This is a genomic window from Bacillus sp. S10(2024) (assembly GCF_050473865.1).
Classification (GTDB): Bacteria; Bacillota; Bacilli; order Bacillales; family Bacillaceae_G; genus Bacillus_A.
Genome location: NZ_JBFLUR010000002.1, coordinates 3,277,501 through 3,335,171 on the forward strand (window position 1 = coordinate 3,277,501; position 57,671 = coordinate 3,335,171).

The window sequence follows — 57,671 nt, forward strand, 5'->3', positions numbered from 1 at the left end:
TCCTGCATGATCAAACATCATAGCATGAGACGTTTCAGGAATTACAACTGTTTTACTTTCATTTAATTTACATTCAACACTTTTTATAAATGCTAATTTCTTATTCAGGTCACCTTCTTTTTCTGCTGGAAGAAACAACACTCTACATTGAACATGATCATACCACTCTTCTATCCTACGATCATACAAATCCTCCGCAATCTGTATCATGTTTTCTCTCTTGGATACAAAAGTTACTTTTCCATTTTGAAGTTTTCGTGGTTTATAATCCTCCATAACTAGAGCTCTCTCTTTATTCCATGGCAACCAATTCTTTTTCATATACTGTATCAATGCTTCTTTTGAGTCAAATTCCTGTTCCGGATTAGAAAAGGATTTATTAAAATGCTCTTCTTTAGATTCCGTATATAAGCCCCCAGGTCCTGAATGATTGATCAAAGCTCCTTCAGAATTAACTAAAGAAATAACTCTATCAGCATACATCGATGCGAACATTGTACCAACAGAACAACCAAGCGAACTTCCTACTATATGAGTTTTATGAATCCCAAGAACATCTAACACCTCTCGAACATCTTCAACTAAAGTTTCAAGTTGATATCCTTTTTGAGGATGATCCGAATTACCATGTCCCCTTATATCGATAGCAATTACGCGATATTGTTCTGTAAAATTTGGAATAATACTCCGCCAAATGGCTGCACTTCCTCCCATATAATGCAGGAACAAAATTGGCTCACCGTTCTGGCTGTACTCATAAGCTTTAATTTTTACTCCCTTTGCATTTACCGTATATTCTCTCATTCCCTAATCCCCCTTTAGTGCTCCCCTCATTGATGAAGGGAACTTCGTGACTTCATATTTATTTTATCGTATATTGGTGACAAACAACGTCACTAATAATAGGAGATATTTTCATGTCTAGAACAGGGAGATTATTTGAACTATTAATTACACTAAATACAAAACATCGCTTTACTGCTCAAGAGCTAGCAAATGAGTTTTCAGTATCCAAAAGAACGATACTTAGGGATTTACATCTATTAAGTGAAATGGGTGTCCCTCTTTTCTCTTCCTCTGGACCAAATGGTGGATACACTCTTATAAAGGAACAAAAACTTCCTACTATCTCATTAACACCAGAAGAAGCTACAGGATTACTTCTTTCCTATCAACTTTTAGAAGATGGACCTTTTAAACAAGAGAATATATCAACCATTACTAAAATCCGTTCCAGTATGTCTATAGAGATGATCCAAAAAATAGAAACATTACAAGATAGACTAGCTATTGATTCACCCAATAGAAGTTTTAAAAATCATTACCTCAAAGAACTTTTACAAGCATCATTAGATAAAAAGCATCTTCAAATAGAATACGAATCCCGTTCCGGATACTCAATCCGAACAATCTTTCCTTATGGACTCGTTCTATCTAACGGTTTATGGTACTCTCCTGCATTTTGTTATAAACGAAAAAAGAATGTACCATTTCGAGTCGATCGAATTATTTCCCTCAAAATACAACACGATTTCTCAGAGCCAATTCCAAGAGATATGACCATTACACAATGGTTAAATCAAACAGATACTTTATCAAAAGAACTTACTTTACGAGCAACACTAACGAAAAAAGGCTGTAAAATGCTCGATCCTCATCCTATTGGAGAATGGATTCAAGTTAACCCTAATGGTACCGGAGTAATTGAAGAAAAATGTAGAGAGTCAGATATACCTTTTATCGGAGGACTGTTCCTTAGTCTTGGAACAGAAATATTAATAGAGGAGCCTGCTGAATTAATACATTTTGTGAGAGAAAAAGCGCTGGAAGTCATTAGCCAATATCCAAAAACATGAAATGCTCGAACTTGTATCTCCTTATTTTAACAATTAATAGTATATAATTTGTTTATACAATCACATTTCAATTTAGAAGCAGGTGAAACGATGGAAACCATTCGCGTACTTATAGCTGATGATGAAAAAGAAATAAGAGATTTATTAAAAAAGTATCTTGAGAGAGAGTTCTATATAGTAGATACAGCAATCGATGGCGAAGAAGCTCTTCATTTATTTAACCAAAACAAATATAATCTCGTCATATTAGATTTGATGATGCCGAAAATAGATGGAATTGAAGTATGCAAAAGGCTTAGAGGGCAAACAAATATTCCTATATTAATGCTTACTGCTAAAGATCATGAAGTAGACAAAATTTTAGGATTAAGTATAGGTGCAGATGATTATATTACAAAACCTTTTAGCATTCATGAGGTAGTTGCACGTGTGAAAGCTCTTATGAGGCGTTTTTTAGTATTAGGAAGCGACGCTATCTCTCATGAACAAACAGCGCTTCAGTTTAAAGGTCTAACCATTGATTTAAAAAAATACACGGTTACCGTAGGTGAAGAAGAAATAGCTTTAACAGCAAAAGAACTAGAGCTACTAAAGTTTTTCGCTTCTAATCCCGAACAAGTATTTACGAAAACACAACTCTTTCGCAATGTTTGGGACAGTAACTATATAGAAGATGATAATACAGTTATGGTACATATTAGAAAACTTAGAAAGAAGATCGAAACGGATCCTTCAGATCCTAAATTTATTCAAACTGTGTGGGGAATTGGTTATAAATTTGTAGGTGAAAAAGATGAAAACCGATAAAGTTCTCTATCTTATTTCACTTCAGCTTATCATCATTGCGATACTTCTGCTCATTGAGATGAGTCATACATGTAAACTCATTTTATTTACTGCATTATTTCTTATAACAATAAGCCTTTTCTTTATAAGAATCCATTTTATAAAGAGCCGAAAGTCTATTACTGTTAACTTACAACGAACAATTCACGGAAATTTACATACAAGATTATACACAAACAATGATAACTCGTTGGATGATGTAATTTTTTCTATAAATGAATTAATTACAGAACTAGAAAAGGTACAAGTTGAAGCTAGAAAGTCTCAAAAGGCTAGAAGACAACTCTTATCTAGTATTTCACACGATATTCGAACACCGCTCACTTCCATTATAGGATATGTTGATGCTTTAAAAGATGGAATTGCTGCTTCAGAAGATGAAAAACGAGAGTATCTCGAAATACTCTCAAAGAAATCGAACAGCTTAAAACAATTAGTTGATCAAATATTTAATATGGCTAAGCTAGATGCAGATGAATTCCACATACAAAAAGAGTCTCTCGATTTTGCTGAGATTACTAGAGAATCGCTAATTGAGTTTTTACCTGAACTCTCAAAACATAACATAGAACTACAGGTTCATATTCCAGAAACATCTTGCCCTATTACAGCAGATTACCTTAGTCTTGTACGAATTATAGGTAACCTCATGAAAAATGCGATATATTACGGAAAAGCCGGAAAAGTAGTGGGAATAGAACTACTAGAAACCACTTCTGAATACCAACTACTCATTTGGGACAAAGGACCTGGAATTTCAAATAGTAATTTAGAAAACGTATTTGAAAGAATGTATAGAAGTGACCAATCAAGGAGTGCTTCGCATGGCGGGAGTGGTCTAGGACTTGCTATTGCAAAAGCTCTCGTAGAAAAAAATAGCGGAGACATATGGGTAGAAAGTATTCCATGGGAACGAACTACGTTCGGATTCTCCATTCCAAAACAAACCACTTTTAAGAAATAGTTAAGAAATGATTAAGCCGCAGTTAAATCCTCCTTTTTATCATGTAAGTAAGAGTTTATAGAAAGTAGGTGTTCCAAAATGAGTGCAATTATAAAAACAACAAATCTCACTAAAATTTATGGCAATCAAAAATCAGTGGATAATCTAAATATAAACGTAAATCAAGGAGAGATTTATGGCTTCATCGGACGAAACGGTGCAGGTAAAACAACGACAATTCGAATGCTGCTAGGTCTCATAAAGCCTACAAGCGGAAAAATCGAAATATTCGGGGAGGATTTTTTCCAAAACCAAAAAGAAATTTTAAGAAGAATTGGCTCTATCGTTGAAGTTCCAGGATTTTATGAAAATCTTACTGCTAGAGAGAACCTATTAATTAACGCAAAGATAATCGGAGTGCATAAAAAGAATGCCCTTGAAGAAGCATTAGAAATTGTAGGCCTACAACATGAAACAAAAAAGCTGGTGGGTAAATATTCTTTGGGAATGAAACAACGATTAGGAATCGCAAGAGCCCTTCTCCATTATCCAGAACTATTAATACTTGATGAACCGACAAATGGCTTAGATCCAATTGGTATTAAAGAAATGCGAAAACTTATTAAATCTTTAGCACAAGAAAGAAACATAACAATATTAATTTCCAGCCACATTTTAGCTGAGGTCGAACAGTTAGTAGATCACATGGGGATTATTCATGAAGGGAAGTTATTAGAAGAAATTTCTCTTGAAGCACTTCGAAAAACAAATCGTAAATACTTAGAATTCCAAGTAAATGACGATAATAAAGCTGCAATGCTTTTAGAAAAACAATTTCATATTTTTGACTACGAAGTACATGATGAAGGAAATATTCGTGTTTATTCCCATTTCGGACAACAAGGAAAAATTAATAAAATATTTGTTCAAAACGATATTGACGTATTAAAAATTATGATGAGTGAAGACAGATTAGAGGATTATTTCACCAAATTGGTTGGAGGTGGGACAATTGGCTAATCTATTATATACAGAACTATTAAAGTTGAAACGCTCTAATATGTTCTTAATTAGTATTATTGGGGCAGCGGTAGCACCGTTTATGATCGTTTTGGCCTTTTATATAGAAATGAAAACAAAACCATCTGCTACACCCGCGAGTTTCGATGCCCTTTTTCTTAATGTAAATATGTATATTATTTTATTTATGGGAGTCCTTCTATACGGGGTCGTTACCGCCTATCTCTTTAATCGTGAATACACAGAAAATACACTAAAAAATTTATTAACCATTCCTGTATCACGTTTTAACTTTATCATGAGCAAATTCACCCTTCTATTTATTTGGATTATGACCCTAACTATAGTTGCATGGGGACTAACCTTACTATTAGGGCTATTAGGAGGGTTTCCTGGATTAAGCATCCCTTTATCTTTTCAATTTTTAGTGAAATTTTTATTAGGCGGTGGATTCCTTTTTATCTTATCTTCTCCTATTGTACTGCTAACCCTTGTAATGAGGACTTATGTTCCGCCTATTATATTAACAATTGTTGTAGCAATGGTAAATGTTCTAACTGCAAGTTCGGAACACAAAGATTTGTTTCCTTGGACAGCTGCGCTAGATATAGTAAATAACGAATTGCAACCAACATATCCTCCAGAATATTCTTATGTTGCCATTGCCGCTACAGCTATTATCGGTTTTCTCGCAACACTATTCTATTTTAAAAAAGTTGATATTCATTAATCTCATACCTAATCATGATTCAAAGGCGATAAAAGGAATTAAAACCGTTCACACTTTATATAAACGAAACCGAAATTCCAATCCGGATTTCGGTTTTTCGCCGTATAATGAATTACGGAATTTATTAACAATCACATAAAGTGAAGAACTTTTAACATCTCGGGTAACCTCTATTCGATTTTCCAGCATGATAGAAAATCTCTCCCGAGAACATCATCTTTTAAGATACCAAGCATAAAAAAACGAGATGCAGCTTGCTTAATCTCTGCAGTTTGATATGTTATATAGCCTTTCCAACCATGTTGGTATATATAGTTACCGTTAGACGTTATAAAAAATAGATCTGGAATTTTTGAATCAGGATTAAATTTAAAAGTACCTGCATCTTATTTTTTATCTAAACGGATATAACCACCTTGAAGTTTTAAATATGCATAATCTGAAGAAATAGGATTTGCAAATTTAATTAATACTTCTTCATCTTTTCTGATTGGTTGCCCAGGTTTAGGTTGTTCTACTCTTTCAATAACTATATTCACTTTTTCAGAGCTAGAAGACTCATTTAAAAGATACTCCCATTTATTGTTGGCACGATGGCTTCCCCAATATGATCCAGCAGTTCCTTCTACAACAAATTCCCCTGAATTATCTACTACATAATTATCAAATGCGGTATTGTATTTAACAACGGTAGAAATCTTGGTTTTAGGTAATTTATTTTGTGAATCCTTAATTTCAAATGTAACCTCGTTGGACGGTAAAAATTCACCAAAAGGTATATTTTCTCTAGACTCATATATGTCTCCATTCTCACTTCTAACTAGTGTTACTTTTTGGGTAGAACCTTGTCTAGTTTTATAGGAAGCCGAGACTTCATTGCTCGCTCCAAATAAACCAGGTAAGATTGATGCGCGAATCTTTTTTGTAACAGGATCATAACTACTTTTTTCTAGTATTGGTGGCTGCAAGTTTTCGAAAGCATCGTGTTTATGGGTATTACGTAAATAACCGAGGCCAGTATCATTATTTTTTATACGTTCAAATGAAATACCATTGCCTCATTATTAGTTGAAGCAACTGATAAATAATTATTCCTTTTAACCTTGCTCACAATATGATTCACTTTATTTGTATCTATATTTACATGTTGAAAAATTTCATTTGATGATGTTACTAATTGGTGGTCATTATACATATGCGGAGGTACCATCTTTCAATTGGCTTCGTGACAATTTTGATTTAGAAAGAAATTACTACGATCGTGTAGGGCATTTCATACAAGGATTTGTACCAGCATTAATAACAAGGGAAGTACTTATTGAAGTAGTTGGAAGTCATAAAAAGGGATGGTTAGGATTACTTGTAATTTCAGTTTACCTAGCATTTAGTGCGCTATATAGATTATTGGAATTTATAGTGGCAAAATTAACAAGAACAGGGGCAGAAGCATTTCTCGGGGCACAGGGAGATGTGTGGGATACACAGTGGGATATGTTATGTGCATTGGTTGGAGCTATGATTGCGTTACTTGTCCTTCAATATAAAAACCTCAACTGTAAGAAAGACCTATGATCTTCCAAAATTCTATTTTTGATATAAAACATTTATCTTTTTTATGAAAGCAAACGACTTTGATAAAATCAAGTCGTTTGCTTTCATATTTATAGGGATACAGACCGATCACTTCATGTCCCAAAATGAAAAGATAGGATGAAATCTTATAATTAACTAACTGTAGAGAATTAAAATTTTCGTTTAGGGGGTACATCACGACCTTAGCTTGATAGGCATGCAGCGAGACCCCATTGCATTGTATTATCTTTTCTAAGTTAACATAACTTCACTTATTAGCATTCCAAGTATGTAGAAACTAAAAAAAGCCCCTTCATATTAATGATCTAAAGAGACTTTACTCATACAAATAATTTGTACACCAATTCTTTGATATACAGATTATTTGTACAATAAGTATTATAAATGATTGCTGAATAATAAACTTACATAAATGCTTTTAAAAGTTCTTGAACTAATGGAAGTACTCCGCCTAAAAATTTCAAAACAGCCATTGCGATTGCCATATTATTTCCCTCCTTTTTTGAATGTCAAGATGTAATAAATCTTTATACTCTTATTATAGCTAGTGCCTCTACTCATATCAATAAATTTAATTATGCAATATTTCATATTTATATATGTGTGATATTACTATAATAGAACCGGTAAGTTCTACAGCATTTTCTAATGAGCTGAACAACTAAAGAACATGAAAGTTTCCCTTAAAAAGGAGGAGAATTATAAAAACTCTCTTCCTTTTTTATGTGCTCATAAACTGTATTTATCTGAAGCTCAGGTGCAAATGTGTTGCGTCCTTAAATTATTCATACAGATGCCTAATCACGGTACTTGTAAAGTATAGGCTTACATAAAATAGACATACTATCATTGTGTATGATAAGTATTTCATTATATAGGAGAGATATTGTATGACTACTAATAAACGAAATAATTCAGAAAAGGGATTTGAACCTTCAATACTAAACTTAAATGAAATGGATAAAGGAGTTACAGCAAGAGGAAAAGCTGATCAAAATTTGCAAGCTGAAGATACAGTTACACTTTTTTGGGGAGATGAATGGAATATAGAAGAAGACGAGAAAAAACAGCTGGATTGCAATCGATTAAATGACGTTTAAAAATATTCATTCATCTCATACTTAATCATGACTCGACACCATAGAACACCTGTCAATAAATCATATAGAAACGTTATGAATAAAGAAACTGATGACTTCCTCGATAGAATAAAGCATCTCATTACTATTGAGATGCTTATCCAAAATAAAACATAATGTAACTTTCCTCAAAATCGCAGTGTTAGCCTCAACTTGATTGCTTTATTTCGTAACCTTAAATATATATGTGTCTACTTTTCTTCTATTATCTTTTCCTCTATCAAGTTTTCGCGGATACGTTTATTTGCATTCGTTTTTAATTCGGTTTCATCCGCCACCCATGTTTCGGTCGCAATAAACCCTACTTGATGAATCAAACGAAGACAATGCTAAAAAAGCTCTTCCAAAAATATCGTGTTTCGTAAACGTTGCAAAAGAAACTTAGTGATAGTTGAGTGATTTGGAATTTTTAATTTTTGTCTATTGAATAAATTATTTTCCAACAGTATGAGAAATCCCTTCAGAGGTCTGAAGGGATTTCTTCATTCACATAATAAGCACTATATAGATTCATTCACAAACACCTAAAGGGTTTCCATCAGGATCAAAAAATGTGAAGAATTGGGTAGTCCCTTCTCCACTAATAGGATTTACTTTGACACCACGTTCAATTAACAGTCGGTAAGTCTCATTAATATCTTTAGGAATAAAGTTATAATATTTCCCTACTCCAAAGTTATTCTCAGGAAACTTCATTGGTTGATGATTAACAGTTCTAACAAGACATACTACTGTTTGCGACTCTTCTTCGATTTTCATAACTGCAGCTTCGTTCTCAATATAAATAAGTTTAAATCCTAATTTTTCTTCATACCATTTAGCTGCAATTTTTGGATCTTTGACTGGTATAAATAAACCTTCCATTCCAGCCAATAATGGTTGCGACATTCTATATCCTCCTTTGAAATTACAGCATTTTATATATTTCAATTAAGTTATCGTCAGGATCACGAAAATGTGCAACGTACGCTCGCCATTCCTTACGTTCATGCGGTTCAGTAACAAAGTTAATTCCTTTTTCTCTAAAGCGTTTATAAGTGTGATCGACATCTTCAACTTCAAATTGAAGTAAGAATCTTGACTGAGACTCACCTTCTAAAGGCCTATCTCCTTCACCCACTAATTCGGCCATCATTTTTCGGGATACAAGCTCAATCTTCGTTTCCCCGTTATTGAAAAGCGCATACTTGCTATCTTCCTCGTACCAACTCACTGGAAATTCCAATAAATCTCTGTAAAACATGGCACTTTTCTTAAAATCTTTGACTAAAAGTCTTATTTGTGACAATTTCAAATCGATCCCCCCTTGAAAAATACTATTAAAGAGCCTATACCAGCGCTTCTCATTTAGACACTTCGTTATTGATACTAATATTCCTTTATGTTTCAGATAACTATCCATCTGCATAGGAAATGAAACAATACCATTATCAGCTAGCGCATTTCATCATAATATAAAAAGAATAGTGTTTTTTGTATTTTTAGAGTAAAGATTTATCTTAGGTTGATGGCGACGTGATACTCCCCCTTGTCTATTAACTTAAGCTTTTCATCTAAGGAGAATTCGAGACAAGGATAAAGATATTGCGTATAACATGTATATTCATCACAATTAAGAGCACATTATATACAAATATAGTGGAGGTGTAATTATGAATATTCAAAGACACGGTTATAATACAAATGAAATTCTTATTGCAGGTGCAACAAGCGCAATTGAGCAAATGAAATACGAAATTGCTCGTGAACTTGGAGTCACACTTGGTCCAGAAACATCTGCACGTGCAAATGGTTCTGTCGGGGGAGAAATCACAAAACGTCTTGTTCGAATGGGTGAAGAGAAATTAACGGGTCAATATAGAACCCATTAAAAAATTTACATAGTTAGATTAAAAAGTACCCTTTATGAATCTAAGGGTACTTTTTTATGGAAAAACAAAATTTTTAAGTTGCACAGAAAAACAACTTTTCAGATTTGAATACACAAACATAAAAAAACCTAAGTCAAAACGACTTAGGTTTTTGCCTGGCAACGTCCTACTCTCACAGGGACAAAGTCCCAACTACCATCGGCGCTAGAGAGCTTAACTTCCGTGTTCGGTATGGGAACGGGTGTGACCTCTCTGCCATCATTACCAGACTTATGAAGGTATATTCCTTCAAAACTAGATAACATTTGCTTCATATTATATGGTTAAGTCCTCGATCTATTAGTATTCGTCAGCTCCACGTGTCACCACGCTTCCACCTCGAACCTATCAACCTGATCATCTTTCAGGGATCTTACTAGCTTAACGCTATGGGAAATCTCATCTTGAGGGGGGCTTCATGCTTAGATGCTTTCAGCACTTATCCCTTCCGCACATAGCTACCCAGCTATGCCCTTGGCAGAACAACTGGTACACCAGCGGTGCGTCCATCCCGGTCCTCTCGTACTAAGGACAGCTCCTCTCAAATTTCCTACGCCCACGACGGATAGGGACCGAACTGTCTCACGACGTTCTGAACCCAGCTCGCGTACCGCTTTAATGGGCGAACAGCCCAACCCTTGGGACCGACTACAGCCCCAGGATGCGATGAGCCGACATCGAGGTGCCAAACCTCCCCGTCGATGTGGACTCTTGGGGGAGATAAGCCTGTTATCCCCGGGGTAGCTTTTATCCGTTGAGCGATGGCCCTTCCATGCGGAACCACCGGATCACTAAGCCCGACTTTCGTCCCTGCTCGACTTGTAGGTCTCGCAGTCAAGCTCCCTTATGCCTTTGCACTCTACGAATGATTTCCAACCATTCTGAGGGAACCTTTGGGCGCCTCCGTTACTTTTTAGGAGGCGACCGCCCCAGTCAAACTGCCCACCTGACACTGTCTCCCGGGTCGATAAGACCCGTAGGTTAGAATTTCAATACAGCCAGGGCGGTATCCCACCAGCGCCTCCACCGAAGCTAGCGCTCCGGCTTCAAAGGCTCCCGCCTATCCTGTACAAGCTGTACCAAAATTCAATATCAGGCTACAGTAAAGCTCCACGGGGTCTTTCCGTCCTGTCGCGGGTAACCTGCATCTTCACAGGTACTATAATTTCACCGAGTCTCTGGTTGAGACAGTGCCCAAATCGTTACACCTTTCGTGCGGGTCGGAACTTACCCGACAAGGAATTTCGCTACCTTAGGACCGTTATAGTTACGGCCGCCGTTTACTGGGGCTTCAGTTCAGAGCTTCGCTTGCGCTAACCCCTCTCCTTAACCTTCCAGCACCGGGCAGGTGTCAGCCCCTATACTTCGCCTTACGGCTTCGCAGAGACCTGTGTTTTTGCTAAACAGTCGCTTGGGCCTATTCACTGCGGCTTTCCGTTAAGAAAGCACCCCTTCTCCCGAAGTTACGGGGTCATTTTGCCGAGTTCCTTAACCAGAGTTCTCTCGCACACCTTAGGATTCTCTCCTCGCCTACCTGTGTCGGTTTGCGGTACAGGCACCTTTTATCTCGCTAGAAGCTTTTCTTGGCAGCGGGGAATCAAAGACTTCGCTCCATAAGGAGCTTCCCCATCACAGCTCAGCCTTCGCGGTAAGCGGATTTGCCTACTTACCAGCCTAACTGCTTGGACGTGCACAACCAATCGCACGCTTCTTCTATCCTTCTGCGTCCCTCCATTGCTCAAACGATAAAGAGGTGGTACAGGAATATCAACCTGTTGTCCATCGCCTACGCCTGTCGGCCTCGGCTTAGGTCCTGACTAACCCTGAGCGGACGAGCCTTCCTCAGGAAACCTTAGGCATTCGGTGGACGGGATTCTCACCCGTCTTTCGCTACTCATACCGGCATTCTCACTTCTAAGCGCTCCACCAGTCCTTACGATCTGACTTCACAGCACTTAGAACGCTCCCCTACCACTGATACCATAGGTATCAATCCGCAGCTTCGGTGGTGTATTTAGCCCCGGTACATTTTCGGCGCAGAGTCACTCGACTAGTGAGCTATTACGCACTCTTTAAATGGTGGCTGCTTCTAAGCCAACATCCTAGTTGTCTAAGCAACTCCACATCCTTTTCCACTTAATACACACTTTGGGACCTTAGCTGGCGGTCTGGGCTGTTTCCCTTTTGACTACGGATCTTATCACTCGCAGTCTGACTCCTAAGGATAAGTCATTGGCATTCGGAGTTTGACTGAATTCGGTAATCCGATGGGGACCCCTAGTCCAATCAGTGCTCTACCTCCAAGACTCTTACACTTAAGGCTAGCCCTAAAGCTATTTCGGGGAGAACCAGCTATCTCCAGGTTCGATTGGAATTTCTCCGCTACCCACACCTCATCCCCGCACTTTTCAACGTGCGTGGGTTCGGGCCTCCATTCAGTGTTACCTGAACTTCACCCTGGACATGGGTAGATCACCTGGTTTCGGGTCTACGACCACGTACTAAACGCCCTATTCAGACTCGCTTTCGCTACGGCTCCGCCTCTTCAGCTTAACCTCGCACGGGATCGTAACTCGCCGGTTCATTCTACAAAAGGCACGCCATCACCCGTTAACGGGCTCTGACTATTTGTAGGCACACGGTTTCAGGATCTCTTTCACTCCCCTTCCGGGGTGCTTTTCACCTTTCCCTCACGGTACTGGTTCACTATCGATCACTAGGTAGTATTTAGCCTTGGGAGATGGTCCTCCCGGATTCCGACGGAATTTCACGTGTTCCGCCGTACTCAGGATACATTCAAGAGGGAACGAAGTTTCAACTACAGGGTTGTTACCTTCTATGACGAGCCTTTCCAGGCTGCTTCGTCTACCTCGTTCCTTTGTAACTCCGTATAGAATGTCCTACAACCCCAAGAGGCAAGCCTCTTGGTTTGGGCTAGATTCCGTTTCGCTCGCCGCTACTCAGGAAATCGCATTTGCTTTCTCTTCCTCCAGGTACTTAGATGTTTCAGTTCCCTGGGTCTGTCTTCTTTACCCTATGTATTCAGATAAAGATACCATACCATTACGTATGGTGGGTTTCCCCATTCGGAAATCTCCGGATCAAAGCTTACTTACAGCTCCCCGAAGCATATCGGTGTTAGTCCCGTCCTTCATCGACTCCTAGTGTCAAGGCATCCACCGTGCGCCCTTTCTAACTTAACCAAAATTAAAAAAATATGAGCTACACTGTTATCTAGTTTTCAAAGAACATATATTTTCGAGAGATAGTTCTCTCAAAACTGAACAAAACGAAACACGGAAACTTATATTGATGAACAGCGTTCATCAATTCTCCATAGAAAGGAGGTGATCCAGCCGCACCTTCCGATACGGCTACCTTGTTACGACTTCACCCCAATCATCTGTCCCACCTTAGGCGGCTGGCTCCAAAAGGTTACCCCACCGACTTCGGGTGTTACAAACTCTCGTGGTGTGACGGGCGGTGTGTACAAGGCCCGGGAACGTATTCACCGCGGCATGCTGATCCGCGATTACTAGCGATTCCAGCTTCATGTAGGCGAGTTGCAGCCTACAATCCGAACTGAGAACGGTTTTATGAGATTAGCTCCACCTCGCGGTCTTGCGACTCTTTGTACCGTCCATTGTAGCACGTGTGTAGCCCAGGTCATAAGGGGCATGATGATTTGACGTCATCCCCACCTTCCTCCGGTTTGTCACCGGCAGTCACCTTAGAGTGCCCAACTTAATGATGGCAACTAAGATCAAGGGTTGCGCTCGTTGCGGGACTTAACCCAACATCTCACGACACGAGCTGACGACAACCATGCACCACCTGTCACTCTGCCCCCGAAGGGGAAGCCCTATCTCTAGGGTTGTCAGAGGATGTCAAGACCTGGTAAGGTTCTTCGCGTTGCTTCGAATTAAACCACATGCTCCACCGCTTGTGCGGGCCCCCGTCAATTCCTTTGAGTTTCAGCCTTGCGGCCGTACTCCCCAGGCGGAGTGCTTAATGCGTTAACTTCAGCACTAAAGGGCGGAAACCCTCTAACACTTAGCACTCATCGTTTACGGCGTGGACTACCAGGGTATCTAATCCTGTTTGCTCCCCACGCTTTCGCGCCTCAGTGTCAGTTACAGACCAGAAAGTCGCCTTCGCCACTGGTGTTCCTCCATATCTCTACGCATTTCACCGCTACACATGGAATTCCACTTTCCTCTTCTGCACTCAAGTCTCCCAGTTTCCAATGACCCTCCACGGTTGAGCCGTGGGCTTTCACATCAGACTTAAGAAACCACCTGCGCGCGCTTTACGCCCAATAATTCCGGATAACGCTTGCCACCTACGTATTACCGCGGCTGCTGGCACGTAGTTAGCCGTGGCTTTCTGGTTAGGTACCGTCAAGGTGCCAGCTTATTCAACTAGCACTTATTCTTCCCTAACAACAGAACTTTACGACCCGAAAGCCTTCATCGTTCACGCGGCGTTGCTCCGTCAGACTTTCGTCCATTGCGGAAGATTCCCTACTGCTGCCTCCCGTAGGAGTCTGGGCCGTGTCTCAGTCCCAGTGTGGCCGATCACCCTCTCAGGTCGGCTACGCATCGTCGCCTTGGTGAGCCGTTACCTCACCAACTAGCTAATGCGCCGCAGGTCCATCTATAAGTGACAGCCGAAGCCGCCTTTCAATTTCGCACCATGCGGTGCAAAATGTTATCCGGTATTAGCCCCGGTTTCCCGGAGTTATCCCAGTCTTATAGGCAGGTTACCTACGTGTTACTCACCCGTCCGCCGCTAACTTCTTAAGAGCAAGCTCTTAATCGGTTCGCTCGACTTGCATGTATTAGGCACGCCGCCAGCGTTCATCCTGAGCCAGGATCAAACTCTCCAATAAAGTTTGTCTAGCATCATAAATAAAAATTGACGTTTCACGTTGTTTGTTTCGTTCAGTTTTCAAAGAACTTATCCGCCGCTCAAGTTGGCGACTTCCTTATGTTAACATCTCAGTCATTCGATGTCAACTAAGTTTTTCATTTTGTTTATCGTGGTTACTTTGTTTCACCAGCGACTCGTATAATATTACACTCATATTCAATAATAGTCAATTCTTTTTTTACAGTTATTTAAGGATAACAAAATATACCTATCAAGTTAGCCATGAGGAAGTCAATTCCTTCTTACATACCTACTCATATATCGGCGTTTTTCACAATATAAAGACCCTCCAACGATGTTCGACATGCTAGATGCTGTAAAGTAATGAAAATGAATCCTCATGATAAACATACCAAATAGAGTATTTGCATTTAAACTTCATAAAACTCAAATGTATTTTTTTCTAGATATATTGCTTCATCATAATTTTTGATAATAATATCAAAATGTTGACTGTATGGATGCATAAACACTTCGTACTGAATACGACGCTCTTCATGAGACTGTTTTAAATAATTGATATCAGTCCCTCTTTCAGCAATGTCACGGCTAGACCTTCTCGTTAATTCCGTTTCACCATCTGTATAGAAGTAAATTTTCAAATCAAATACATCGGGATTAATAAATGCGACACTCATTCCTTCTACAATCGTCACTTTGTTTTTTGAAGAAATCAATTCACTTTTCATATAATGCGTATCTATCGTATAAAAATCTAAACCAGCTCTTACCATCTGAACATCTCTTTCTAAAACAGACAAATGATGTGCCGAGGGGTGACAAGCCGTCATTTTAGCATGATGATTTTCGTTTTGATATGTATAGTGAATAATTGCATGCTTTCGTACGTTCGAACTAACAATGTATGGATCTGTATTAATATAATTCACTTCATTTTGATTGAGTTGATTTACGAGCATATTAGCAAACGTTGTTTTTCCAGCAGCACCATGACCCGAAATGCCAATAACAATCTGTTCATCATTCATACTAATCCAGTTTATGATTTCTTGTAATAACTTATCCACCCTTCTCCCCCTTTTACTGATATACTCCCCTTATTTTAATTAGTTGAATATCGAAATGTTTTTTGTTTTATTATACACGAAACAAAGAAATGGTATGATTATCCATATTAACATCTCTATTTTTAAACAACTACATTATTTTTTAAATGACTTTATTGTTCACGGACAGCTGCACTAAAACGCACGAAAGTCGCTTCTATTACATCCCCGGAAAATTCACATAATGTACACAAATCAACTAAGTACCCTATGATAAAATGGAAATTATCAACAGTTAATAAACAACGGACCATTATGGTCTGTTTTTACATGTCTATCAACTGATTACCACTATAAGTAATGTAATAATATTATTTTAAAATGTAATGGAGATGATAAAATATGACAACCTGGTTTATAGTGTCGTTGGTTATTATGTTTAGTATTAAATTAATACTAACTTCTCTTCCAACTGCTGTTGTAGAATCATTTACCAGTAAATTTCAATTACACCCAAAGCTCGATGATACGGCTGTTACCATAACCATCGACGGAAAACCTTTAGAAGGCGAAGACAAGATTCAAGTTATTAATCAATTTAACCAAGCGCTATTTTTAGAGAAATACTATTTCCCTCCACAGAGCAGTGGAACACCATTGGTCATTAATACTAAGAGGGGCAAAAAAGATGTTAGTTTTTCTATATACAGTTACAACGACCACGTTGATGTAATCAAACAGTATAAGAAAAAGGTAGTCGCGTATAGTCTTCGTTCCGATAGCCTTCAAAAACGTTCCATGTTAGTAACTGGAGATGTAGTTTAAAAAGATCGTCAAAGAGGCGATCTTTTTTTATGGATGAAATGACAACTGAAACTGTAATAGAAAAAAAGATTCTTAATACCGACAAGTAGTTCTGTTTTTATCGAGAAGGTCTTAAATAACAAGGGTATCCGCAAGTAGATTCACACAGTATTTAACACGTAAAAAAGCGCAGAGTTTTAGCTCTGAGCTTATCTTTTTCATGAGGTTTATTCCGTTAAATCCCCTTAATCTCAATTAAAAATATATTAACCACCAATTCCTTTTGCTAGCAATAGGAAATATGTAATTACCAATACTCCGCCATTTAATACAGTACCAATTATTCCCGATAACCACTGCTTTGATACGATAGCAAAAACAATTCCAAGTAGTGAAAGTGTACCTAGAATGATAATAATCAGCGATAAATCCGCATTAGGTCCTCTTAGAACTAAGAATAAAAATACACTTGCCATGAAGGTTAGAAATGAAAAAATCCCAAACTTATTCATGCACTTTCCCCCTTGTTTAGAATGTACTTTGTTTCTTCACCTATTTCACAACCCTGCCCTTTAATTGAATAAAGATCATTCATCAATTCCCCTATATTTTAACATAAATTCCCTATCCCTTCTGATACCTTTATACTTATACAATAAATATAGACGAAATCTCCTCAACTTTTATTTTATGACAATAACTATTGTCGTCCTGTTAATTACTATGCTAATTTGAGTGTTAATTCCCCTAAACAAATAGTTCTAAATACTAGTATAATAACAAGAAAAACGAGTATAAAACCTTTGCGATTCCACACTCGTTTCCCTATGCTATTTCCACTGTTTCTCCATGTTTTCTGAACTACTTATAATACTGGAGAAATCCTTTTTTCTTTATCTAAATTTACTTAACGTACGAAACTTATGTTTTTAGACACCAAATACTTCTTTTTTCTTTATGTACTATATGAAAACCCCCGTCACTTTTTTCTTGTTACGCATACACAAAAAAGACGAGTCATACTGACTCGTCTCAAATTGCCTGGCAACGTCCTACTCTCACAGGGACAAAGTCCCAACTACCATCGGCGCTAGAGAGCTTAACTTCCGTGTTCGGTATGGGAACGGGTGTGACCTCTCTGCCATCATTACCAGACTTATGAAGGTATATTCCTTCAAAACTAGATAACATTTGCTTCATATTATATGGTTAAGTCCTCGATCTATTAGTATTCGTCAGCTCCACGTGTCACCACGCTTCCACCTCGAACCTATCAACCTGATCATCTTTCAGGGATCTTACTAGCTTAACGCTATGGGAAATCTCATCTTGAGGGGGGCTTCATGCTTAGATGCTTTCAGCACTTATCCCTTCCGCACATAGCTACCCAGCTATGCCCTTGGCAGAACAACTGGTACACCAGCGGTGCGTCCATCCCGGTCCTCTCGTACTAAGGACAGCTCCTCTCAAATTTCCTACGCCCACGACGGATAGGGACCGAACTGTCTCACGACGTTCTGAACCCAGCTCGCGTACCGCTTTAATGGGCGAACAGCCCAACCCTTGGGACCGACTACAGCCCCAGGATGCGATGAGCCGACATCGAGGTGCCAAACCTCCCCGTCGATGTGGACTCTTGGGGGAGATAAGCCTGTTATCCCCGGGGTAGCTTTTATCCGTTGAGCGATGGCCCTTCCATGCGGAACCACCGGATCACTAAGCCCGACTTTCGTCCCTGCTCGACTTGTAGGTCTCGCAGTCAAGCTCCCTTATGCCTTTGCACTCTACGAATGATTTCCAACCATTCTGAGGGAACCTTTGGGCGCCTCCGTTACTTTTTAGGAGGCGACCGCCCCAGTCAAACTGCCCACCTGACACTGTCTCCCGGGTCGATAAGACCCGTAGGTTAGAATTTCAATACAGCCAGGGCGGTATCCCACCAGCGCCTCCACCGAAGCTAGCGCTCCGGCTTCAAAGGCTCCCGCCTATCCTGTACAAGCTGTACCAAAATTCAATATCAGGCTACAGTAAAGCTCCACGGGGTCTTTCCGTCCTGTCGCGGGTAACCTGCATCTTCACAGGTACTATAATTTCACCGAGTCTCTGGTTGAGACAGTGCCCAAATCGTTACACCTTTCGTGCGGGTCGGAACTTACCCGACAAGGAATTTCGCTACCTTAGGACCGTTATAGTTACGGCCGCCGTTTACTGGGGCTTCAGTTCAGAGCTTCGCTTGCGCTAACCCCTCTCCTTAACCTTCCAGCACCGGGCAGGTGTCAGCCCCTATACTTCGCCTTACGGCTTCGCAGAGACCTGTGTTTTTGCTAAACAGTCGCTTGGGCCTATTCACTGCGGCTTTCCGTTAAGAAAGCACCCCTTCTCCCGAAGTTACGGGGTCATTTTGCCGAGTTCCTTAACCAGAGTTCTCTCGCACACCTTAGGATTCTCTCCTCGCCTACCTGTGTCGGTTTGCGGTACAGGCACCTTTTATCTCGCTAGAAGCTTTTCTTGGCAGCGGGGAATCAAAGACTTCGCTCCATAAGGAGCTTCCCCATCACAGCTCAGCCTTCGCGGTAAGCGGATTTGCCTACTTACCAGCCTAACTGCTTGGACGTGCACAACCAATCGCACGCTTCTTCTATCCTTCTGCGTCCCTCCATTGCTCAAACGATAAAGAGGTGGTACAGGAATATCAACCTGTTGTCCATCGCCTACGCCTGTCGGCCTCGGCTTAGGTCCTGACTAACCCTGAGCGGACGAGCCTTCCTCAGGAAACCTTAGGCATTCGGTGGACGGGATTCTCACCCGTCTTTCGCTACTCATACCGGCATTCTCACTTCTAAGCGCTCCACCAGTCCTTACGATCTGACTTCACAGCACTTAGAACGCTCCCCTACCACTGATACCATAGGTATCAATCCGCAGCTTCGGTGGTGTATTTAGCCCCGGTACATTTTCGGCGCAGAGTCACTCGACTAGTGAGCTATTACGCACTCTTTAAATGGTGGCTGCTTCTAAGCCAACATCCTAGTTGTCTAAGCAACTCCACATCCTTTTCCACTTAATACACACTTTGGGACCTTAGCTGGCGGTCTGGGCTGTTTCCCTTTTGACTACGGATCTTATCACTCGCAGTCTGACTCCTAAGGATAAGTCATTGGCATTCGGAGTTTGACTGAATTCGGTAATCCGATGGGGACCCCTAGTCCAATCAGTGCTCTACCTCCAAGACTCTTACACTTAAGGCTAGCCCTAAAGCTATTTCGGGGAGAACCAGCTATCTCCAGGTTCGATTGGAATTTCTCCGCTACCCACACCTCATCCCCGCACTTTTCAACGTGCGTGGGTTCGGGCCTCCATTCAGTGTTACCTGAACTTCACCCTGGACATGGGTAGATCACCTGGTTTCGGGTCTACGACCACGTACTAAACGCCCTATTCAGACTCGCTTTCGCTACGGCTCCGCCTCTTCAGCTTAACCTCGCACGGGATCGTAACTCGCCGGTTCATTCTACAAAAGGCACGCCATCACCCGTTAACGGGCTCTGACTATTTGTAGGCACACGGTTTCAGGATCTCTTTCACTCCCCTTCCGGGGTGCTTTTCACCTTTCCCTCACGGTACTGGTTCACTATCGATCACTAGGTAGTATTTAGCCTTGGGAGATGGTCCTCCCAGATTCCGACGGAATTTCACGTGTTCCGCCGTACTCAGGATACATTCAAGAGGGAACGAAGTTTCAACTACAGGGTTGTTACCTTCTATGACGAGCCTTTCCAGGCTGCTTCGTCTACCTCGTTCCTTTGTAACTCCGTATAGAATGTCCTACAACCCCAAGAGGCAAGCCTCTTGGTTTGGGCTAGATTCCGTTTCGCTCGCCGCTACTCAGGAAATCGCATTTGCTTTCTCTTCCTCCAGGTACTTAGATGTTTCAGTTCCCTGGGTCTGTCTTCTTTACCCTATGTATTCAGATAAAGATACCATACCATTACGTATGGTGGGTTTCCCCATTCGGAAATCTCCGGATCAAAGCTTACTTACAGCTCCCCGAAGCATATCGGTGTTAGTCCCGTCCTTCATCGACTCCTAGTGTCAAGGCATCCACCGTGCGCCCTTTCTAACTTAACCAAAATTAAAAAAATATGAGCTACACTGTTATCTAGTTTTCAAAGAACATATATTTTCGAGAGATAGTTCTCTCAAAACTGAACAAAACGAAACACGGAAACTTATATTGATGAACAGCGTTCATCAATTCTCCATAGAAAGGAGGTGATCCAGCCGCACCTTCCGATACGGCTACCTTGTTACGACTTCACCCCAATCATCTGTCCCACCTTAGGCGGCTGGCTCCAAAAGGTTACCCCACCGACTTCGGGTGTTACAAACTCTCGTGGTGTGACGGGCGGTGTGTACAAGGCCCGGGAACGTATTCACCGCGGCATGCTGATCCGCGATTACTAGCGATTCCAGCTTCATGTAGGCGAGTTGCAGCCTACAATCCGAACTGAGAACGGTTTTATGAGATTAGCTCCACCTCGCGGTCTTGCGACTCTTTGTACCGTCCATTGTAGCACGTGTGTAGCCCAGGTCATAAGGGGCATGATGATTTGACGTCATCCCCACCTTCCTCCGGTTTGTCACCGGCAGTCACCTTAGAGTGCCCAACTTAATGATGGCAACTAAGATCAAGGGTTGCGCTCGTTGCGGGACTTAACCCAACATCTCACGACACGAGCTGACGACAACCATGCACCACCTGTCACTCTGCCCCCGAAGGGGAAGCCCTATCTCTAGGGTTGTCAGAGGATGTCAAGACCTGGTAAGGTTCTTCGCGTTGCTTCGAATTAAACCACATGCTCCACCGCTTGTGCGGGCCCCCGTCAATTCCTTTGAGTTTCAGCCTTGCGGCCGTACTCCCCAGGCGGAGTGCTTAATGCGTTAACTTCAGCACTAAAGGGCGGAAACCCTCTAACACTTAGCACTCATCGTTTACGGCGTGGACTACCAGGGTATCTAATCCTGTTTGCTCCCCACGCTTTCGCGCCTCAGTGTCAGTTACAGACCAGAAAGTCGCCTTCGCCACTGGTGTTCCTCCATATCTCTACGCATTTCACCGCTACACATGGAATTCCACTTTCCTCTTCTGCACTCAAGTCTCCCAGTTTCCAATGACCCTCCACGGTTGAGCCGTGGGCTTTCACATCAGACTTAAGAAACCACCTGCGCGCGCTTTACGCCCAATAATTCCGGATAACGCTTGCCACCTACGTATTACCGCGGCTGCTGGCACGTAGTTAGCCGTGGCTTTCTGGTTAGGTACCGTCAAGGTGCCAGCTTATTCAACTAGCACTTGTTCTTCCCTAACAACAGAACTTTACGACCCGAAAGCCTTCATCGTTCACGCGGCGTTGCTCCGTCAGACTTTCGTCCATTGCGGAAGATTCCCTACTGCTGCCTCCCGTAGGAGTCTGGGCCGTGTCTCAGTCCCAGTGTGGCCGATCACCCTCTCAGGTCGGCTACGCATCGTCGCCTTGGTGAGCCGTTACCTCACCAACTAGCTAATGCGCCGCAGGTCCATCTATAAGTGACAGCCGAAGCCGCCTTTCAATTTCGCACCATGCGGTGCAAAATGTTATCCGGTATTAGCCCCGGTTTCCCGGAGTTATCCCAGTCTTATAGGCAGGTTACCTACGTGTTACTCACCCGTCCGCCGCTAACTTCTTAAGAGCAAGCTCTTAATCGGTTCGCTCGACTTGCATGTATTAGGCACGCCGCCAGCGTTCATCCTGAGCCAGGATCAAACTCTCCAATAAAGTTTGTCTAGCATCATAAATAAAAATTGACGTTTCACGTTGTTTGTTTCGTTCAGTTTTCAAAGAACTTATCTGTCGCTCAATCGCGACTTCCTTATGTTAACATCTCATTCATTCGATGTCAACTAGGTGTTTTATTTCGTTTTCGCTTTCTGCTCTGTTGCAGCAGCGACTCGTATAATACTACACTCTTTCATATTAAACGTCAATATGTTTTTCTAATAAAATATAAAAAGGCTCATTTTCTATTAATAAGCCTTTTGTCTATCCTCAATCAATATATAAGCCCCTGCTATGCACAGCTTGATTCTGCTCTTTTCAACTCATCTATTTCTCAAGTTATTTTCTTTATATAACTTATAAAACTTTTATCTATACAAATAACAAAAAATAAACTAGATCTCTCACACATTTATTATAAAATACAAAAAGGACTAGGCATCCCCTCCTAGTCCTTTCAGAAAAACCCCTTTATTTACGAACATACATGAAATAGAGTACAAACAAAATTGCCATGACATACATAATCGGATGAATTTCTTTTCTTCGTCCTTTTACAACCATTGTAATTGGATAGAAGATAAACCCAATCGCAATTCCCGTTGCGATACTGTATGTAAGCGGCATTGAAATAATTGTAAAAAATGCCGGTACTGCCGTTTCGAATTTCTTCCAATCAATTTCTCCTAATGATGAAACCATCAACACCCCTACAATAATTAAAGCTGGCGCTGTTACTGATGGTGTTACTACACTTAATAATGGTGAAAAGAAAAGTGCTAATAAGAAAAACCCTGCTGTTACAACTGCTGTAAATCCAGAGCGTCCTCCTGCTGCTACCCCTGCAGAGGATTCAATATAAGACGTTGTTGTTGATGTACCAAGTATTGCTCCGATTACAGTTGCAATCGCATCAGAGATTAACGCTTTCCCCGCACGTGGTAATTTATTATCTTTCATTAAGCCAGCTTGATTGGCAACTGCCACAAGCGTTCCTGCTGTATCAAAGAAATCGATAAAAAAGAAAGTTAATATAACAACAAGCATCTTAGCGGTAAAAATATCTCCAAGGTGCTGAAGAGCAACTCCGAATGTCGGTGTTAAGCTTGGAACTGCACCAACAATCGACTTTGGTGTATCAATTAACCCTGTTGCTACACCAACAATCGCTGTAAGCACCATTCCAAAGAATACTGCCCCATTAACGTTTCTTGTCATTAAAATAACGATTACAACTACACCAAAAATAGCAAGTAATGTCGTTCCTTTCGTTAAATCACCTAAACCAACAAGCACAGCATCATTATTTACAATAATCCCCGCATTTTGAAAACCAAGAAATGCGATGAACAACCCAATTCCAGCTGCTACTGCAAACTTTAATTCTGTTGGAATTGCGTTAATAATTTTTTCACGAAGGCCGGAAGCTGTAAGAATAATAAACATAATACCTGATACTAGTGTTCCAGCAATCGCCGTTTGCCATGGAATCCCCATTGTTAATACGGCTGTGTAAGCAAAGAAAGCATTAATCCCCATTCCCGGCGCTAGTGCGATTGGGTACTTTGCAAAAATCCCCATAATTAGTGATCCAATTGCCGCTGCTAAAGCCGTAGCAACAAACACTGCTCCCGGATCCATTCCGGTTCCTGCCGGCAATCCCTTAACATGTCCCAGCGATAGTGTAGCGGGATTAACAAACAATACATATGCCATCGACAAAAATGTTGTTAATCCTGCAATGAGCTCTGTTTTATAATTTGTGCCGAGCTCATCGAACTGAAAATAACGTTTCATCCTATGTTTCCCCCGTTATATAATTGCTCGTCGCACTCCTTACTAGCCCCTTTTTTATCTTTAAAAATAAAAAAGGCTTCCAATGCATTATACATGGAAGCGTCTGTAAATAAAGGCAAGTATCCCTTACCCTTATATTAAAACGCCTCGTAGTCAAGCCATTTACGGTAGCAAGGTAGAAACTTTCGGGCCATATTCCCGATATTATACGACGGCTGAAATATTCATTTTTATTATTAATTACATATTCATATTAACTCATATACAGGTAAGTGTCAATCTGAAAAACGAACGTTTTTTACTTAAAATTAATTTTCGTTCGTATAAAAAACAAAAAAAGACGATCCATCTATACATAAAGGTATAGATGGATCGTCTTCTATATTATGAAATTCAACTTATTCCCACTCAATTGTTGCTGGTGGCTTAGAAGTAATATCATACACGATACGGTTAACGTGCTTCACTTCGTTTACGATACGTACAGAGATTTTCTCTAATACATCCCACGGAATACGTGCCCAGTCTGCTGTCATACCATCAATAGATGTTACTGCACGAATACCTACTGTGTAATCATACGTACGCTCGTCACCCATAACACCTACACTTCGCATACCAGGAAGTGCAGTGAAATATTGCCAAACTTCACGATCTAAACCAGCTTTTTTGATTTCTTCACGTAAAATTGCATCAGATTCACGAACGATTTCTAATTTCTCTTCTGTAATTTCACCTAATACACGAATACCAAGTCCTGGACCTGGGAATGGTTGACGCCATACGATTTCGTCTGGAATTCCTAATTCAGAACCTAACTCACGTACTTCGTCTTTAAATAACGTATTTAAAGGCTCGATTAATTTGAACTGCATATCTTCCGGAAGTCCACCAACGTTATGGTGAGATTTAATTGTTTGTGCAGTCGCTGTACCACTTTCAATAATATCTGTGTACAGTGTACCTTGTGCCAAGAAGTCCATTCCTTCTAGTCTAGAAGCTTCGTCATCAAATACATAAATAAATTCGTTACCGATGATTTTACGTTTTTGTTCTGGATCTTCAACACCTGCTAATTTACTCATGAAGCGTTCTTTTGCATCCACTTTAATAACATTCATGTGGAAGCCTTCACTAAATGTTTTCATAACCCCTTCAGCTTCTCCTTTACGAAGTAAGCCGTGGTCAACGAAAATACATGTTAATTGGTCACCGATTGCTTTATGAATTAATACAGCTACAACAGAAGAATCTACGCCACCGCTAAGTGCACATAGTACTTTCTTGTCGCCAACTGTTTCACGAATCTTTTCTAATTCTACTTCAATGAAGTTCTCCATGTTCCAGCCTTCAGTACAACCACAAACACCGAATACAAAGTTCTTAATTAAATCGTTACCGTGCTCAGAGTGACGCACTTCTGGGTGGAATTGTACACCATATAAGTTTTGTGCTTCATTGCTCATACCAGCAATTGGACAAGAGTCACTTGTTGAATCTACTACGAAACCTTCTGGTAAACCTGTTACTAAGTCACCATGACTCATCCAAACAACTTGTTCTTCTGGAAGGTTTGTATATAATTTCGATTGGTTCTCTACTTTTAATACTGCTTTTCCGTACTCACGATGGTCTGCACGTTCTACTTTTCCACCAAAGTGCTTTGTCATTAACTGCATGCCGTAGCAAATACCGAAGATCGGTAAGCCTAAATCAAAGATTTTTTCGTCACAGTGGAATGCACTTTCGCCATATACACTGTTCGGTCCACCAGAGAAGATAATTCCTTTTGGATTCATCGCTTTAATTTCTTCTGCTGTAATTGTATGTGGATGAAGTTCACTATACACGCCAAATTCACGAATGCGACGCGCAATTAACTGATTGTACTGACTTCCAAAATCTAAAACGATAATCGTATCGTGTTGTTTCTTCAAAATAATCACCCCATAGTTCTGTATATAAACATTTTCACCAATTTGGTAAAAACAATTACCAATATAATAAAAAAAGCTAGTCCCCTGCCCTCAGTCTCATAACAAAGAAAAGGCAGGAGTCTAGCTTTATAAAGGAATTTGTTCCTTATAAATATAGACACACTGCCTTCATAGTCAGGTTGTTTACGGTAACCCGGTAGAGACTCTCAATCCGTATTATTGAGGATATATGAAGGAACGTTTAATATTATCTTTCTAGATTCTAACAATGAAACGTGAATACGGTCAAGGAGAAAGCGACAAAATTCTACAGAAATTATTTCCCTATATAGTGAGACCGCTCTCAACGATTGTTTGTACACGAAGTTTTTTCAAGTATCTCTATGTATCTAACACAAAAAGACTACCTCCTTTCATTAGGAAGTAGCCTTTTTACTAACTATTTATAACATTGAACAGCTTCTCATAATGAGGGCTTATTACATCATACCGCCCATACCGCCCATGCCCATGCCACCCATGTCAGGCATTGCAGGTGCGTTTGGTTCTGGCTTGTCAGCAACAACTGCTTCAGTTGTTAAGAACATTGCCGCAACAGATGCTGCGTTTTGAAGAGCAGAACGAGTTACTTTCGTTGGATCTACGATACCAGACTCAAGCATATTTACCCATTCGCCTGTTGCTGCGTTGAAACCAACGCCAACTTTTTCGCCTTTTAAGCGCTCTACAACTACAGAACCTTCTAAACCAGCGTTCACTGCGATTTGACGAACCGGCTCTTCTAACGCACGAAGTACGATGTTAATACCTGTTGCTTCGTCGCCTTCAGCTGCAAGACCAGCTACTTTAGTATATACGTTCATAAGTGCAGTACCACCACCAGCAACAATACCTTCTTCTACTGCTGCACGAGTTGAGTTAAGTGCATCTTCAATGCGAAGTTTGCGCTCTTTCAATTCAGTTTCAGTTGCCGCACCCACTTTAATTACAGCTACGCCACCCGCTAATTTAGCAAGACGTTCTTGTAATTTTTCGCGATCGAATTCAGAAGTTGTTTCTTCTAACTGCGCACGAATTTGACCGATGCGAGCTTCGATTTGTTCTGTGTTTCCTACACCTTCAACAATTGTTGTATTTTCTTTCGTTACAACAATTTTGCCAGCACGGCCTAGAGATGCAATAGTTGCAGATTTTAAGTCACGGCCTAACTCTTCTGTAATTACTTCGCCGCCAGTTAAGATTGCGATATCTTCTAACATCGCTTTACGACGATCACCGAAGCCAGGAGCTTTAACAGCTACTACGTTGAACGTACCACGAAGTTTATTTACTACTAATGTAGCTAACGCTTCGCCTTCTACGTCTTCAGAGATGATAAGAAGTGGTTTACCTTGTTGTACCACTTGCTCTAATACTGGTAAGATTTCTTGAATGCTAGAAACCTTTTTATCTGTAATTAAGATAAATGGATTATCAAGAACAGCTTCCATTTTATCAGAATCAGTAATCATGTAAGGAGAAGCATATCCACGGTCGAACTGCATACCTTCTACTACATCTAATTCTGTTGTGAATCCTTTAGATTCTTCTAATGTAATAACGCCGTCGTTACCAACGCGCTCCATCGCTTCTGCAATTAATTGTCCTACTTCTTCGTCAGCAGCAGAAATAGCAGCTACTTGTGCAATAGAAGATTTACCTTCGATTGGTTTAGAAATCGTTTTTAATTCTTCAATTGCTGCTACAACAGCTTTTTCAATACCTTTACGAAGACCCATTGGATTCGCACCAGCTGTTACGTTCTTTAAACCTTCACGAATCATTGCTTGCGCTAATACAGTTGCAGTTGTTGTTCCATCACCAGCTACATCGTTTGTTTTGCTAGCAACTTCTGCAACTAGTTTTGCACCCATATTTTCAAATGCATCTTCTAATTCAATTTCTTTTGCGATTGTTACACCGTCATTTGTAATAAGCGGAGAACCGAATTTTTTCTCAAGTACAACGTTACGACCTTTTGGTCCAAGTGTAACTTTTACTGCGTTTGCAAGAGTGTCGACACCGCGAAGCATCGAACGACGTGCTTCTTCACTAAATTTAATATCTTTTGCCATAATATTTGACCCCCTTGAATTTTTAAAGATTTATATAATTAACCAATAATTGCTAAGATGTCGCTTTCACGTAAAATTAAGTATTCTGTACCTTCGTATTTCACTTCAGTACCTGCATATTTTGAGAAGATGATACGATCTCCTGTAGCTACATCTAAAGCAACACGCTCACCATTTTCAAGCACACGACCAGTACCAACTGCCACTACTTTACCTTCTTGTGGTTTTTCTTTTGCAGTGTCTGGTAGTACGATACCACTTGCTGTTTTTTCTTCTGCCTGAACAAGTTCAATAATAACGCGATCACCTAATGGCTTTAGCATGAACAACAACCTCCTCAATTTATTATGTAAATTTTATATTTATTAGCACTCTAACACTTCGAGTGCTAACACACTTATTATAATAAAGAATCTCATTTTCTTTTGCAAGTGAAAAAATCGTAATTTTTCGGAAAACTATTTTATCCCCTCTTCCACTTGTTCCAAAGTGTTTATACCTTACTTAATAATTACATAATGGAAGATGCATTGATACATATATCCATTTTAATTTTCCGACATATTAAGTCACTGCTATACAAAATACAACATGACCGTTACTTGCTCCCTTTGTTTATAAACATCGTATGTGGCAGGAAAAGGCTCTGACTGCTTCTAAGCACGGCCAACTACTCTCGTCCTCCTCTAAAAAGAAAGGGGCCTATGGCGTTTTTTAACTTGCACATGATAGAGATTCCATCTTTTTTTCACCTTCTCCTATGTTACAATAAGAAAGATGCCATAAGTTGTTTTCTCTATGGATAGAGCATTTTCCTTTTTCTTTACAAAAAATTCAAAAAGGAGTTACGAAATTGAAGAGACAATATTGGTGGGTTATTGTTACATATATTTTGATGCAATTATCAGGTATAATCGGTGGATGGATTCTTTTAAAAAGCGGAGTATACAATAATGGACACCGGACCTTTGAAGAAAAAGTTCAACTGGCAAGTGCACATTGGGGACTGATTAGCTTCTTTATCGCTCTTATCATCATCCTTGTGTTACTCCGTAATGATACAGAATCCGAAAAATGGAATCGCGGAAAAACAAACATACCTGCTACGATAGGGTGGATTATTCTAGGAGTTTTTCTTGCTTTATTTGCCCAAGTTATTGCTGGCACAATTGAAACACAAGTTTTTAAAATTAAAGCAGAATCTGAAAATACACAAAACATTATCGATATTATAAAAGCTGCGCCATTATTTATGATTGTTTCATCTATATTTGCTCCTATTCTTGAGGAGATTGTATTTAGAAAAATTCTATTTGGCACACTATATAAACGATATAACTTCTTTATCGCAGCAATCGTAAGTTCGCTTATATTTGCTCTCATTCATTTTGACCCTACACATTTATTAGTGTATATTTCCATGGGACTTGTTTTTTCATTTTTATACGTACAAACAAAACGAATTATTGTACCAATTATGGCTCATGTTATGATGAATACAAATGTTATGTTAATTACATTCGTACTTCGTCCCTATCTAGAAAAAGCTGAAAAACTGCAAGGATTCATCGGAGGATTTTAAACATGCGAAATTCACCATTTGTTATGGCAACTTTGTATTTTCTTCTAGGTTGTATATTTACATACTTAGCAATCACAAGTGTGAAAGACACGATTTGGAACTTTTACACAATACTACTTGCCATAATGGCAACAGTTGATTTTAATTTGGCAATTCGCCTTCTTTTTTCTAAACCGAAAAAAGATAGCCAGAAAAATTATCCACAATAAAAACGCAGGAGATTCCTGCGTTTTTATTGTGGATAATTTTTCAAAAAGTACACGAGCGTTTGTAACTCTACCGCTAAATCAATATGATGAATTCGAATATGTTCTGATATGTTTAGCCTAGCAGGTGTAAAGTTTAAAACACCTTGTATGCTCGTATGTGATAAGCGATCTGCTACAGCTTGTGCAACAGAAGCAGGCACTGTTAATATTGCCACTTTTATATCACCCGATAGTCTCTCTTCTAACTCATCCAGATGATATACTGGAATCCCGCCGATTTCTTTTCCAACTTTCTCTTCATCAACGTCAAATGCCATCTCAATTTTTGTATTATTATTTTTCGTAAAATTGTAATGTAAGAAAGCGGTACCTAAATTACCTACCCCAATTAATGCTACACGTGTTACATCGTCTTGATCAAGTGTTTCGCGAAAAAACGACAATAAATAATTTACATTATAGCCATATCCCTTTTTCCCTAATGCCCCAAAATATGAAAAATCTCTTCGAATTGTCGCTGAATCCACTTTCACCGCTTCACTTAATTCTGCAGATGATACGCGTTGCTTACCAGATAACGATAGGTTTTGGATAAATCGATAGTATAGAGGCAATCTTTTGGCAGTTGCCTGCGGAATTTTAGGCTGCTCCATGCAACCCCCTCCTCTCTTCCTATCTGTTCAAGTGATTGAAACATGTACGGAAGTTTAGCATTGATAGTTTTCCTTGTATAATAGAGAGAGAATTTCTCTATTTATGTTCAACTATACACTATTTTTAGTATGATTGAGAAATATAATCATGGCAAAGTTAAGAAAATATTTGAGGTGAAAACATTGATTTTACTACAAGTGAATAACCTTTCCAAGTTGTTCGCCGCCGAAGTGATTCTTTCAAACATTAAGTTAGAAGTACAGACGCGCGATCGTATTGCACTTGTCGGGCGTAATGGCGCAGGAAAGTCTACATTATTAAAGATTATTGCCGGAGAATTATCCCATGACGGCGGCGAAATTATAAAGCCGAAAGATGTATCTATCGGTTACTTAGCGCAGCACACTGGTCTTGAAACATCATTAACAATTTGGGATGAAATGCTAACGGTCTTTCTTCACTTACAACGCATGGAGAAAGAACTCCGCAGACTAGAACAAGAAATGGGAAAAGAAGAGAACTTCACAAATGAAACCATTTATGAAAAATTGTTAGCAGAATATGATCGTCTACAATTAGACTATAAAAATGAAGGCGGCTATCAATACGAAGCTGATATTCGTTCTGTTTTAAGCGGTCTTGGTTTTCCTCCCGAAACACACGGAACGACAATCTCCACATTAAGCGGTGGACAAAAGACTCGTTTAGCTCTCGGGAAGTTATTATTAACAAAACCAGATTTACTTATTCTCGATGAGCCAACCAACCATTTAGATATCGATACATTAACGTGGCTCGAGCAATATTTACAAGGTTATCCTGGGGCTATTTTAATCGTTTCACACGATCGGTACTTTCTAGATAGACTTGTCACACAAGTATATGAAATCTCCAATAAACAAAGTCGAAAGTACACAGGAAACTATAGTAAATACTTAGACCTTAAAGCGGCCCTATATGAACAAGAGATGAAACGTTACGAAAAACAGCAAGAAGAAGTAACAAAATTGCAAGATTTTATCCAAAAGAATATTGCCCGTGCGTCTACAACAAAACGGGCGCAAAGCCGCCGAAAACAATTAGATCGTATGGAACTTATGGACAAACCAATCGGCGATACAAAATCCGCTTCTTTCCACTTTGATATCGATAAACAAAGTGGTAATGATGTATTACAAGTAAGAGATGTGACAATTGGCTATGAGAATGAGCCAATTATTCAAAACATTCGTTTCCAATTAACGAGAGGTGATAGTGTTGCGCTAGTCGGTCCAAACGGAATCGGAAAATCCACTTTATTAAAATCTCTTGTGGATAAACTTCGCCCTTTAAACGGTACTATTTCGTTTGGTTCTAACGTTTCTATCGGATATTATGACCAAGAACAAGCAAACTTAACATCATCAAAACGTGTATTAGATGAACTTTGGGATGATTATCCGATGCAACCAGAAAAAGAGATTCGCACAGTACTTGGGAACTTTTTATTTTCTGGTGACGACGTTCTAAAACCCGTTTCTTCTTTAAGCGGTGGACAAAAGGCACGTTTAGCTCTTGCAAAGCTTATGATGCAAAAGTCAAATGTACTTATTTTAGACGAACCGACCAACCATTTAGATTTAAGCAGCAAAGAAATTTTAGAAAATGCGCTTATTGATTTTCCAGGAACGATTTTATTTGTTTCCCATGACCGCTATTTCATTAATCGCATTGCCACAAAGGTGATTGAGTTATCCCAGGGTGGAGCTGAGGAATACCTCGGTGATTACGATTATTATATAGAAAAGAAAAATGAAATGCTCGAACGCGCTGAACTTGAAGACCAAGAAACAAATAAACCTGTACAAAAACAAGTGGCACAAGAAAAATTAAATTACATCGAAGAAAAAGAACGTAAAAAGCAAGAACGCCAACGTATGCGTAGAATTGAAGAACTAGAAGAAAAGATTGCAGCAATTGAAGAACAAATCGCGGCATTAGAGGAACAACTTTGTCTTCCAGAAGTATACGCTGATTACGAGAGAGCCAGTGATATTACAGCAAAAAAACAAACACTTCAAGAACAATTAGAAGCATGTATGGAAGAATGGGAAGAATTACAACTATGAAACGGTCAGTGATTACACTGACCGTTTTATTTATCCTGCTATTTTAGGATAGTAAGATCCCACTGATGGAAGTTTCACTTTATCCACAGTAATATTCACAGATTTACCTTTATATTTTCAATATAAACAAAAGTTTTCCACGTTATCCACAAGAACGATAATATTTATCCACATTTTATACTCACAAAAAAACCTACATTATCAACAGATAATGTAGGTTTTATCCACATGTTGTGGTTAATTCTGTGTATAAAATTATATCTTTTATCAAAAAGGATTTCTCTATCCACAACTAACCGTTCTTGAATTATGATTCAATATCCAAACCAGGGTTTGCATTTAATGCTAACGTTGCTCTCTTTCCTTGCTCATATGCAATCGTACCAGCAGCAGCAATCATAGCAGCGTTATCTGTGCATAAGGATAACGGAGGAATGATAAGTTCAACATCTTTTTTCTTTGTAAACTCTTCCTCTAAGCGTGCTCGTAATCCTTTATTGGCTGCTACTCCACCAGCAAGAAGCACTTGCTTTACACCATATTCTTCTGTTGCTCTTATTGTTTTTGTTACTAATACATCAATTACACTTGCCTGGAAACTAGCAGCTAAATTTTCAGGGGTAAGTTCTTCTCCGCGCTGTTTTGCGTTATGCACAGTGTTAATAACTGCAGATTTTAATCCACTGAAACTAAAATCATATGAATCAGGCTCCAGCCATGCACGAGGCAAATCAATTGTCGGCTCTCCTTCATGCGCAAGACGATCAATATGAGGTCCACCCGGATACGGTAATGATAACGTACGCGCCACTTTATCGTACGCCTCTCCAGCAGCATCATCTCGCGTTTCTCCAATTACTTCAAATGAACCATGCTCTTTCATATAAACGAGCTCTGTATGTCCACCTGATACAACGAGAGACAGTAATGGAAATTGTAGTTCTTGTACTAAACGATTCGCATAAATATGTCCTGCGATATGATGCACACCAACTAAAGGAATATTATGCGCAAAAGCTACTGCTTTTGCTGCATTCACCCCAATTAACAATGCGCCAACGAGGCCTGGTCCTTCAGTAACAGCAATTGCATCAATATCTTCAAATTTCACTTTTGCTTCTTTTAACGCTTCTTCTAATACAACCGTTATTTGTTCAACATGGTGGCGAGATGCAATTTCTGGAACAACCCCACCAAAACGTTTATGACTTTCAATTTGCGAAGCTACAACGTTCGCTAAAATATCTCGTCCATTTTTCACAACTGCTACAGCCGTTTCATCACAGCTTGTTTCAACACCAAGAATAATTGTATCTTTTTTCATCATAAATTCACCCACATTACAAGACCATCTTCATAATTGTCTGTATAGTATCTTTTACGAATTCCGCCATTTTGAAAACCAAATTTTCGATATAACTTTTTCGCAACTTCATTTGAAACACGTACTTCAAGTGTCATCGTCTTTGCTCCAAAAGCTCTCGCTTTGTTCATTACCTCTTGTAACAACGCTACTCCAAGCTTTAGACCACGGTATTTGGGCAATATAGCAATGTTCGTGATATGTGATTCATCAAGAATAATCCAAAGTCCGCAATAGCCTATAATTCCTTCCTCTGTTTCCAACACAACATAGTGCGCATACTCATTCATGTTTAATTCCCGTTCAAATGCTTCGGCAGTCCAAGGCGTCGTAAATGAAGATTCTTCAATCAGAACAATTTGTGGTATGTCTTCTTCCTTCATATTTCTAAATGTAATATTCATTTATAAGACTCCTACTTATTTTGACTTTCTAACCATTTTGCCTCTGCTTCTGCTAAACGAAGATAACTTGGTACAAATGTATGCACAGGTTGCTCCTCTTTCTGTAAGCCTAAGAAAGCTAATTCACTTGGACGTGGATTATGTTTCGTCGGCGCAGTAAATACAGCTTGATCTCCTAACTGTTCTACAATTGTATCTTTATGCTGTTCTACATCGTTTCCGATAAATAAAACAGGTTGCTCCATCTCTTTTAACATTTGAAGCCAATCAACAATGAGAACAATACGATCTTCTTTCACAGCTTGTAATTCTTGTTCTCTATATGTATATAATCCTGTATAAATTTGCTGACGACGGCCATCAAATAATGGACAAATGTATCCTGGGAAATTGGTTCCGTTTGCTGCTAGTACTTCTAAGCTCGATACACCCACAATCGGAATTTGCAGTGACCAGGCCAATGTTTTCGCCGCTGTCACACCAATACGAACACCTGTATAAGAGCCCGGACCTGCCGCTACAACGATTTTATTTAATTCTTTTGGTTTCACATTACATTCTTTTAAAAGTTGCTCTACTGCTGGCATCAAACGCACAGAATGGTTTTTTGTTAAATTTGTAATGATCTCTCCTACAACAGTAGTTCCATCAATAAGAGAAACTCCCATTACATAGTTAGAAGTATCAATTGCTAGTACTTTCATTTTGTAATAGCTCCTCACATAATCTAATATAACGTTCTCCACTCGGCTCTAATACAATTTTCCTTGTACTATCTCCCTCGTGGAATAAACTAATTTTTAAAAGTGAAGGTGGTAAAAAAGCCTCTATTAAATGCGCCCATTCCACCACTGTTACACCTTCACCATAAAAATATTCATCAAAACCTAAATCTTCTTCGCTCTCTGCTAATCGGTATACATCCATATGATACAGCGGTAATCGTCCTTTGTATTCTTTAATAATATTGAAAGTGGGGCTATTTACAACACGTTTTACACCAAGACCTTTTGCAAGACCTTTTGTAAATGTTGTTTTACCTGCACCTAAATCCCCTTCTAAAATCAAAACATCCTGCACCTCAACTAATTGTCCAAGCTTTTCTGATAAATGCTGCGTTTCTTTTGAAGACATCGTCTTTATTTCATATTTATTCAAAGGTTTCACCTACCTTACTGTTAGTATTCTCTACTCTTTATTATACAGATTTTTTATTTTTGTTTCAGTTTCAAATATATAAAAAAGACCTTAGGAATTTTCCTAAGGATAAGATTGACTGTCTTATAAGTTTAATTAGAATAAATAAAAAAATACGAAACACATTGTTTCGTTCTTTATTTTATATAAGTGGCGGTCCCGACCGGGGTCGAACCGGCGATCTCCTGCGTGACAGGCAGGCATGTTAACCACTACACCACGGGACCACTTGGTTGCGGGGACAGGATTTGAACCTGCGACCTTCGGGTTATGAGCCCGACGAGCTACCAGACTGCTCCACCCCGCGATGATAAAAATAAGCCTGGCAACGTCCTACTCTCACAGGGACAAAGTCCCAACTACCATCGGCGCTAGAGAGCTTAACTTCCGTGTTCGGTATGGGAACGGGTGTGACCTCTCTGCCATCATTACCAGACTTATGAAGGTATATTCCTTCAAAACTAGATAACATTTGCTTCATATTATATGGTTAAGTCCTCGATCTATTAGTATTCGTCAGCTCCACATGTCACCATGCTTCCACCTCGAACCTATCAACCTGATCATCTTTCAGGGATCTTACTAGCTTAACGCTATGGGAAATCTCATCTTGAGGGGGGCTTCATGCTTAGATGCTTTCAGCACTTATCCCTTCCGCACATAGCTACCCAGCTATGCCCTTGGCAGAACAACTGGTACACCAGCGGTGCGTCCATCCCGGTCCTCTCGTACTAAGGACAGCTCCTCTCAAATTTCCTACGCCCACGACGGATAGGGACCGAACTGTCTCACGACGTTCTGAACCCAGCTCGCGTACCGCTTTAATGGGCGAACAGCCCAACCCTTGGGACCGACTACAGCCCCAGGATGCGATGAGCCGACATCGAGGTGCCAAACCTCCCCGTCGATGTGGACTCTTGGGGGAGATAAGCCTGTTATCCCCGGGGTAGCTTTTATCCGTTGAGCGATGGCCCTTCCATGCGGAACCACCGGATCACTAAGCCCGACTTTCGTCCCTGCTCGACTTGTAGGTCTCGCAGTCAAGCTCCCTTATGCCTTTGCACTCTACGAATGATTTCCAACCATTCTGAGGGAACCTTTGGGCGCCTCCGTTACTTTTTAGGAGGCGACCGCCCCAGTCAAACTGCCCACCTGACACTGTCTCCCGGGTCGATAAGACCCGTAGGTTAGAATTTCAATACAGCCAGGGCGGTATCCCACCAGCGCCTCCACCGAAGCTAGCGCTCCGGCTTCAAAGGCTCCCGCCTATCCTGTACAAGCTGTACCAAAATTCAATATCAGGCTACAGTAAAGCTCCACGGGGTCTTTCCGTCCTGTCGCGGGTAACCTGCATCTTCACAGGTACTATAATTTCACCGAGTCTCTGGTTGAGACAGTGCCCAAATCGTTACACCTTTCGTGCGGGTCGGAACTTACCCGACAAGGAATTTCGCTACCTTAGGACCGTTATAGTTACGGCCGCCGTTTACTGGGGCTTCAGTTCAGAGCTTCGCTTGCGCTAACCCCTCTCCTTAACCTTCCAGCACCGGGCAGGTGTCAGCCCCTATACTTCGCCTTACGGCTTCGCAGAGACCTGTGTTTTTGCTAAACAGTCGCTTGGGCCTATTCACTGCGGCTTTCCGTTAAGAAAGCACCCCTTCTCCCGAAGTTACGGGGTCATTTTGCCGAGTTCCTTAACCAGAGTTCTCTCGCACACCTTAGGATTCTCTCCTCGCCTACCTGTGTCGGTTTGCGGTACAGGCACCTTTTATCTCGCTAGAAGCTTTTCTTGGCAGCGGGGAATCAAAGACTTCGCTCCATAAGGAGCTTCCCCATCACAGCTTAGCCTTCGCGGTAAGCGGATTTGCCTACTTACCAGCCTAACTGCTTGGACGTGCTCAACCAATCGCACGCTTCTTCTATCCTTCTGCGTCCCTCCATTGCTCAAACGATAAAGAGGTGGTACAGGAATATCAACCTGTTGTCCATCGCCTACGCCTGTCGGCCTCGGCTTAGGTCCTGACTAACCCTGAGCGGACGAGCCTTCCTCAGGAAACCTTAGGCATTCGGTGGACGGGATTCTCACCCGTCTTTCGCTACTCATACCGGCATTCTCACTTCTAAGCGCTCCACCAGTCCTTACGATCTGACTTCACAGCACTTAGAACGCTCCCCTACCACTGATACCATAGGTATCAATCCGCAGCTTCGGTGGTGTATTTAGCCCCGGTACATTTTCGGCGCAGAGTCACTCGACTAGTGAGCTATTACGCACTCTTTAAATGGTGGCTGCTTCTAAGCCAACATCCTAGTTGTCTAAGCAACTCCACATCCTTTTCCACTTAATACACACTTTGGGACCTTAGCTGGCGGTCTGGGCTGTTTCCCTTTTGACTACGGATCTTATCACTCGCAGTCTGACTCCTAAGGATAAGTCATTGGCATTCGGAGTTTGACTGAATTCGGTAATCCGATGGGGACCCCTAGTCCAATCAGTGCTCTACCTCCAAGACTCTTACACTTAAGGCTAGCCCTAAAGCTATTTCGGGGAGAACCAGCTATCTCCAGGTTCGATTGGAATTTCTCCGCTACCCACACCTCATCCCCGCACTTTTCAACGTGCGTGGGTTCGGGCCTCCATTCAGTGTTACCTGAACTTCACCCTGGACATGGGTAGATCACCTGGTTTCGGGTCTACGACCACGTACTAAACGCCCTATTCAGACTCGCTTTCGCTACGGCTCCGCCTCTTCAGCTTAACCTCGCACGGGATCGTAACTCGCCGGTTCATTCTACAAAAGGCACGCCATCACCCGTTAACGGGCTCTGACTATTTGTAGGCACACGGTTTCAGGATCTCTTTCACTCCCCTTCCGGGGTGCTTTTCACCTTTCCCTCACGGTACTGGTTCACTATCGATCACTAGGTAGTATTTAGCCTTGGGAGATGGTCCTCCCGGATTCCGACGGAATTTCACGTGTTCCGCCGTACTCAGGATACATTCAAGAGGGAACGAAGTTTCAACTACAGGGTTGTTACCTTCTATGACGAGCCTTTCCAGGCTGCTTCGTCTACCTCGTTCCTTTGTAACTCCGTATAGAATGTCCTACAACCCCAAGAGGCAAGCCTCTTGGTTTGGGCTAGATTCCGTTTCGCTCGCCGCTACTCAGGAAATCGCATTTGCTTTCTCTTCCTCCAGGTACTTAGATGTTTCAGTTCCCTGGGTCTGTCTTCTTTACCCTATGTATTCAGATAAAGATACCATACCATTACGTATGGTGGGTTTCCCCATTCGGAAATCTCCGGATCAAAGCTTACTTACAGCTCCCCGAAGCATATCGGTGTTAGTCCCGTCCTTCATCGACTCCTAGTGTCAAGGCATCCACCGTGCGCCCTTTCTAACTTAACCAAAATTAAAAAAATATGAGCTACACTGTTATCTAGTTTTCAAAGAACATATATTTTCGAGAGATAGTTCTCTCAAAACTGAACAAAACGAAACACGGAAACTTATATTGATGAACAGCGTTCATCAATTCTCCATAGAAAGGAGGTGATCCAGCCGCACCTTCCGATACGGCTACCTTGTTACGACTTCACCCCAATCATCTGTCCCACCTTAGGCGGCTGGCTCCAAAAGGTTACCCCACCGACTTCGGGTGTTACAAACTCTCGTGGTGTGACGGGCGGTGTGTACAAGGCCCGGGAACGTATTCACCGCGGCATGCTGATCCGCGATTACTAGCGATTCCAGCTTCATGTAGGCGAGTTGCAGCCTACAATCCGAACTGAGAACGGTTTTATGAGATTAGCTCCACCTCGCGGTCTTGCGACTCTTTGTACCGTCCATTGTAGCACGTGTGTAGCCCAGGTCATAAGGGGCATGATGATTTGACGTCATCCCCACCTTCCTCCGGTTTGTCACCGGCAGTCACCTTAGAGTGCCCAACTTAATGATGGCAACTAAGATCAAGGGTTGCGCTCGTTGCGGGACTTAACCCAACATCTCACGACACGAGCTGACGACAACCATGCACCACCTGTCACTCTGCCCCCGAAGGGGAAGCCCTATCTCTAGGGTTGTCAGAGGATGTCAAGACCTGGTAAGGTTCTTCGCGTTGCTTCGAATTAAACCACATGCTCCACCGCTTGTGCGGGCCCCCGTCAATTCCTTTGAGTTTCAGCCTTGCGGCCGTACTCCCCAGGCGGAGTGCTTAATGCGTTAACTTCAGCACTAAAGGGCGGAAACCCTCTAACACTTAGCACTCATCGTTTACGGCGTGGACTACCAGGGTATCTAATCCTGTTTGCTCCCCACGCTTTCGCGCCTCAGTGTCAGTTACAGACCAGAAAGTCGCCTTCGCCACTGGTGTTCCTCCATATCTCTACGCATTTCACCGCTACACATGGAATTCCACTTTCCTCTTCTGCACTCAAGTCTCCCAGTTTCCAATGACCCTCCACGGTTGAGCCGTGGGCTTTCACATCAGACTTAAGAAACCACCTGCGCGCGCTTTACGCCCAATAATTCCGGATAACGCTTGCCACCTACGTATTACCGCGGCTGCTGGCACGTAGTTAGCCGTGGCTTTCTGGTTAGGTACCGTCAAGGTGCCAGCTTATTCAACTAGCACTTGTTCTTCCCTAACAACAGAACTTTACGACCCGAAAGCCTTCATCGTTCACGCGGCGTTGCTCCGTCAGACTTTCGTCCATTGCGGAAGATTCCCTACTGCTGCCTCCCGTAGGAGTCTGGGCCGTGTCTCAGTCCCAGTGTGGCCGATCACCCTCTCAGGTCGGCTACGCATCGTCGCCTTGGTGAGCCGTTACCTCACCAACTAGCTAATGCGCCGCAGGTCCATCTATAAGTGACAGCCGAAGCCGCCTTTCAATTTCGCACCATGCGGTGCAAAATGTTATCCGGTATTAGCCCCGGTTTCCCGGAGTTATCCCAGTCTTATAGGTAGGTTACCTACGTGTTACTCACCCGTCCGCCGCTAACTTCTTAAGAGCAAGCTCTTAATCGGTTCGCTCGACTTGCATGTATTAGGCACGCCGCCAGCGTTCATCCTGAGCCAGGATCAAACTCTCCAATAAAGTTTGTCTAGCATCATAAATAAAAATTGACGTTTCACGTTGTTTGTTTCGTTCAGTTTTCAAAGAACTCAAGAGCGGGTGAAGAGAATCGAACTCTCGACCAGAGCTTGGAAGGCTCTTGTTTTACCACTAAACTACACCCGCATGGTCGGGAAGACAGGATTCGAACCTGCGACCCCCTGGTCCCAAACCAGGTGCTCTACCAAGCTGAGCCACTTCCCGTAAATGGCGCGCCCGAGAGGACTCGAACCCCTAACCTTTTGATCCGTAGTCAAACGCTCTATCCAATTGAGCTACGGGCGCTTAATGTATGTTGTTTGTTTTTTGCGACTTTATTAATATACCATGGCGGTAAAATTAATGCAAGTATTTTTTATTTCTTTTTTGGTGCGGCCGAGAGGACTTGAACCTCCACGGGGTTGCCCCCACTAGGCCCTCAACCTAGCGCGTCTGCCATTCCGCCACGACCGCATATGCGGGTGAAGGGAGTCGAACCCCCACGCCAAAGGCGCCAGATCCTAAGTCTGGTGCGTCTGCCAATTCCGCCACACCCGCGAAATTAAAATAAATGGTGAGCCATGAAGGACTCGAACCTTCGACCCTCTGATTAAAAGTCAGATGCTCTACCAACTGAGCTAATGGCTCTTACTTAAATGGCTGGGCTAGCTGGATTCGAACCAGCGCATGACGGAGTCAAAGTCCGTTGCCTTACCGCTTGGCTATAGCCCATTAATTTTAAAAGAATGAAAAACATTTTTCCATCCCTCTAACAAAAAAAACAACTTCCATCTGTCAGAAGTTTAAATGGCGGTCCCGACCGGGGTCGAACCGGCGATCTCCTGCGTGACAGGCAGGCATGTTAACCACTACACCACGGGACCATTTGGTTGCGGGGACAGGATTTGAACCTGCGACCTTCGGGTTATGAGCCCGACGAGCTACCGGACTGCTCCACCCCGCGATGATATTCATAAATTTATATGGTGGAGGATGACGGGATCGAACCGCCGACCCCCTGCTTGTAAGGCAGGTGCTCTCCCAGCTGAGCTAATCCTCCGAAGTGGTGACCCGTACGGGATTCGAACCCGTGTTACCGCCGTGAAAGGGCGGTGTCTTAACCACTTGACCAACGGGCCAAAATTATGGCAGAGAAGAAGGGATTCGAACCCTCGCACCGCGTAAGCGATCTACTCCCTTAGCAGGGGAGCCCCTTGAGCCACTTGGGTACTTCTCTATATGGCTCCGCAGGTAGGACTCGAACCTACGACCGATCGGTTAACAGCCGATAGCTCTACCACTGAGCTACTGCGGAATATCAAAGACAATTTATATCTTATAAAAATTCATTTTCTAAGTCAAGTGCTTCCTACAATATTCTGTAGTGACGTGACATGTTTATAATATACTGGATTGTTTTTTTAGTGTCAAGGAGTTTTTAAACCTGCTTTAATTTCCCTTTACACTTCCCACATACATACCGAACTGTATTCACTTTACGCCTTCTTACATATTGAAAATGACACGTTATACATTCATACACATATTGCGCTCTCTCCACTTGCCTTCCCGACATTCTTTTACAAAAACGCGGTGCATTTACTTGCTTTAATAATTCACGAAAGTCTTTATCTCTATGCTGATACCCTTTCCCCATAAGATGCAAATGATAATGACATAACTCATGTTTAATTACTTCAATCAATTCATTTTCCCCATACACTACATAATAATGATAATTTAGCTCTATATTATGAGTGCTTAGTATATACCGCCCACCTGTCGTACGTAACCGTTTATTAAACATCGCCTTATGCAAAAAAGGTCTCGCAAAATATTTTATCGATACCTCCTCCACTAATTTCTGAATATCTACTTCATGCACCCTCATCTCTCCTACCCATTAAAATAAATTCACACGTCTCGTTTGTCTCATGCATACATTAAATAGTACATATACCCATCCTCATTCTTATCAAAGGAGGGATTCATATGCCAGCATGGCTTCGCAAACAAATGCGGCGTGCTTATTATGAAAAAAACCGCTATCAAATCAAATTACTTAACGAATGCTGGTTTTTTTATAAAAAAAAGCAACATCCCTAATAAACAAAGGGAATGGATTAGCACTCCACTCCCTTTTATTCAACTAATAATACACGCATCCATGGGCGTGGCTTTTTAACCTTCTAACGGTAACATAGATAAAGCGACGCGTCCTTTTTTCATATCAACATCATCGACCCACACTTTTACAATTTGGCCGACAGACACAATATCTAATGGATGTTTTACAAACTGCTTACTTATTTTCGAAATATGAACTAGTCCATCTTGTTTTACACCAATATCAACAAAAGCACCAAAATCAACAACATTCCGAACTGTACCTTCCAATTCCATACCGCGTTTTAAATCTTCTAATTTTAAGATACCTTTTTTAAGAAGCGGCTTTGGTAATTCATCACGTAAGTCTCGCTCCGGACGAATAAGGGCATCAATAATATCTCGCAGCGTAGGTTCACCAATGTTCGTTTGCTCTGATAACGAGGAAATTTCCACTTCCTCTAAGCGTTTTTGCAAATGAGGTTGTCCAACATCTGTAATAGATAATCCTAAACTTTTCAATAACAATTCCACATTCTTATATTGCTCTGGATGAATGCTTGTTCGATCAAGCGGATTCTCACCTTCTAAAACTCGTAAAAATCCGATGCATTGTTCATATGTCTTTGCACCTAATCGCGGTATATCTTTTAGTTCAGCACGTTTCGTAAACTTTCCACTCTCTTCACGTTTTTTTACAATATTTTTCGCAACTGTTTTTGATAAACCAGAAACATATTGCAGTAAAGAAACAGAAGCAGTATTTACATTCACTCCAACTTGGTTTACAGCCGTTTCAACAACAAATGTTAATGATTCATTCAATCGTTTTTGTGATACATCATGTTGGTATTGTCCTACACCAACAGACTTCGGATCAATCTTTACTAATTCTGCAAGCGGATCTTGCAAACGTCTTCCAATGGAAACTGCGCTTCTTTCTTCAACTTGCAAATTCGGAAACTCTTCTCTCGCTAATTCTGATGCAGAATATACACTTGCACCCGCTTCATTGACAATAATATAAAACACATCACGAGAAACTACCTGTAGTACATCTACAATAAATTCTTCCGTTTCACGGGAAGCCGTGCCATTACCTATAGCAATTACCTCTACTTCATACTTTTCTAAAATGGAAATACATTTCTTTTTCGCTTCTTCATACTTCCGAACAGGTGGATGCGGATAGATGACATCGATATGAAGCACTTTCCCCGTATCATCTACAACTGCTAGTTTACATCCCGTACGATAAGCAGGGTCTACAGCCAATGCTACTTTCCCCTTCATCGGCGGTTGTAACAATAAATTTCGTAAATTCTCTGAAAAAATATGAATTGCTTGTTCTTCTGCTACTTCTGTTAGCTCTTTACGAATTTCCCTTTCAATAGATGGTTGAATTAAACGCTTATAACCATCTTCGATCGCTTCTTGTACATAATCTGCACTTGATACGGACGAATTATGAATAACTTTTTTATGTAAAAATTGAAGAATGTCTTCAACCGGAGGCACAATTGTTATTTTCAAAATGTCTTCTTTTTCACCACGATTCATAGCCAATACACGGTGCGGAACAACCTTTTGCAGTGGTTCTTCATAGCTGTAATACATTTCATATACATTCTTTTCGTCTTTTTCTTCATCTTTTACAACTGCTGAAATTACCCCTTTTCTAAAGGTAGTATTGCGAATCCAACTACGATAAGATGCTTCATCAGACACATATTCCGCAATAATGTCCTTTGCCCCCTGCAGTGCTTCTTCCGGCGACTGAACTTCTTTTTCCTCATTTACGAACACTTTTGCTTTTTCTAGCACATCATCCTTCGCAAACGTTAATAGCCAATCTGCCAGAGGTTCTAATCCCTTCTCTTTCGCAATTGTTGCTTTTGTTCTTCGTTTTTCTTTATACGGACGATATAAATCCTCAACCTCTTGTAGTTTTGTTGCAGATGTAATGTTCCGACGCAATTCTTCTGTAAGCTTTCCCTTTTCATGAATTAAACGCAACACTTCTTCTTTACGATTTTCAAGTTGATTGATATATTGCCATCTTTCTAAAATCGAACGAATTTGCACTTCATCTAATGAGTTTGTCCATTCTTTTCGATAACGAGCAATAAAAGGGACTGTATTACCTTCCTCTGTTAACTCAATAACATGACGAACTTGCTTCTCTGAAAAATCCAATTCTTTCGCTAACATTTTCATTAACCCTTGGCGATTATCTACCATTTCCATTTGCAACAAAACCTCCTTCAATAATAAAAAAAGTTGCTCTTAAAAGAGAGCAACTTCAACGTTGAACTAAAAATCTATCAGTCCTAAACTAATTTGCAGAGCTTCATCTACACGATTCATCATCAGATCGTCTAACTGAGTGATTTTGTCCGTTAAGCGCTGCTTATCGATTGTTCGAATCTGTTCGAGCAAGATAACCGAATCTCTCTCAAATCCATACTTTTTTGCATCGATTTCCACATGGGTGGGCAATTTTGCTTTCTGAATCTGCGCAGTAATGGCCGCCACAATTACGGTAGGACTAAAACGATTCCCAATGTCATTTTGAATGACAAGAACCGGACGAACGCCTCCTTGCTCAGAACCAACAACTGGGGAAAGGTCTGCAAAATACACGTCGCCGCGTTTTACAATCAAAAGATTACCCCCCGCTAACTAAGCGTTCTACTGTATGAGCTGCTTCATACTCTGCTAAGAAAGCTTCAGATGCAATACCAAGATTGATTTTTCCCATTTCAATGTACCCACGTCTCATTGATTCATGCTGGTAGCGCTTCTTCGTTTTATGTTGGCGCAATAGCAATTGTGTTGCCTGGCAAATAAGTTCATGGCGATTCTTATTCTCTTGTTTTCCAAGTCCGTCTAATTCTGTTACCACTTGTTTTGGCAACCGAACAACGATTTCAGTAGTTACACTTGATTCGGACACAAAAATACACCTCCACCGTCAACTACACACACATATATGACACCTATTGTAATAATACCATTGTATAGGGCCTGTTGCAAAGACTTCCTAATGTCTTGTTTTATGTTTTCCAACTTGGAAATAAAACATTCATTTCCCTGTATTTTTCTTTGCTATTCTTCTAAAGCGAGTTTCTCAAATTACCATCTAGTAAAAAATAAACGTACATTTAAACTTCGGAAGCCCCTCTTATATATCATGCAAATATTTTACCACCTCTAAAACTTCTCCATTTTTCACATATACGCGTGGAACACGAAACTCAATTGTTGCAATTACTTCATAATTAATTGTCCCTAAATACTCTGCAACCTCAGTAGCACTAATATACTGATTGTCTTGTCTTCCAATTCTTTTTGAAATACAGTTCATGTAGTGTCATTCTCCGCTGCCACATTAACATCTTCTGGACGCGAAGGACCCAACACTAAAATAGGCGATTTAATTCCAGCTCTTCTTAAAACCAAAGCTTCATATAAAAAAGCAATAGCTAACCTTGTTGCCCCCGCCGCTAATATTGCACCTGCAACTTGCACTGATCGATGACCACACGCATTTGCTTTCACAACAGCAAAAAGCTCTACACCCTTAAGAATAATAGACTTAATACGAGTTGCATTCTCATAAATCGCACCTAAGTTTACCTCGACCCACGTATCACGATAAAGTGAAACTTCCGTCAGTGGGGTTTTTTTCATCCCCCACTGATGGTTAGTTGAACCAATCGGGCTTTTACGGGCAGTTATCCCCCACCTATCTTCTTTGCTTCTCTCTGAGTCTTGAGGTCGGGGTCTTACTGCCCGTTAATGCGGGATAAAATGGCGATTCTTCCATCTAGAAAAAACACTTCCTTTATACGATATGCAAAGCTTATTCTTTTATATTCACTTTTTCCTCACCTTTATTTCATCAGATTTCATAAAAATTTTTATCAATACGTGAAAACGTGCTAAAAAACGTGGTGTACACTGTAGTCACCACGTTTTAGTCGTTTACTTCACTTGTTTCTGAGTCACAGAACGCGCTACCATTAATAATTCTTCTTGTTTCAAATCCTTTGTTACAAGCATATACTCCACTCCGTTATGTGACCATGTAACCGAATCCTTTGTTAACGCCCCAATAGTGAAACCTAAATCAACAGGCTCCCCACTTACACTTTGCGTCGCAATAGTTGGTGCTACTTTCGCCTTTTCTTGTATTAATGTAAAACTCTTCTTATTACCAGTGTACGTAAGAATACTACGTTTTCCGTTATCTGTATTAAACTCTTTCTCTTCTTTTAAAGTCATACCTTGTGGTGTATCACTTGGATACAAAACAGCAAATGGTTTTTCTTGTTGAGCTGTCGTTTGTATATCCACTTGTGCTCTAGACATATTTTGTTTCGTATCAAATGCGCCTTTATCAAATTTCGCATCAAACTTTACTTTCGAAAAATCTACTTGCACAAGAACATTTTGATCGTTATCCATCAATTTCACTGAAACAGGCGATAAATCTTTTTTATTAAATGTAATTTGTTGCTTTGGCAACATATTTTGATGATGATAGTTTGTTTTCGTTTCAAACACATAATATTTGTCTGTTTTCTTAAATGAGCGGTCCTTATCGTTCAAAATATCTCTGACAAGTGATTCATATAAATATGCTTGACTGCTATTTTGCGGCCAATCACTTTGAAAGCGAAAACTTTTATTTAAAGATGGAGTAAGAACAAACACACCTTCATCATTTCGTAAAATAATTTGACTTTGATCTTTCTTTGCGTTTTTTAAATTTACTCGGTAATACGATGGTTTATTATACCAAACTTCAACATCATACACCTGTGGTTCATTTCCCGTTTTAATCGATAGTTTCGCTTCTGCTTGATAGCTTTTCATATCTTTTACTCTTTCATTCAAGTCTTGCACAACATCTTCTTTCTTCTTCTCCATGCAACCTGCTAACAGAAAAACGGTCAACAAACCGGCAATAAACAAAAATAGCCGCCTTTTCATACGTTCAGCCCCTTTGTCTCAATAAGTAAGTGGAAGAAAACCTCTTCCTTAACGCTACTCAAATATATGAGACAAAGAGATGAAATATGCAGACTAGCTTGACGAGCTTTCTAAAACAACCTGCGCTACTGCAAACTCTCGGCTATGGCTAATTGAAAGATGAATAGTATGATTTGTATCAGCAAGTAAAATAGGCTTCCCTCTTTCATCATTCATAATTTCAATATGTAAAAAACTAACCTCTTTTCCAATCCCAGTACCAAGCGCTTTCGAATACGCTTCTTTCGCTGCAAAGCGCCCTGCAACAAATTCACTACGTCTTTTCCCTTTTAACGTATAGGCCACTCGGCGCTCATTTTCTGTTAAAATACGCTCTATAAATTTCGGTTGCCCCTCTATCATCTTTTCAATTCTTTCAATTTCAATAATATCGATTCCAACTCCTACAATCATATCCTGCTGTTCCTTCCTTCTATTTTCTTTCTCACTTTCATATTGTAAGAATAACAGACAATACGCTAACAGCAAAAGGAGTGTAAATATGAATACTCCATTTAAATACTCATTCTCTTCTTTCCCGCCCGTTACTACGGCACTACTTTTTATACAACTTGTTTTACTATCATTAGGGAATAACGGACTCTCTATCGGAATTGCTTGTAACGAGTGTATAGCTGAAGGGGAATGGTGGCGAATTATTTCTTCATTATTTGTTCATACAACGTTTTCTCATTTTTCATCCAATAGTATCTGCTTCTTCGCGCTTGGATTTTCATTAGAAAAACAACTGCATGGCATTCGATTTTTATTTGTGTTTCTGACGTCTGGAATTGCCGGAAATATCGCCTCTTACTTTTTATTTCCGCTCCACTATACTCATACAGGAGCTTCTGGTGCTATTTTCGGGCTATTAGGGGTACAGCTTTATCTATTCTATATGCAATTTCAGCCTAATAGAAAAAAAGAGATTCTTCTCTTTGTTATGATTTTATGTATTCTCCTAGCATTTACATTTCTTGATACAACAACAAATTCCATTAGCCATCTAGCTGGATTACTCACAGGCGCTTGTTTAGGACCATTATTTATAAAAAAAACAGATGGTGCTTAAGCTTATTTCACCCAAAAGCTTGCACCATCTATTATTTCCACTCCCTCTTTATCTGTCATATCCCTCATCAACTGCAAGAGTGCTTCGTCTTTTTGTTTTGCCTCTATCATACAGTGTATTTCCGGAACACTTCCTCTTATATATCGCAAAAAAGAAAGAAATGGATCAGAATCAATAAAATCGGCATGCGCCCTCAGATCCTTTCCTTCTCGCGGACTAGAAATATGCATTTTAATAGGCAAAGGAGATTGCTCCCATGTTTGCACAACACGTTCCCAGTGGATTTCCCATCCTTCTAAATCATGATTCATCATATGATGATGCAAGTCAAAAACTACGGGGATTTCAAGTTTTTCTCCTAAGTACAATGCCTCTTTTAAAGAAAATGTTGTGTCATCATTTTCTAACATAATCATCCTTTGAATCCCTACTGGAACAAGTGACCAATTTTCAATAAATTGTTCTAGCGCTTGTTCTTTATTGCCATATGCACCGCCAACATGCAAAACACAGCGATGCGTTCTATCGATCCCCATTCCCTGTAGCAACTTCCCATGCATCTGTAAAGTTTTCAGAGCCTGCTTTAAAATAGGCGGCTGCAATGAATTTAAAACAACAAAATGATCTGGATGAAAATCAATTCGCATCCCTTTTTGTTTCGCATAATCTCCAATTTTCCTTAAATTCCCTCGCAAAGGTTTGATATAATCCCACTCTAACAACGCCTCATGGTTTGCCAGAGGAATTAATTTTGAGCTTAAACGAAAAAACGAGATGTCATGTCCATAATTATGTTTTAACAACCGTAGACAATTCTCTAAATTGGAATTGGAAATTCTCTCCAATTTTTTAATTGCCGCTTCTCTCTCTTGTATTCGTTGAAACTGCGCATACGTCATTGTTTGCGAAGGGGAAGCATTCTTTAAATGGACACTCATTGCAACATACCCAAGCTTTACAAGCATTCTGTTTCCTCTTTTCCGGTACAAGTTTCTATCTAGTATATCCAAACAAAGAAACAAAAAAAGACAGCCTTTCGAAAAAGACTGTCTCTCTTCTATAAGATTAGTTAGATTGCGGTTTACGACTTGTATGCTTTCTTTCGCCACTGCGTCCTCTAGGAGCTCCAGAACGCCCTTCGCCGCGTCCTTGACCTTCTCCTTTACGACCGCCACGATTGCGGTTGCCATCACGGTTACGGCCACCTTCGCGGTTACGATTCCCTTCGCGGTTACCATCACGATAACCACCTCTTCCATTTCCGTTTCCGTTTCCGTTTCTCTTTCTAGAACGATCTTTTGAAACTACTGGCGGCTCTGATGTTAAAGAAACTGGCGTTGCGTCCGGCTCTTTTGTCATCATTTTTAAAGCACCTGCTACAACCGCTACAGAATCATGCTCTTCTAACAGCTCTTCTGCAATACGCTTGTAGTATGATAAGTTTTCACTTTCAATAATGCTTTGAAGCTTTTCAGCGATTAAACGTTGTTGGCCTTCTAAAGCTTCATCTAATGTTGGCGGAGTCATACGATCTATTTTACGTTTTGTTGTACGCTCAATATTCTTTAATTGACCTGTTTCACGTGGTGTTACAAATAGCATTGCAAGACCAGTTTTACCTGCACGACCTGTACGACCAATGCGGTGTACGTATGATTCAGGGTCTTGTGGAATATCAAAGTTATATACGTGTGTTACACCTGAAATATCAAGACCACGTGCTGCTACATCTGTCGCAACAAGAACTTCAATTGAACCCTCTTTAAATTTACGTAATACAGAAAGACGCTTCGCTTGTGTTAAATCACCATGAATTCCTTCTGCTGCATAGCCACGTAAGTTTAATGCTTCTGATAATTCATCAACACGACGCTTTGTACGACCGAACACGATTGCAAGTTCTGGAGATTGAATATCTAATAAACGTGTTAGCACGTCAAATTTCTTTTTCTCTTGCACTTCTAAATAGAACTGCTGAATGTTTGGCATTGTTACTTCTTTCGCTTTAACCTTAATATGTGTAGGCTCGCTCATGAAGCGTTCAGCAATGCGACGGATTGGATCTGGCATTGTTGCTGAGAATAATAATGTTTGGTGTGTTTCAGGAACATCTGTTAAAATCGCTTCAATATCTTCAATGAAGCCCATATTTAACATTTCATCTGCTTCATCAAGAACAACTGTCTCTACGTTTTGCAGACGAAGTGTTTTACGTTTAATATGATCTAAAATACGTCCTGGCGTACCCACAATAATGTGTGGACCTTTTTTCAACGCACGAATTTGACGGTTAATATCTTGACCGCCATAGATTGGTAAAATGCGCACACGCTTATGTTGACCAATTTTGTATAGCTCTTCACCTACTTGAATTGCTAACTCACGAGTTGGCGCGATAACGATACCTTGAACTGTATCTTGACGTGTATTTACTTTTTCTAATAGTGGTAATCCAAATGCAGCTGTTTTCCCTGTACCTGTTTGAGCTTGACCAATGATGTCTACACCTTGTAAGGCTACTGGAATTGTTTCTGCCTGAATTGGTGTTGCCTCTTCAAACCCCATGCTTTCAACAGACTTTAGCAAAGCACTGCTTAATCCTAATTCTCGAAATGTTGTCAATTTTACTTCTCCTTTTCTATCTAAAATAGCCCAGATTATTCCTTCTTCTCATATTTACAGGATATCCAAGTAAGGTTGGGCTAAGTCTTCTTCAGACAAAATGCGTTATCAGCGCAAGATTGCCTGACAATTATAATAAAACTAGCTTTTGAAAAATGAATGTAACAAGTATGCGTACTTTAAACATCCAAATGTAAAGCTAGACAAAAGTAGTCCCGAGACAAATTCATCCCGCTATTCCTGGGTAGTAAAACCCCCACTTCAACCAATTATAACTTTCAAATGGCAGGAGTAATTATCCTAACTATTCATTCAAAAAAGACATTTTCCGTACTTGCGGAAAATGCCCTTTCCCTGATGTTCACATATATAAACGGGCCTACATTTATCACAAAAATACTCTACAACGTTATTACACCCTATCAATTATAAGTTTTGTATGTGTAAAAAGCAAACCCAACTCTCTCCATCTTTACCCTAGATTTCGAATTTATTTATTGTAAGGGGTTCCAGTAATCAACCAATAGAGTAGGCCATATACAAGACAACAAGGCCCTCATTACTTAATCATCGTAATAATTTCCTCTAATTTCATGCCACGAGATGCTTTTACTAATACAACGTCTTTCACATCAATGACTTCTTTTAAATCTTTAACAAGTTCTTCTTTATTGTCATAAGCCTTCACTCGGTCATTAGGAAAATTAATTTTTGCGCCTTCTGCCATTTGTTCCCCGAGCGTACCATACGTAAACACATATGCAATGCGAGCTGGATCAATTAGTTTTCCAACTTCATAATGAAATTGTACTTCTTGGTTACCAAGCTCTAACATATCGCCAAGAACGAGAATTTTTTTAGAAAATCCATTTAATTCATTCATTAAATGGAACGCTGCTTCCATCGCTGTCGGACTCGCGTTATATGCATCATTAATAATTGTTAACCCGGCATCCGTTTTTACAACTTCCATACGCATGCCTGTCATTTTCAAATTCACTAAACCTTGTTTCATTTCTTCCCACGTTACGCCAAAGAACTCAGCAACCGCCATTGATGCTAATGCGTTATATACATTATGTTTCCCAAGAACGGGCAAATAAAATACTACATCCTGCGCTTGATTCATTTTAAAGTGTGTACCTGTCGCTTCCAACTTTACAGATACTGGATAGTAATCATTCGCTCTCGCATCACCGAATGTAATTGTCTTTGCTGATAAATTCATGCCTGGTACACGTGTAGTTAACAATGGCTCATCTCCGTTATAAACAAATACGCCATTATCTTGTAAACCTGACACAATTTCTAACTTTGCTCCTGCAATTTCATCACGAGAGCCCAAATCCATTAAATGTGCTTCTCCAATATTTGTGATAATCGCTGCATCAGGACGAGCAAGCTTTGACAAAAATTCAATTTCACCACGGCTCGACATACCCATTTCTAATACAGCTATTTCCGTATCTTCTTCTAAATTTAAAATTGTCAAAGGAAGTCCGATATGATTATTGAAATTCCCTTCTGTTTTTTGCACTTTAAATTTTGTTCCAAGTAAGCTTGTCACAATATCTTTCGTTGATGTTTTTCCGTTACTTCCTGTTACACCAACTACTTTCACATTTAATTGATCACGATAGTTTTTCGCTAATGTCTGTAATGCTTGTAATGTGTCTTCCACAAAAATAACTGGTACATTTTCCGGTGGGTTTGCCACACCTTTTTTCCATAGCGTTGCAACAGCACCATTTTCTATCGCTTTCCCCACAAAAGTATGACCATCAAAACGTTCTCCTTGAATTGGAACATATAAATTTCCTTGTTCAATCTTCCTTGTATCAATGGAAACACCTTTTATCGCTATATCATTCCACTGCTCCGCTAAACTAGTTCCACATACCATTTGCTCAACTTGCTTCGCTGTTCGTTGTATCATATAAAAACACTCCTTACAAGGAAGAAACACTATTCATTTGAATAGTGCTTCTCCTTTCTTGTTAGATTGTATATTTAATTTTTTGTTTTTCTTCATGACGTTCAATCGCTAAGCGCACTAACTCTTGAATAAGCTCTGGATACGCCAATCCTGTATTTTCCCATAACAGAGGGAACATACTAAATGGCGTGAATCCTGGCATTGTATTTACTTCATTAATAAATACATCACCATCTTTCGTTAAGAAGAAATCTGCTCGCGTTAATCCCGCACCGTCTAAAGATTGAAATGCACGAATCGCATACTCTTTAATCTTCTCATATTCCGCTTCCTTAACTTCAGCAGGAATAACCATCGCCGTATCGCCATCAATGTATTTTGATTTATAATCATAGAATTCTTTTTTAGCTACGATTTCACCTACAACCGAACATTTCGGTTCATCATTTCCTAATACGCCAATTTCCACTTCACGACCAACAATATTCTCTTCTACGATGATTTTACGATCGAATTGGAACGCTTCTTCAAATGCGCTCTCTAACTCAGTACGATTTTTACATTTATTAATTCCAACGCTCGAGCCAAGATTTGCTGGTTTCACGAAACATGGATAGCCTAATGTTTCTTCAACTTTTCCATACGCTTCTGTGCGATTTTTCTCCCAAGCACTGCGAATAAACGAAACATATTTTGCTTGCGGTAAGCCCGCTTCCGCAAAAATATTTTTCATAATAACTTTATCCATACCTGCAGCTGATGCTAATACACCGTTCCCTACATATGGAATATTTATAAGTTCTAACAAACCTTGTACGGTTCCATCTTCACCATTTGGTCCATGTAATAACGGAAAGATTACATCGAGTGCATTCTCTTTATCAGAAGCTGACATCGGGATAATCTCTGAACTTAATGACACAGGAGAAATTGCGTTCTCTTCTCCGTTCAATTGCAACGCTTGAACGCTGTTTATTTCACCTTCAATACGCTCACCGCGAATCCATTGTCCTTGTTCAGTAATATAAATTGGATGAACCTCAAATTTTTCTTGATCTAACGCTTTACTAACAGCAAGAGCTGTTTGTAAAGAAACCTGATGCTCTGCTGATTTTCCACCATATAATAAACCTAATTTAATTTTCATAATGAAATCACCCTAATCGTTTGTTTTCATTTTTCTATTGTAGCACTTTTTACGAAAATAGATAGTTCCTATTTTCGTAAAAAGCGAAACTGTCCACAAATAATAAGATGGCCACGTCGACATAACAATTTTTCTAGTTATATACCTAATAATATGAGAAAAAGAACTTATTTGTGTATGATGAAAACTTCATCTCGCTATTCGTAGGTAGTAATACCACCACTGATTAAAGTTTCATTTTATGACGTTTGCTTTACCATGTTATCCTTTTGTTTTTGCTCTACAAGTCGGTCTAATGATATGTAAACAAGTCCCGCTATCACACATCCGATTCCTAAAATCGTAAATAAAACGTGACCTAACAAACGATCAAGTAAAAAACCTCCAAGTAGCGGACCAAACGCATTACCTGTAATCCATTGTAAGCTAGCCGCTCCCATATACGTACCTCGCAAATGCTCTGGTGCTAAATTTGCTACGAACGTCATTTGGACAGGAGACATAATCATTTCTCCCAATGTATAAATCGCATATACAATTAATAGCGTAACAAGAACTACAGTAGCATTTGCCCCCATTCCGCCAAACCATTTCGGAAGCCATCCGATGGCAAGAAGACCTATTCCAAATAACCAAGCACCATATAGCATCGTTTTTCCTACCGGTTTACCTGTCGCCCATTTCGAAATTTGAAATTGAAACAAAACCACCAAAAGTCCATTCATAGCCATTAAATAAGGAAATGGATTATTCATTCCAAAGATTCCTTTCAGTTCATTATCAAAATGAAGAGGAAGCATACCTTCTGTTTGCGAAAATCCCATTGAAATAACAATTCCAGCTAATAAATAAACCAGTAAAATTTTATCTTGAAACACAACTTTCCATACAGATTGTTTCGTCTCCTCTTCCTTATTCATCTGTGTTATTGTATCTTTTGGCATTGTTTCTTGAATAAGTAGTAAAACTAGTAATGCATAGAAGAGCATAGAAGATGACGCAATCATAAAAATGACCGTTTTAGAAAGCATTGCAACTGAAGCACCTAGAATTGGTCCAATTGCTGCTCCAATATTATGCCCCATCCGCAGCAAACCGTATGCTTCTGTTCGCCTTTCAGGTTCTGTTACATCAGCTACCATAGCGGAAGCTGCTGGATGAAACAACGAATTACTAAGCCCTAAACAAATGGATAGGATAGCATATGGTATAAACCCATCTATAAATAAGAACCCCAGCATTAAAATAGCATTGCTAGCCATTGAAAATATCATAATTGGCTTTCTTCCATAAATATCGGCAATTCGGCCACCTATAAGAGAACCAAAACTTGCCGCAATTGGAGACAGCGCCATAATAATTCCTACTTGTAGCAATGAATCTACTTTATCTTTTAAATATAATGCAAAAAATGGCATTAACATCATCATCGCAATTCCATTTAACGTTTCGCCAATAAATCGAATCCAAACATTACGATCCATTTGCTTTAATTCTTGCCATGTTTTCTTCATATTCTCCCCCTCCTTTTAGGCAGTAAGCGCCCAATCGGTTCAACAATCCAACGAAACCTTCACTTTATCGACCAATTTTCATCTTATATTATTTTTAGAAAAATGTAAATTTTCAAAAACAAAAAGCCGTTCTTTTTCTAGGAACGGCTTTCAACTTTATAGATTAACGGTTTTTTCATCACCAGATTCTTTTTGTAATGCACTATTCTTTCTGCTATATAAGAAATAGACTCCTATTCCAATTACCATCCAAACCCCAAAACTTTTCCATGTAATTGCCGGTAATTGAAGCATTAAATATACACAAAAGATTACAGTTAATGCTGGTAAAAACGGCACAAGCGGCGCTTTAAATGCACGCGGTAAATCCGGATGTGTTTTTCGCATTACAATAACCGCAACTGCAACAAGCGCGAACGCAGATAGAGTTCCGATATTAACAAGGTGAGCTAGTACACTTAAGTCAACAAGTCCCGAAATAAGCGCTGCTATAATACCTGTTATCCACGTATTTAGAAACGGTGTTTTAAACTGCGGATGTACCTTCGCAAAACGGCTCGGCAATAAACCATCACGACTCATTGCATACGATACACGGACTTGACCATACATCATAACTAGCATAACAGTTGTAATCCCTGTAATGGCACCTACTGAAATAACGCCAGCTAAACCATCTTGTCCGATAAATTGAAGTGCAAATGCTACTGGATCTGATATATTTAATTTTCCATACGGTACAATACCTGTCAAAATAAGCGAAACAGCAATGTACAAAACCGTACAAATTAATAACGATGCTATAATACCAATTGGTAAATCACGCTGCGGACGTTTTACTTCTTCCGCCGCTGTTGAAACAGCATCAAAACCAATAAAAGCAAAGAATACCGTCGCTGCACCTACCATTACACCATCAAAACCAAACGGCATAAACGGTGTCCAGTTTTCCGGTTTTACATATTTAACACCAGCAAAGATGAACAATAGAACAACGGTTAATTTAATGAATACCATAATGTTATTTACGCGGGCGCTTTCACGAACACCTCGTGATAAAAGAATCGTCATAATTAAAATAATACAAACAGCTGGTAAATCAATAATACCACCTTTTCCTGCCCCAGGAGCAGAAGCTAAAATGGTTGGAATCTTAATTCCAAATCCATTTAATAAAGACTG

At 40.3% G+C, this 57,671-nt stretch carries 41 protein-coding genes, 15 tRNA genes, 9 rRNA genes, 4 pseudogenes and 2 riboswitches (2 of these 71 only partly in view); of the genes and pseudogenes, 15 read left to right on the forward strand and 54 right to left on the reverse strand.

Translation table 11 applies throughout. From position 1 onward, the window contains the following. Positions 1 to 804, reverse strand: partial view of an alpha/beta fold hydrolase gene (locus AB1280_RS16540; protein WP_429756497.1) — the 5' portion only. 54 nt of this gene lie to the left of the window's left edge; 804 of the gene's 858 nt are visible here — the first part of the coding sequence; the start codon lies at positions 802 to 804; its stop codon lies beyond the left edge, outside the window. Between the two features lie 113 nt (positions 805 to 917). Here AB1280_RS16540 and AB1280_RS16545 point away from each other — a divergent pair, with 113 nt between their 5' ends. The 6 genes and pseudogenes from AB1280_RS16545 to AB1280_RS16570 form a co-directional block, all read left to right on the forward strand. Further along, positions 918 to 1,856 carry a helix-turn-helix transcriptional regulator gene (locus tag AB1280_RS16545; RefSeq protein ID WP_429756498.1) on the forward strand — a complete coding sequence of 313 codons (939 nt, stop codon included), beginning with the start codon at positions 918 to 920 and terminating at the stop codon, positions 1,854 to 1,856. A 90-nt stretch (positions 1,857 to 1,946) separates the two neighbouring features. Beyond that, positions 1,947 to 2,663, forward strand: coding sequence for a response regulator transcription factor (locus AB1280_RS16550; protein ID WP_429756499.1), 717 nt, complete (start codon positions 1,947 to 1,949; stop codon positions 2,661 to 2,663). After that, positions 2,650 to 3,666, forward strand: a complete 1,017-nt coding sequence (locus AB1280_RS16555; protein ID WP_429756500.1) for a sensor histidine kinase — start codon at positions 2,650 to 2,652, stop codon at positions 3,664 to 3,666. The genes AB1280_RS16550 and AB1280_RS16555 overlap by 14 nt, the downstream gene beginning before the upstream one ends. Positions 3,667 to 3,744: 78 nt before the next feature. Then, the gene (locus tag AB1280_RS16560; RefSeq protein WP_429756501.1) at positions 3,745 to 4,665 is read left to right on the forward strand and encodes an ABC transporter ATP-binding protein; all 921 of its coding nucleotides are present in this window, start codon (positions 3,745 to 3,747) and stop codon (positions 4,663 to 4,665) included. Then, the gene (locus tag AB1280_RS16565; protein WP_272191743.1) at positions 4,658 to 5,395 is read left to right on the forward strand and encodes an ABC transporter permease; all 738 of its coding nucleotides are present in this window, start codon (positions 4,658 to 4,660) and stop codon (positions 5,393 to 5,395) included. Before AB1280_RS16560 ends, AB1280_RS16565 begins: the two co-directional genes overlap by 8 nt. 13 nt (positions 5,396 to 5,408) lie before the next feature. Continuing rightward, positions 5,409 to 5,534: pseudogene (locus tag AB1280_RS16570) on the forward strand (IS6 family transposase); the annotation flags it as partial. A gap of 247 nt (positions 5,535 to 5,781) precedes the next feature. Here AB1280_RS16570 and AB1280_RS16575 read toward each other — a convergent pair. Beyond that, entirely contained in the window at positions 5,782 to 6,363 is a 582-nt protein-coding gene (locus AB1280_RS16575) for a hypothetical protein (protein ID WP_429756502.1), read from the reverse strand. A 196-nt stretch (positions 6,364 to 6,559) separates the two neighbouring features. Between AB1280_RS16575 and AB1280_RS16580 the strand changes: the two are divergent. Then, positions 6,560 to 6,967, forward strand: a pseudogene (locus AB1280_RS16580) (DUF2238 domain-containing protein); the annotation flags it as partial. 425 nt (positions 6,968 to 7,392) lie between these two features. Here AB1280_RS16580 and AB1280_RS16585 read toward each other — a convergent pair. Beyond that, a pseudogene (locus AB1280_RS16585) lies at positions 7,393 to 7,579 on the reverse strand (hypothetical protein). Positions 7,580 to 7,878: 299 nt separating this feature from the next. Between AB1280_RS16585 and AB1280_RS16590 the strand changes: the two are divergent. Beyond that, on the forward strand, positions 7,879 to 8,088 hold the full coding sequence (locus AB1280_RS16590; protein ID WP_429756503.1) for a hypothetical protein: 210 nt from the start codon (positions 7,879 to 7,881) through the stop codon (positions 8,086 to 8,088). A 549-nt stretch (positions 8,089 to 8,637) separates the two neighbouring features. Here the strand turns inward: AB1280_RS16590 and AB1280_RS16595 are convergent. Both AB1280_RS16595 and AB1280_RS16600 read right to left on the reverse strand, forming a co-directional pair. Further along, positions 8,638 to 9,015, reverse strand: coding sequence for a VOC family protein (locus tag AB1280_RS16595; RefSeq protein ID WP_429756504.1), 378 nt, complete (start codon positions 9,013 to 9,015; stop codon positions 8,638 to 8,640). A 19-nt stretch (positions 9,016 to 9,034) separates the two neighbouring features. Next, positions 9,035 to 9,421, reverse strand: coding sequence for a VOC family protein (locus tag AB1280_RS16600; protein ID WP_429756505.1), 387 nt, complete (start codon positions 9,419 to 9,421; stop codon positions 9,035 to 9,037). A 358-nt stretch (positions 9,422 to 9,779) separates the two neighbouring features. On the opposite strand from AB1280_RS16600, the gene AB1280_RS16605 reads away from it, so the two are divergent. After that, positions 9,780 to 9,998: an alpha/beta-type small acid-soluble spore protein gene (locus AB1280_RS16605; protein ID WP_272191738.1), complete on the forward strand. Its 219-nt coding sequence runs from the start codon at positions 9,780 to 9,782 to the stop codon at positions 9,996 to 9,998. A gap of 153 nt (positions 9,999 to 10,151) precedes the next feature. Here AB1280_RS16605 and rrf (AB1280_RS16610) read toward each other — a convergent pair. The 4 genes from rrf (AB1280_RS16610) to AB1280_RS16625 form a co-directional block, all read right to left on the reverse strand. Further along, positions 10,152 to 10,267, reverse strand: a 5S ribosomal RNA gene (gene rrf / locus AB1280_RS16610). Between the two features lie 50 nt (positions 10,268 to 10,317). Beyond that, positions 10,318 to 13,240 (reverse strand): 23S ribosomal RNA (locus tag AB1280_RS16615). Positions 13,241 to 13,377: 137 nt separating this feature from the next. Beyond that, positions 13,378 to 14,928, reverse strand: a 16S ribosomal RNA gene (locus tag AB1280_RS16620). The 16S, 23S and 5S rRNA genes sit together here, the layout of an rRNA operon. A gap of 412 nt (positions 14,929 to 15,340) precedes the next feature. Beyond that, positions 15,341 to 15,997 (reverse strand): uridine kinase family protein, encoded by a 657-nt coding sequence (locus AB1280_RS16625; protein ID WP_429756506.1) that lies wholly within the window; start codon positions 15,995 to 15,997, stop codon positions 15,341 to 15,343. Positions 15,998 to 16,378: 381 nt separating this feature from the next. Between AB1280_RS16625 and AB1280_RS16630 the strand changes: the two genes are divergently transcribed. Continuing rightward, positions 16,379 to 16,801 carry a YfmQ family protein gene (locus tag AB1280_RS16630; protein ID WP_272191785.1) on the forward strand — a complete coding sequence of 141 codons (423 nt, stop codon included), beginning with the start codon at positions 16,379 to 16,381 and terminating at the stop codon, positions 16,799 to 16,801. Between the two features lie 245 nt (positions 16,802 to 17,046). On the opposite strand, the gene AB1280_RS16635 is transcribed toward AB1280_RS16630, so the two are convergent. From AB1280_RS16635 to groES, 8 genes are all read right to left on the reverse strand, one after another. Next, positions 17,047 to 17,292, reverse strand: coding sequence for a hypothetical protein (locus AB1280_RS16635; protein ID WP_272191786.1), 246 nt, complete (start codon positions 17,290 to 17,292; stop codon positions 17,047 to 17,049). Between the two features lie 527 nt (positions 17,293 to 17,819). Continuing rightward, positions 17,820 to 17,935: ribosomal RNA gene (rrf, locus tag AB1280_RS16640) — 5S ribosomal RNA — on the reverse strand. 50 nt (positions 17,936 to 17,985) lie between these two features. Beyond that, positions 17,986 to 20,908 (reverse strand): 23S ribosomal RNA (locus AB1280_RS16645). Positions 20,909 to 21,045: 137 nt separating this feature from the next. Beyond that, a 16S ribosomal RNA gene (locus AB1280_RS16650) occupies positions 21,046 to 22,596 on the reverse strand. A gap of 471 nt (positions 22,597 to 23,067) precedes the next feature. Next, entirely contained in the window at positions 23,068 to 24,393 is a 1,326-nt protein-coding gene (locus AB1280_RS16655; protein ID WP_429756507.1) for an NCS2 family permease, read from the reverse strand. A 130-nt stretch (positions 24,394 to 24,523) separates the two neighbouring features. Next, positions 24,524 to 24,625: riboswitch (purine riboswitch) on the reverse strand. A 166-nt stretch (positions 24,626 to 24,791) separates the two neighbouring features. After that, the gene (guaA, locus tag AB1280_RS16660; RefSeq protein WP_277928613.1) at positions 24,792 to 26,330 is read right to left on the reverse strand and encodes a glutamine-hydrolyzing GMP synthase; all 1,539 of its coding nucleotides are present in this window, start codon (positions 26,328 to 26,330) and stop codon (positions 24,792 to 24,794) included. A gap of 151 nt (positions 26,331 to 26,481) precedes the next feature. Next, positions 26,482 to 26,583, reverse strand: a riboswitch (purine riboswitch). Between the two features lie 226 nt (positions 26,584 to 26,809). Continuing rightward, on the reverse strand, positions 26,810 to 28,444 hold the full coding sequence (gene groL, locus AB1280_RS16665) for a chaperonin GroEL (RefSeq protein WP_272191670.1): 1,635 nt from the start codon (positions 28,442 to 28,444) through the stop codon (positions 26,810 to 26,812). A 38-nt stretch (positions 28,445 to 28,482) separates the two neighbouring features. Then, the gene (gene groES, locus AB1280_RS16670) at positions 28,483 to 28,767 is read right to left on the reverse strand and encodes a co-chaperone GroES (RefSeq protein WP_020063193.1); all 285 of its coding nucleotides are present in this window, start codon (positions 28,765 to 28,767) and stop codon (positions 28,483 to 28,485) included. Between the two features lie 530 nt (positions 28,768 to 29,297). Between groES and AB1280_RS16675 the strand changes: the two genes are divergently transcribed. Then, a complete protein-coding gene (locus tag AB1280_RS16675; protein WP_429756508.1) occupies positions 29,298 to 30,026 on the forward strand; it encodes a CPBP family intramembrane glutamic endopeptidase in 729 nt (242 codons plus the stop codon). A 2-nt stretch (positions 30,027 to 30,028) separates the two neighbouring features. Next, positions 30,029 to 30,235 carry a YdiK family protein gene (locus tag AB1280_RS16680; protein WP_429756509.1) on the forward strand — a complete coding sequence of 69 codons (207 nt, stop codon included), beginning with the start codon at positions 30,029 to 30,031 and terminating at the stop codon, positions 30,233 to 30,235. A gap of 23 nt (positions 30,236 to 30,258) precedes the next feature. Here AB1280_RS16680 and AB1280_RS16685 read toward each other — a convergent pair whose 3' ends face one another. Continuing rightward, entirely contained in the window at positions 30,259 to 30,888 is a 630-nt protein-coding gene (locus AB1280_RS16685; protein ID WP_272191673.1) for a redox-sensing transcriptional repressor Rex, read from the reverse strand. 183 nt (positions 30,889 to 31,071) lie between these two features. Between AB1280_RS16685 and AB1280_RS16690 the strand changes: the two genes are divergently transcribed. Continuing rightward, positions 31,072 to 32,997, forward strand: a complete 1,926-nt coding sequence (locus AB1280_RS16690) for an ATP-binding cassette domain-containing protein (protein ID WP_429756510.1) — start codon at positions 31,072 to 31,074, stop codon at positions 32,995 to 32,997. 307 nt (positions 32,998 to 33,304) lie between these two features. Here AB1280_RS16690 and tsaD read toward each other — a convergent pair whose 3' ends face one another. The 23 genes from tsaD to AB1280_RS16805 all read right to left on the reverse strand — a co-directional run bounded on the left by tsaD (position 33,305) and on the right by AB1280_RS16805 (position 42,946). Next, positions 33,305 to 34,321 (reverse strand): tRNA (adenosine(37)-N6)-threonylcarbamoyltransferase complex transferase subunit TsaD, encoded by a 1,017-nt coding sequence (gene tsaD, locus AB1280_RS16695; RefSeq protein WP_429756511.1) that lies wholly within the window; start codon positions 34,319 to 34,321, stop codon positions 33,305 to 33,307. Beyond that, positions 34,321 to 34,764: a ribosomal protein S18-alanine N-acetyltransferase gene (gene rimI / locus AB1280_RS16700; RefSeq protein ID WP_429756512.1), complete on the reverse strand. Its 444-nt coding sequence runs from the start codon at positions 34,762 to 34,764 to the stop codon at positions 34,321 to 34,323. The genes tsaD and rimI overlap by 1 nt, the downstream gene beginning before the upstream one ends. A gap of 11 nt (positions 34,765 to 34,775) precedes the next feature. Next, entirely contained in the window at positions 34,776 to 35,468 is a 693-nt protein-coding gene (tsaB, locus tag AB1280_RS16705; protein ID WP_429756513.1) for a tRNA (adenosine(37)-N6)-threonylcarbamoyltransferase complex dimerization subunit type 1 TsaB, read from the reverse strand. After that, the gene (gene tsaE, locus AB1280_RS16710) at positions 35,449 to 35,922 is read right to left on the reverse strand and encodes a tRNA (adenosine(37)-N6)-threonylcarbamoyltransferase complex ATPase subunit type 1 TsaE (RefSeq protein ID WP_272191676.1); all 474 of its coding nucleotides are present in this window, start codon (positions 35,920 to 35,922) and stop codon (positions 35,449 to 35,451) included. The genes tsaB and tsaE overlap by 20 nt, the downstream gene beginning before the upstream one ends. 190 nt (positions 35,923 to 36,112) lie before the next feature. Continuing rightward, positions 36,113 to 36,188: transfer RNA gene (locus AB1280_RS16715), tRNA-Asp, on the reverse strand. Positions 36,189 to 36,191: 3 nt separating this feature from the next. Further along, positions 36,192 to 36,268: transfer RNA gene (locus AB1280_RS16720), tRNA-Met, on the reverse strand. 13 nt (positions 36,269 to 36,281) lie between these two features. Continuing rightward, a 5S ribosomal RNA gene (gene rrf, locus AB1280_RS16725) occupies positions 36,282 to 36,397 on the reverse strand. 50 nt (positions 36,398 to 36,447) lie between these two features. Beyond that, positions 36,448 to 39,370: ribosomal RNA gene (locus AB1280_RS16730) — 23S ribosomal RNA — on the reverse strand. Positions 39,371 to 39,507: 137 nt separating this feature from the next. After that, positions 39,508 to 41,058, reverse strand: a 16S ribosomal RNA gene (locus AB1280_RS16735). Positions 41,059 to 41,131: 73 nt separating this feature from the next. Next, a tRNA-Gly gene (locus AB1280_RS16740) sits at positions 41,132 to 41,202 on the reverse strand. Between the two features lies 1 nt (position 41,203). Then, positions 41,204 to 41,280: transfer RNA gene (locus tag AB1280_RS16745), tRNA-Pro, on the reverse strand. 4 nt (positions 41,281 to 41,284) lie between these two features. Then, positions 41,285 to 41,361: transfer RNA gene (locus AB1280_RS16750), tRNA-Arg, on the reverse strand. 82 nt (positions 41,362 to 41,443) lie between these two features. Continuing rightward, positions 41,444 to 41,529, reverse strand: a tRNA-Leu gene (locus AB1280_RS16755). Positions 41,530 to 41,532: 3 nt separating this feature from the next. Further along, positions 41,533 to 41,613, reverse strand: a tRNA-Leu gene (locus AB1280_RS16760). Between the two features lie 14 nt (positions 41,614 to 41,627). After that, positions 41,628 to 41,703, reverse strand: a tRNA-Lys gene (locus AB1280_RS16765). Between the two features lie 9 nt (positions 41,704 to 41,712). Next, positions 41,713 to 41,787 (reverse strand) — tRNA-Gln (locus tag AB1280_RS16770). A 76-nt stretch (positions 41,788 to 41,863) separates the two neighbouring features. Continuing rightward, positions 41,864 to 41,939: transfer RNA gene (locus AB1280_RS16775), tRNA-Asp, on the reverse strand. A gap of 3 nt (positions 41,940 to 41,942) precedes the next feature. Next, positions 41,943 to 42,019: transfer RNA gene (locus tag AB1280_RS16780), tRNA-Met, on the reverse strand. A gap of 20 nt (positions 42,020 to 42,039) precedes the next feature. Continuing rightward, positions 42,040 to 42,115 (reverse strand) — tRNA-Val (locus AB1280_RS16785). A 4-nt stretch (positions 42,116 to 42,119) separates the two neighbouring features. Continuing rightward, a tRNA-Glu gene (locus AB1280_RS16790) sits at positions 42,120 to 42,194 on the reverse strand. Between the two features lie 7 nt (positions 42,195 to 42,201). Further along, a tRNA-Ser gene (locus AB1280_RS16795) sits at positions 42,202 to 42,292 on the reverse strand. A 3-nt stretch (positions 42,293 to 42,295) separates the two neighbouring features. After that, positions 42,296 to 42,370 (reverse strand) — tRNA-Asn (locus AB1280_RS16800). A 123-nt stretch (positions 42,371 to 42,493) separates the two neighbouring features. Then, positions 42,494 to 42,946 (reverse strand): SprT family protein, encoded by a 453-nt coding sequence (locus tag AB1280_RS16805; protein ID WP_429756514.1) that lies wholly within the window; start codon positions 42,944 to 42,946, stop codon positions 42,494 to 42,496. Between the two features lie 101 nt (positions 42,947 to 43,047). Between AB1280_RS16805 and cmpA the strand changes: the two genes are divergently transcribed. Next, positions 43,048 to 43,161 (forward strand): cortex morphogenetic protein CmpA, encoded by a 114-nt coding sequence (gene cmpA / locus AB1280_RS16810; protein WP_020063275.1) that lies wholly within the window; start codon positions 43,048 to 43,050, stop codon positions 43,159 to 43,161. Between the two features lie 75 nt (positions 43,162 to 43,236). On the opposite strand, the gene AB1280_RS16815 is transcribed toward cmpA, so the two are convergent. The 7 genes and pseudogenes from AB1280_RS16815 to acpS form a co-directional block, all read right to left on the reverse strand. Beyond that, the gene (locus AB1280_RS16815; protein ID WP_429756515.1) at positions 43,237 to 45,408 is read right to left on the reverse strand and encodes a Tex family protein; all 2,172 of its coding nucleotides are present in this window, start codon (positions 45,406 to 45,408) and stop codon (positions 43,237 to 43,239) included. A gap of 66 nt (positions 45,409 to 45,474) precedes the next feature. Further along, the gene (gene ndoA, locus AB1280_RS16820; protein ID WP_020063273.1) at positions 45,475 to 45,825 is read right to left on the reverse strand and encodes a type II toxin-antitoxin system endoribonuclease NdoA; all 351 of its coding nucleotides are present in this window, start codon (positions 45,823 to 45,825) and stop codon (positions 45,475 to 45,477) included. Positions 45,826 to 45,829: 4 nt separating this feature from the next. Beyond that, positions 45,830 to 46,117 (reverse strand): antitoxin endoai, encoded by a 288-nt coding sequence (locus AB1280_RS16825; RefSeq protein ID WP_272190952.1) that lies wholly within the window; start codon positions 46,115 to 46,117, stop codon positions 45,830 to 45,832. Positions 46,118 to 46,345: 228 nt separating this feature from the next. Then, positions 46,346 to 46,528, reverse strand: a complete 183-nt coding sequence (locus AB1280_RS16830; protein WP_429756516.1) for an alanine racemase C-terminal domain-containing protein — start codon at positions 46,526 to 46,528, stop codon at positions 46,346 to 46,348. Continuing rightward, positions 46,528 to 46,854 (reverse strand): annotated as a pseudogene (locus AB1280_RS16835) (alanine racemase); the annotation flags it as partial. The pseudogene AB1280_RS16835 and the gene AB1280_RS16830, both read right to left, overlap by 1 nt. Positions 46,855 to 47,148: 294 nt before the next feature. Next, complete coding sequence (locus AB1280_RS16840; RefSeq protein WP_429757357.1) at positions 47,149 to 48,096, reverse strand: LolA family protein; 948 nt, start codon at positions 48,094 to 48,096, stop codon at positions 47,149 to 47,151. A 156-nt stretch (positions 48,097 to 48,252) separates the two neighbouring features. Then, complete coding sequence (gene acpS, locus AB1280_RS16845; RefSeq protein WP_272190950.1) at positions 48,253 to 48,612, reverse strand: holo-ACP synthase; 360 nt, start codon at positions 48,610 to 48,612, stop codon at positions 48,253 to 48,255. An 88-nt stretch (positions 48,613 to 48,700) separates the two neighbouring features. Between acpS and AB1280_RS16850 the strand changes: the two genes are divergently transcribed. After that, the gene (locus tag AB1280_RS16850; protein WP_272190949.1) at positions 48,701 to 49,270 is read left to right on the forward strand and encodes a rhomboid family intramembrane serine protease; all 570 of its coding nucleotides are present in this window, start codon (positions 48,701 to 48,703) and stop codon (positions 49,268 to 49,270) included. 2 nt (positions 49,271 to 49,272) lie between these two features. Here AB1280_RS16850 and uvsE read toward each other — a convergent pair whose 3' ends face one another. From uvsE to AB1280_RS16880, 6 genes are all read right to left on the reverse strand, one after another. Next, complete coding sequence (gene uvsE, locus AB1280_RS16855) at positions 49,273 to 50,235, reverse strand: UV DNA damage repair endonuclease UvsE (RefSeq protein WP_429756517.1); 963 nt, start codon at positions 50,233 to 50,235, stop codon at positions 49,273 to 49,275. Positions 50,236 to 50,335: 100 nt separating this feature from the next. Then, complete coding sequence (locus AB1280_RS16860) at positions 50,336 to 51,892, reverse strand: DEAD/DEAH box helicase (RefSeq protein ID WP_272190946.1); 1,557 nt, start codon at positions 51,890 to 51,892, stop codon at positions 50,336 to 50,338. Between the two features lie 559 nt (positions 51,893 to 52,451). Continuing rightward, a complete protein-coding gene (locus tag AB1280_RS16865) occupies positions 52,452 to 53,828 on the reverse strand; it encodes a UDP-N-acetylmuramoyl-tripeptide--D-alanyl-D-alanine ligase (RefSeq protein ID WP_272190944.1) in 1,377 nt (458 codons plus the stop codon). Positions 53,829 to 53,889: 61 nt separating this feature from the next. Beyond that, entirely contained in the window at positions 53,890 to 54,978 is a 1,089-nt protein-coding gene (locus AB1280_RS16870; RefSeq protein WP_429757358.1) for a D-alanine--D-alanine ligase, read from the reverse strand. Positions 54,979 to 55,214: 236 nt separating this feature from the next. Next, positions 55,215 to 56,489: an MDR family MFS transporter gene (locus AB1280_RS16875; RefSeq protein ID WP_429756518.1), complete on the reverse strand. Its 1,275-nt coding sequence runs from the start codon at positions 56,487 to 56,489 to the stop codon at positions 55,215 to 55,217. 156 nt (positions 56,490 to 56,645) lie between these two features. After that, positions 56,646 to 57,671 carry the 3' portion of an amino acid permease gene (locus AB1280_RS16880; protein ID WP_429756519.1) on the reverse strand. It continues 390 nt past the right edge of the window, so 1,026 of the gene's 1,416 nt are visible here — the last part of the coding sequence; its start codon lies off the right edge, out of view; its stop codon occupies positions 56,646 to 56,648.

Excerpts from the sequence above, each read along its gene's own strand:
- rimI (WP_429756512.1), bottom strand. The coding sequence starts at position 34,764 with ATGAATATTACATTTAGAAATATGAAGGAAGAAGACATACCACAAATT.
- tsaD (WP_429756511.1), bottom strand. The coding sequence starts at position 34,321 with ATGAAAAAAGATACAATTATTCTTGGTGTTGAAACAAGCTGTGATGAA.
- AB1280_RS16630 (WP_272191785.1), top strand. The coding sequence starts at position 16,379 with ATGACAACCTGGTTTATAGTGTCGTTGGTTATTATGTTTAGTATTAAA.
- AB1280_RS16560 (WP_429756501.1), top strand. The coding sequence starts at position 3,745 with ATGAGTGCAATTATAAAAACAACAAATCTCACTAAAATTTATGGCAAT.
- AB1280_RS16545 (WP_429756498.1), top strand. The coding sequence starts at position 918 with ATGTCTAGAACAGGGAGATTATTTGAACTATTAATTACACTAAATACA.
- cmpA (WP_020063275.1), top strand. The coding sequence starts at position 43,048 with ATGCCAGCATGGCTTCGCAAACAAATGCGGCGTGCTTATTATGAAAAA.
- groL (WP_272191670.1), bottom strand. The coding sequence starts at position 28,444 with ATGGCAAAAGATATTAAATTTAGTGAAGAAGCACGTCGTTCGATGCTT.
- AB1280_RS16680 (WP_429756509.1), top strand. The coding sequence starts at position 30,029 with ATGCGAAATTCACCATTTGTTATGGCAACTTTGTATTTTCTTCTAGGT.
- AB1280_RS16875 (WP_429756518.1), bottom strand. The coding sequence starts at position 56,489 with ATGAAGAAAACATGGCAAGAATTAAAGCAAATGGATCGTAATGTTTGG.
- AB1280_RS16830 (WP_429756516.1), bottom strand. The coding sequence starts at position 46,528 with ATGAACTGTATTTCAAAAAGAATTGGAAGACAAGACAATCAGTATATT.
- AB1280_RS16655 (WP_429756507.1), bottom strand. The coding sequence starts at position 24,393 with ATGAAACGTTATTTTCAGTTCGATGAGCTCGGCACAAATTATAAAACA.
- AB1280_RS16850 (WP_272190949.1), top strand. The coding sequence starts at position 48,701 with ATGAATACTCCATTTAAATACTCATTCTCTTCTTTCCCGCCCGTTACT.
- tsaB (WP_429756513.1), bottom strand. The coding sequence starts at position 35,468 with ATGAAAGTACTAGCAATTGATACTTCTAACTATGTAATGGGAGTTTCT.
- AB1280_RS16635 (WP_272191786.1), bottom strand. The coding sequence starts at position 17,292 with ATGAATAAGTTTGGGATTTTTTCATTTCTAACCTTCATGGCAAGTGTA.
- acpS (WP_272190950.1), bottom strand. The coding sequence starts at position 48,612 with ATGATTGTAGGAGTTGGAATCGATATTATTGAAATTGAAAGAATTGAA.
- AB1280_RS16590 (WP_429756503.1), top strand. The coding sequence starts at position 7,879 with ATGACTACTAATAAACGAAATAATTCAGAAAAGGGATTTGAACCTTCA.
- AB1280_RS16685 (WP_272191673.1), bottom strand. The coding sequence starts at position 30,888 with ATGGAGCAGCCTAAAATTCCGCAGGCAACTGCCAAAAGATTGCCTCTA.
- AB1280_RS16550 (WP_429756499.1), top strand. The coding sequence starts at position 1,947 with ATGGAAACCATTCGCGTACTTATAGCTGATGATGAAAAAGAAATAAGA.
- AB1280_RS16605 (WP_272191738.1), top strand. The coding sequence starts at position 9,780 with ATGAATATTCAAAGACACGGTTATAATACAAATGAAATTCTTATTGCA.
- AB1280_RS16840 (WP_429757357.1), bottom strand. The coding sequence starts at position 48,096 with ATGGAGAAGAAGAAAGAAGATGTTGTGCAAGACTTGAATGAAAGAGTA.
- AB1280_RS16555 (WP_429756500.1), top strand. The coding sequence starts at position 2,650 with ATGAAAACCGATAAAGTTCTCTATCTTATTTCACTTCAGCTTATCATC.
- AB1280_RS16595 (WP_429756504.1), bottom strand. The coding sequence starts at position 9,015 with ATGTCGCAACCATTATTGGCTGGAATGGAAGGTTTATTTATACCAGTC.
- AB1280_RS16805 (WP_429756514.1), bottom strand. The coding sequence starts at position 42,946 with ATGAGGGTGCATGAAGTAGATATTCAGAAATTAGTGGAGGAGGTATCG.
- AB1280_RS16815 (WP_429756515.1), bottom strand. The coding sequence starts at position 45,408 with ATGGAAATGGTAGATAATCGCCAAGGGTTAATGAAAATGTTAGCGAAA.
- groES (WP_020063193.1), bottom strand. The coding sequence starts at position 28,767 with ATGCTAAAGCCATTAGGTGATCGCGTTATTATTGAACTTGTTCAGGCA.
- uvsE (WP_429756517.1), bottom strand. The coding sequence starts at position 50,235 with ATGCTTGTAAAGCTTGGGTATGTTGCAATGAGTGTCCATTTAAAGAAT.
- AB1280_RS16865 (WP_272190944.1), bottom strand. The coding sequence starts at position 53,828 with ATGATACAACGAACAGCGAAGCAAGTTGAGCAAATGGTATGTGGAACT.